The sequence below is a fragment of the Sphingomonas sp. GM_Shp_1 genome, assembly GCF_026540895.1.
GTDB lineage: Bacteria > Pseudomonadota > Alphaproteobacteria > Sphingomonadales > Sphingomonadaceae > Sphingomonas.
Map to the genome: position 1 here is coordinate 1 of NZ_JALNUR010000002.1, position 57,201 is coordinate 57,201.

50 protein-coding genes (1 of these 50 only partly in view) are annotated in these 57,201 nt (G+C 67.7%); 29 read left to right on the forward strand and 21 right to left on the reverse strand.

What is annotated here, in order from left to right; genetic code table 11:
• The 4 genes from OXQ33_RS01210 to gloA all read left to right on the forward strand — a co-directional run.
• Positions 1-1,025, forward strand: a 1,025-nt coding sequence (locus OXQ33_RS01210) for an HlyD family secretion protein (protein ID WP_267432731.1), incomplete at its 5' end; no start/stop codon positions are given.
• Positions 1,022-2,413: an efflux transporter outer membrane subunit gene (locus tag OXQ33_RS01215; protein WP_267432732.1), complete on the forward strand. Its 1,392-nt coding sequence runs from the start codon at positions 1,022-1,024 to the stop codon at positions 2,411-2,413. The genes OXQ33_RS01210 and OXQ33_RS01215, both read left to right, overlap by 4 nt.
• A 117-nt stretch (positions 2,414-2,530) precedes the next feature.
• Positions 2,531-2,956, forward strand: a complete 426-nt coding sequence (locus OXQ33_RS01220) for an organic hydroperoxide resistance protein (RefSeq protein ID WP_267432734.1) — start codon at positions 2,531-2,533, stop codon at positions 2,954-2,956.
• 77 nt (positions 2,957-3,033) lie between these two features.
• Complete coding sequence (gene gloA / locus OXQ33_RS01225) at positions 3,034-3,546, forward strand: lactoylglutathione lyase (RefSeq protein WP_346015332.1); 513 nt, start codon at positions 3,034-3,036, stop codon at positions 3,544-3,546.
• 6 nt (positions 3,547-3,552) lie between these two features.
• Here gloA and OXQ33_RS01230 read toward each other — a convergent pair whose 3' ends face one another.
• The 3 genes from OXQ33_RS01230 to OXQ33_RS01240 all read right to left on the reverse strand — a co-directional run bounded on the left by OXQ33_RS01230 (position 3,553) and on the right by OXQ33_RS01240 (position 8,110).
• On the reverse strand, positions 3,553-4,050 hold the full coding sequence (locus OXQ33_RS01230) for a hypothetical protein (protein ID WP_267432736.1): 498 nt from the start codon (positions 4,048-4,050) through the stop codon (positions 3,553-3,555).
• 215 nt (positions 4,051-4,265) lie between these two features.
• Positions 4,266-7,163 carry a TonB-dependent receptor gene (locus OXQ33_RS01235; RefSeq protein WP_267432737.1) on the reverse strand — a complete coding sequence of 966 codons (2,898 nt, stop codon included), beginning with the start codon at positions 7,161-7,163 and terminating at the stop codon, positions 4,266-4,268.
• Between the two features lie 134 nt (positions 7,164-7,297).
• Positions 7,298-8,110, reverse strand: coding sequence for a ferredoxin--NADP reductase (locus OXQ33_RS01240; RefSeq protein ID WP_267432738.1), 813 nt, complete (start codon positions 8,108-8,110; stop codon positions 7,298-7,300).
• 329 nt (positions 8,111-8,439) lie between these two features.
• Here OXQ33_RS01240 and OXQ33_RS01245 point away from each other — a divergent pair, with 329 nt between their 5' ends.
• The 3 genes from OXQ33_RS01245 to OXQ33_RS01255 are packed head-to-tail and all read left to right on the forward strand — an operon-like array spanning position 8,440 to position 10,716.
• On the forward strand, positions 8,440-8,787 hold the full coding sequence (locus OXQ33_RS01245) for a hypothetical protein (protein ID WP_267432739.1): 348 nt from the start codon (positions 8,440-8,442) through the stop codon (positions 8,785-8,787).
• Positions 8,784-10,349 carry a PepSY-associated TM helix domain-containing protein gene (locus OXQ33_RS01250; protein WP_267432740.1) on the forward strand — a complete coding sequence of 522 codons (1,566 nt, stop codon included), beginning with the start codon at positions 8,784-8,786 and terminating at the stop codon, positions 10,347-10,349. Before OXQ33_RS01245 ends, OXQ33_RS01250 begins: the two co-directional genes overlap by 4 nt.
• The gene (locus OXQ33_RS01255; protein WP_267432741.1) at positions 10,342-10,716 is read left to right on the forward strand and encodes a DUF3325 family protein; all 375 of its coding nucleotides are present in this window, start codon (positions 10,342-10,344) and stop codon (positions 10,714-10,716) included. Before OXQ33_RS01250 ends, OXQ33_RS01255 begins: the two co-directional genes overlap by 8 nt.
• On the opposite strand, the gene OXQ33_RS01260 is transcribed toward OXQ33_RS01255, so the two are convergent.
• Positions 10,622-11,557 (reverse strand): glutaminase, encoded by a 936-nt coding sequence (locus OXQ33_RS01260; protein ID WP_267432742.1) that lies wholly within the window; start codon positions 11,555-11,557, stop codon positions 10,622-10,624. The genes OXQ33_RS01255 and OXQ33_RS01260 overlap by 95 nt on opposite strands.
• Before the next feature lie 115 nt (positions 11,558-11,672).
• Between OXQ33_RS01260 and OXQ33_RS01265 the strand changes: the two genes are divergently transcribed.
• Positions 11,673-12,977, forward strand: a complete 1,305-nt coding sequence (locus OXQ33_RS01265) for an MFS transporter (RefSeq protein WP_267432743.1) — start codon at positions 11,673-11,675, stop codon at positions 12,975-12,977.
• Here the strand turns inward: OXQ33_RS01265 and OXQ33_RS01270 are convergent.
• Together OXQ33_RS01270 and OXQ33_RS01275 are read right to left on the reverse strand one after the other, a co-directional pair.
• Positions 12,935-13,690: a DeoR/GlpR family DNA-binding transcription regulator gene (locus OXQ33_RS01270; protein ID WP_267432745.1), complete on the reverse strand. Its 756-nt coding sequence runs from the start codon at positions 13,688-13,690 to the stop codon at positions 12,935-12,937. The two genes, OXQ33_RS01265 and OXQ33_RS01270, sit on opposite strands and share 43 nt — an antisense overlap.
• 187 nt (positions 13,691-13,877) lie before the next feature.
• Positions 13,878-16,676, reverse strand: coding sequence for a TonB-dependent receptor (locus OXQ33_RS01275; RefSeq protein WP_267432747.1), 2,799 nt, complete (start codon positions 16,674-16,676; stop codon positions 13,878-13,880).
• Between the two features lie 211 nt (positions 16,677-16,887).
• Here OXQ33_RS01275 and OXQ33_RS01280 point away from each other — a divergent pair, with 211 nt between their 5' ends.
• The 3 genes from OXQ33_RS01280 (at position 16,888) to OXQ33_RS01290 (ending at position 20,318) form a co-directional block, all read left to right on the forward strand.
• A complete protein-coding gene (locus OXQ33_RS01280) occupies positions 16,888-18,114 on the forward strand; it encodes a histidine-type phosphatase (RefSeq protein ID WP_267432748.1) in 1,227 nt (408 codons plus the stop codon).
• Positions 18,115-18,273: 159 nt separating this feature from the next.
• Complete coding sequence (locus OXQ33_RS01285; protein ID WP_267433045.1) at positions 18,274-18,954, forward strand: response regulator transcription factor; 681 nt, start codon at positions 18,274-18,276, stop codon at positions 18,952-18,954.
• Positions 18,951-20,318 (forward strand): ATP-binding protein, encoded by a 1,368-nt coding sequence (locus tag OXQ33_RS01290; protein WP_267432749.1) that lies wholly within the window; start codon positions 18,951-18,953, stop codon positions 20,316-20,318. Before OXQ33_RS01285 ends, OXQ33_RS01290 begins: the two co-directional genes overlap by 4 nt.
• Positions 20,319-20,486: 168 nt before the next feature.
• Here the strand turns inward: OXQ33_RS01290 and OXQ33_RS01295 are convergent, their stop codons facing one another.
• On the reverse strand, positions 20,487-22,892 hold the full coding sequence (locus OXQ33_RS01295; protein ID WP_267432750.1) for a TonB-dependent receptor: 2,406 nt from the start codon (positions 22,890-22,892) through the stop codon (positions 20,487-20,489).
• A 110-nt stretch (positions 22,893-23,002) separates the two neighbouring features.
• Positions 23,003-25,483: a DUF3772 domain-containing protein gene (locus tag OXQ33_RS01300; RefSeq protein ID WP_346015331.1), complete on the reverse strand. Its 2,481-nt coding sequence runs from the start codon at positions 25,481-25,483 to the stop codon at positions 23,003-23,005.
• A 240-nt stretch (positions 25,484-25,723) separates the two neighbouring features.
• Here OXQ33_RS01300 and OXQ33_RS01305 point away from each other — a divergent pair, with 240 nt between their 5' ends.
• The 7 genes from OXQ33_RS01305 (at position 25,724) to OXQ33_RS01335 (ending at position 35,291) form a co-directional block, all read left to right on the forward strand.
• Positions 25,724-27,274, forward strand: a complete 1,551-nt coding sequence (locus OXQ33_RS01305; protein ID WP_267432751.1) for a GAF domain-containing protein — start codon at positions 25,724-25,726, stop codon at positions 27,272-27,274.
• Positions 27,271-27,654 (forward strand): response regulator, encoded by a 384-nt coding sequence (locus OXQ33_RS01310; RefSeq protein WP_267432752.1) that lies wholly within the window; start codon positions 27,271-27,273, stop codon positions 27,652-27,654. The genes OXQ33_RS01305 and OXQ33_RS01310 overlap by 4 nt, the downstream gene beginning before the upstream one ends.
• A complete protein-coding gene (locus tag OXQ33_RS01315) occupies positions 27,651-28,421 on the forward strand; it encodes a Crp/Fnr family transcriptional regulator (protein ID WP_267432754.1) in 771 nt (256 codons plus the stop codon). Before OXQ33_RS01310 ends, OXQ33_RS01315 begins: the two co-directional genes overlap by 4 nt.
• 225 nt (positions 28,422-28,646) lie before the next feature.
• Positions 28,647-31,316: a TonB-dependent receptor gene (locus tag OXQ33_RS01320; protein WP_267432756.1), complete on the forward strand. Its 2,670-nt coding sequence runs from the start codon at positions 28,647-28,649 to the stop codon at positions 31,314-31,316.
• Entirely contained in the window at positions 31,316-32,407 is a 1,092-nt protein-coding gene (locus OXQ33_RS01325; RefSeq protein ID WP_267432758.1) for a phosphatidylinositol-specific phospholipase C1-like protein, read from the forward strand. Before OXQ33_RS01320 ends, OXQ33_RS01325 begins: the two co-directional genes overlap by 1 nt.
• Positions 32,408-32,537: 130 nt before the next feature.
• On the forward strand, positions 32,538-34,070 hold the full coding sequence (locus OXQ33_RS01330; RefSeq protein ID WP_267432760.1) for a DUF1800 domain-containing protein: 1,533 nt from the start codon (positions 32,538-32,540) through the stop codon (positions 34,068-34,070).
• 9 nt (positions 34,071-34,079) lie between these two features.
• Entirely contained in the window at positions 34,080-35,291 is a 1,212-nt protein-coding gene (locus OXQ33_RS01335; RefSeq protein WP_267432763.1) for a DUF1501 domain-containing protein, read from the forward strand.
• Here the strand turns inward: OXQ33_RS01335 and OXQ33_RS01340 are convergent.
• The 3 genes from OXQ33_RS01340 to OXQ33_RS01350 form a co-directional block, all read right to left on the reverse strand.
• Positions 35,229-35,720: an Rrf2 family transcriptional regulator gene (locus OXQ33_RS01340; protein ID WP_267432765.1), complete on the reverse strand. Its 492-nt coding sequence runs from the start codon at positions 35,718-35,720 to the stop codon at positions 35,229-35,231. The genes OXQ33_RS01335 and OXQ33_RS01340 overlap by 63 nt on opposite strands.
• A 224-nt stretch (positions 35,721-35,944) precedes the next feature.
• Positions 35,945-36,721 carry a glutaminyl-peptide cyclotransferase gene (locus OXQ33_RS01345; protein ID WP_267432767.1) on the reverse strand — a complete coding sequence of 259 codons (777 nt, stop codon included), beginning with the start codon at positions 36,719-36,721 and terminating at the stop codon, positions 35,945-35,947.
• On the reverse strand, positions 36,718-37,281 hold the full coding sequence (locus OXQ33_RS01350) for a helix-turn-helix transcriptional regulator (RefSeq protein ID WP_267432769.1): 564 nt from the start codon (positions 37,279-37,281) through the stop codon (positions 36,718-36,720). The genes OXQ33_RS01345 and OXQ33_RS01350 overlap by 4 nt, the downstream gene beginning before the upstream one ends.
• Positions 37,282-37,427: 146 nt before the next feature.
• On the opposite strand from OXQ33_RS01350, the gene dapF reads away from it, so the two are divergent.
• Together dapF and OXQ33_RS01360 are read left to right on the forward strand one after the other, a co-directional pair.
• Complete coding sequence (gene dapF, locus OXQ33_RS01355) at positions 37,428-38,363, forward strand: diaminopimelate epimerase (protein ID WP_267432771.1); 936 nt, start codon at positions 37,428-37,430, stop codon at positions 38,361-38,363.
• 319 nt (positions 38,364-38,682) lie between these two features.
• Positions 38,683-39,507 (forward strand): oxygenase MpaB family protein, encoded by an 825-nt coding sequence (locus OXQ33_RS01360; protein WP_267432773.1) that lies wholly within the window; start codon positions 38,683-38,685, stop codon positions 39,505-39,507.
• Between the two features lie 58 nt (positions 39,508-39,565).
• Here OXQ33_RS01360 and OXQ33_RS01365 read toward each other — a convergent pair whose 3' ends face one another.
• From OXQ33_RS01365 to OXQ33_RS01390, 6 genes are all read right to left on the reverse strand, one after another.
• Entirely contained in the window at positions 39,566-40,486 is a 921-nt protein-coding gene (locus OXQ33_RS01365; protein WP_267432775.1) for a hypothetical protein, read from the reverse strand.
• A 145-nt stretch (positions 40,487-40,631) separates the two neighbouring features.
• Positions 40,632-42,119: an NAD(P)(+) transhydrogenase (Re/Si-specific) subunit beta gene (locus OXQ33_RS01370; RefSeq protein WP_267433047.1), complete on the reverse strand. Its 1,488-nt coding sequence runs from the start codon at positions 42,117-42,119 to the stop codon at positions 40,632-40,634.
• A 44-nt stretch (positions 42,120-42,163) separates the two neighbouring features.
• A complete protein-coding gene (locus OXQ33_RS01375; RefSeq protein ID WP_267432777.1) occupies positions 42,164-42,463 on the reverse strand; it encodes a proton-translocating transhydrogenase family protein in 300 nt (99 codons plus the stop codon).
• Between the two features lie 2 nt (positions 42,464-42,465).
• A complete protein-coding gene (locus tag OXQ33_RS01380; RefSeq protein ID WP_267432779.1) occupies positions 42,466-42,798 on the reverse strand; it encodes an endonuclease domain-containing protein in 333 nt (110 codons plus the stop codon).
• 119 nt (positions 42,799-42,917) lie between these two features.
• Entirely contained in the window at positions 42,918-44,039 is a 1,122-nt protein-coding gene (locus OXQ33_RS01385; protein ID WP_267433048.1) for an NAD(P) transhydrogenase subunit alpha, read from the reverse strand.
• A gap of 10 nt (positions 44,040-44,049) precedes the next feature.
• Positions 44,050-44,184 (reverse strand): aa3-type cytochrome c oxidase subunit IV, encoded by a 135-nt coding sequence (locus tag OXQ33_RS01390; RefSeq protein ID WP_267432781.1) that lies wholly within the window; start codon positions 44,182-44,184, stop codon positions 44,050-44,052.
• Between the two features lie 248 nt (positions 44,185-44,432).
• Between OXQ33_RS01390 and OXQ33_RS01395 the strand changes: the two genes are divergently transcribed.
• Positions 44,433-45,854: a sigma-54 dependent transcriptional regulator gene (locus OXQ33_RS01395; RefSeq protein WP_267432783.1), complete on the forward strand. Its 1,422-nt coding sequence runs from the start codon at positions 44,433-44,435 to the stop codon at positions 45,852-45,854.
• A gap of 16 nt (positions 45,855-45,870) precedes the next feature.
• Here OXQ33_RS01395 and OXQ33_RS01400 read toward each other — a convergent pair whose 3' ends face one another.
• Positions 45,871-46,755 (reverse strand): bestrophin family ion channel, encoded by an 885-nt coding sequence (locus OXQ33_RS01400; protein WP_267432785.1) that lies wholly within the window; start codon positions 46,753-46,755, stop codon positions 45,871-45,873.
• A gap of 557 nt (positions 46,756-47,312) precedes the next feature.
• Between OXQ33_RS01400 and thiD the strand changes: the two genes are divergently transcribed.
• From thiD to OXQ33_RS01440, 8 genes are all read left to right on the forward strand, one after another.
• Positions 47,313-48,140, forward strand: a complete 828-nt coding sequence (thiD, locus tag OXQ33_RS01405) for a bifunctional hydroxymethylpyrimidine kinase/phosphomethylpyrimidine kinase (protein ID WP_267432787.1) — start codon at positions 47,313-47,315, stop codon at positions 48,138-48,140.
• A 193-nt stretch (positions 48,141-48,333) separates the two neighbouring features.
• Positions 48,334-48,930 (forward strand): ribonuclease HII, encoded by a 597-nt coding sequence (locus tag OXQ33_RS01410; protein WP_267432789.1) that lies wholly within the window; start codon positions 48,334-48,336, stop codon positions 48,928-48,930.
• Positions 48,931-49,327: 397 nt separating this feature from the next.
• A complete protein-coding gene (locus tag OXQ33_RS01415) occupies positions 49,328-50,452 on the forward strand; it encodes a DNA methyltransferase (RefSeq protein ID WP_276039613.1) in 1,125 nt (374 codons plus the stop codon).
• Positions 50,453-50,591: 139 nt separating this feature from the next.
• Positions 50,592-51,647, forward strand: coding sequence for a dihydropteroate synthase (gene folP / locus OXQ33_RS01420; RefSeq protein ID WP_267432791.1), 1,056 nt, complete (start codon positions 50,592-50,594; stop codon positions 51,645-51,647).
• Positions 51,648-51,698: 51 nt separating this feature from the next.
• The gene (locus OXQ33_RS01425) at positions 51,699-52,460 is read left to right on the forward strand and encodes an exonuclease domain-containing protein (RefSeq protein WP_267432793.1); all 762 of its coding nucleotides are present in this window, start codon (positions 51,699-51,701) and stop codon (positions 52,458-52,460) included.
• Positions 52,461-52,513: 53 nt separating this feature from the next.
• On the forward strand, positions 52,514-54,013 hold the full coding sequence (locus tag OXQ33_RS01430; protein ID WP_267432795.1) for a sensor histidine kinase: 1,500 nt from the start codon (positions 52,514-52,516) through the stop codon (positions 54,011-54,013).
• Complete coding sequence (locus OXQ33_RS01435; protein ID WP_267432797.1) at positions 54,014-54,457, forward strand: response regulator; 444 nt, start codon at positions 54,014-54,016, stop codon at positions 54,455-54,457.
• A gap of 14 nt (positions 54,458-54,471) precedes the next feature.
• Positions 54,472-55,506, forward strand: a complete 1,035-nt coding sequence (locus OXQ33_RS01440) for a response regulator (RefSeq protein WP_267432799.1) — start codon at positions 54,472-54,474, stop codon at positions 55,504-55,506.
• Between the two features lie 129 nt (positions 55,507-55,635).
• Here OXQ33_RS01440 and OXQ33_RS01445 read toward each other — a convergent pair whose 3' ends face one another.
• From OXQ33_RS01445 to gyrB, 3 genes are all read right to left on the reverse strand, one after another.
• Complete coding sequence (locus OXQ33_RS01445; RefSeq protein WP_267432801.1) at positions 55,636-56,121, reverse strand: DUF1440 domain-containing protein; 486 nt, start codon at positions 56,119-56,121, stop codon at positions 55,636-55,638.
• Between the two features lie 90 nt (positions 56,122-56,211).
• On the reverse strand, positions 56,212-56,973 hold the full coding sequence (locus OXQ33_RS01450) for a methyltransferase (RefSeq protein ID WP_267432803.1): 762 nt from the start codon (positions 56,971-56,973) through the stop codon (positions 56,212-56,214).
• A 61-nt stretch (positions 56,974-57,034) separates the two neighbouring features.
• Positions 57,035-57,201, reverse strand: partial view of a DNA topoisomerase (ATP-hydrolyzing) subunit B gene (gyrB, locus tag OXQ33_RS01455; protein ID WP_267432805.1) — the final stretch only. The gene runs 2,326 nt beyond the window's last position; 167 of the gene's 2,493 nt are visible here — the last part of the coding sequence; the start codon falls outside the window, past its right edge — the gene reads right to left on this strand; it ends in the stop codon at positions 57,035-57,037.

Below are 57,201 nucleotides of genomic sequence, written 5' to 3' on the forward strand. Positions count from 1 at the left end.
GCGCGCTGATCGCTTTGCTGGTCATCGGCGGGGTCGCGGCGGTGCTGGCGGCGTGGCGGCTGCCGCCCTTCGCGACCGATCGCCAGTCGACCGACAATGCCTATGTGCGCGGGCGGACCACCGTGATCGCGCCGCAGGTCAGCGGCTATGTCACCGCCGTGCTGGTCAAGGATTTCGAGACGGTCCGCGCCGGACAGCCCCTCGTCCGCATCGACGACCGCATCTATCGCCAGCGCGTCGATCAGGCGACCGCGCAGGTCGAGGCGCAGGCGGCGACGCTGGCGAACAGCCGACAGGCCGCCGCCTCGCGCACCGCCAGCCTCGCCGCGCAGGACGCCGCCGTCGCCAATGCCGAGGCGCAATTGATGCGGGCGCGGGCCGACATGGCGCGGGTCGACGACCTGGTCACCGACGGATCGGTGTCCTTACGCGAACGCGACCAGACGTTGGCCACACTGCGTCAGGCGCAGGCCGCGCTCCGCCAGGCCCAGGCCGCGCGCGAGATCGCCCGGCAGGATATCCGCACCGTCCAAGTCGGGCGCGGCGGCCAGCAGGCGGGCGTCTCGGGCGCGGAGGCCGCACGGCGGCTGGCGCAGATCGACCTCGCCAACACCGTCATCCGCGCGCCGGAGGATGGTCGCTTGTCCGAAGTCGGCGTGCGGCTTGGCCAATATGTGACGGCGGGATCGCAGTTGATGTTCCTGGTGCCGCCCGAAACCTGGGTCATCGCCAATTTCAAGGAAGCCCAGACCGCACGCATGGCCGTGGGCCAGCCCGCCAGCTTCACCGTTGACGGGCTGAACAATGCCCGGCTGAAGGGCCATGTCGAGCGGATCTCCCCCGCCGCCGGTTCGGAATTCGCGGTGCTCAAGTCCGACAACGCCACCGGCAACTTCACCAAGGTGCCGCAGCGTATCGCAGTGCGCATCCGCGTCGATCCGGGCCAGCCGCTCAGCCAGCGCCTGCGCCCCGGCATGTCGGTACAGGCCAGCGTCGACACCTCGGGCGGGCCGAGCGTGCGATGAGGCGCGGCATCGCCCTTCCCCTCGCCGCCGCGCTGCTATTGTCGGGGTGCATCGGCCCGCGTCCGGAGCGCCCCGCCGATACCGCCGTGGTGCCGCCCCCCGCCTGGCGCACCTCGCTGGGCCCGGGCAGCCCGATCGCCGCCGACTGGTGGCAGGCCTTCGGCGACCCACAACTGACCGCGCTGGTCGCACGCGGGCTGGCGGACAGCCCCGATCTGGGCAGCGCCGCCGCGCGGGTGGAGGAGGCGCGTGCCCAGGAACGGCTCGCCCGCGCGCAACTGTCGCCGAACGTCACGGCGGGCCTGCCGCTGACCGAGGGGCGCACGGTCACCGCCTTCGGCACCGGGCTCGACCAGTTCGGGTCGCAGCCGGTCGTGCAGGCCAGCTATGACTTCGACCTGTTCGGCCGGTTGCGCAACGCCCGCGCCGCCGCGCGCGCGCAATTGCTGGCGACCGAGGCGGCGCGCGACACCGTCCGCCTCGCCATCGCCGCCGGGGTGGCGAGCGGCTATGTCACCTTGCGCGCGCTCGACCACCGGCTGCACATCGCCGAGGAGACGCTGGCCGCACGCGCCGACGCGCTGCGCATCGCGCGGCGGCGGGCGACGACGGGCTATACCTCGAACCTGGAACTGCGGCAGGCGGAGGGTGAATATCGCGCGACCGAACAACTGGTCGCCGCCGCCCGGCTGGCGGTGACGCGGCAGGAAAACGCGCTCAGCGTCCTTGTCGGCGGCACGCCCGGCCCGATCCCGCGCGGGTTGCCCATTGACCGGCTGGTCCGTCCCGCCATCCCCGACGGCCTGCCCGCCGACCTGCTGCGCCGCCGACCCGATCTGTTCCAGGCGGAACAGGCACTGGTCGCCGCCGACCGATCGCTCGACAGCGCGCGCGCGGCGATGCTGCCCAGCCTGGGGCTGACCGGTTCGGCGGGCGTGGTGCTGTCGAGTGCGCTGGCCGATCCGATCACCATCTTCTCGATCGGGGGCAGCGTGCTCGCGCCCATTTTCGACGCGGGGCGACTGCGTGCCCAGGCCGATGCCAGCGTGGCGCGGCGCGATCAGGCCGCCTATGCCTATCGCCGCACCGCGCTGACCGCCTTTCGCGAGGTGGACGACAGCCTCGCCTCGGTCCGGCGCTCGGGCGAGCAGGCGGTGGCGCTCGCCGGGCAGCGCGCGGCGCAGGCGGACGCCCTGCGGATCGCCTCCAACCGGTACCGCGCGGGCTATTCCTCGTATCTCGAACAGCTCGATGCGCAGCGCGGGCTGCTCTCCGCCGAACTGGCGCTGGCGGAGGCGCAGGCCAATCAACTGACCGCCTATATCAGCCTCTATCAGGCGATGGGCGGCGGCTGGTCCCCCGATGCGATCCGGGCCACCGCGCGATAGGTCGCAGCGCAAGGTACGATCGCCGCAATCGCTTTCAGAGACGAACAGGAATCATGGAACGCGAGGACGCTCCGCGCGCTAAGGCCAGCGAACCGATTCACCATTGGGAGCACCGTGATGGGCGTGAATGTGATCTACAAGACCAAGGCCACCGCGACGGGCGGCCGTGACGGCGCGGCGCGGTCCGAGGACGGCTCGGTCGACGTCAAGCTGGTGGTTCCGAAAGAAATGGGCGGACCGGGCGGCGACGGCGCCAATCCGGAAAAGCTGTTCGCCGCCGGTTACTCCGCCTGTTTCCTGGGCGCGATGAAGGCGGTGTCGGGCAAGGAAGGGGTGAAGGTGCCGCAGGACGCGACCGTTACCGCCGAGGTCGGCTTCGGCCCGCGTGAGGAAGGCGGCTATGGCATCACCGTCGACCTGCTGGTCGACCTGCCCGGCGTCGATCGCGCGGATGGGGAACGCCTGATGCATGCCGCGCATCAGGTCTGCCCCTATTCCAACGCGACCCGTAATAATGTGGATGTCGGCCTGACGCTCGCCTGAGGCCCCGCCATTCCCTATCCAGAGCCCCCCGCCCGTCACACAGGCGGGGGGCTTTGCCGTTCCGAAGGACCCTGATGATGACCCGCCCCACCGGCACCGAAAGCTTCGCGCTCAACCAGACGATGCTGCGCATCCGCGATCCCCAGCCTTCGCTCGCCTTCTACCAGGAGGTGATGGGCATGACGCTGCTCCAGAAGCTGGACTTCGAGGAGATGCGCTTCTCGCTCTACTTCCTCGCCTATCTCGGCGAGGGAGAGGCGATCCCCGAAGACCCGGCCGAGCGCGCCCGCTTCATCTTCAATCGCGAGACCACGCTGGAGCTCACCCATAATTGGGGCACCGAGTCGGACCCGGACTTCAAGGGCTATCATGACGGCAATAGCGAGCCGCGCGGTTTCGGCCATATCGGGATCAGCGTCGCCAACGTGGCGGAGGCCTGTGCGCGGTTCGAGACGCTGGGCGTGCCCTTCAAGAAGCGGCCCCAGGACGGCAAGATGAAGGACATCGCCTTCATCACCGATCCCGACGGCTATTGGATCGAAATCCTGTCGGCGGGCGGCATGGCGGACAGCATCAGCGCCGGCGGCTGACCCGGATCACAGCGCTGCGCGCGGCTGGTCGCGCAGCGTCATCCGCTCGATCAGCGGACGCAGCGAGGTCAGCCATTGCCGCACCCCCTCGCGCGTCTGCTCGCTCAGGCTGAGCAGCGCCAGGCGCCGGTCGGTCGGATGCGGCGCGCTTTCGAACATGCCCAGCGACACCAGCATATTGATCCAGCGAACCGCCGTGGTGCGCGGCACGCCCGATGCGCGGTAGCAGGCGCTGGTTTCCACCGGTCGTCCCGCCTCTTCCTCCAGGAAGACGAAGAGCAGCATGTCGAATGCCGGATCGGCGAACAGGCTGGCGTCGAAAAATCGGCCGATCCCCTCACGCGCGGAACGGACCACCCGGCCGATATCCGCCGGGGCTATCCGCGCCTCGTTCTCGCTGCGCACCAGCGATTCGACCAGGGCCAGTTCGTCGCGTATCCGACGAAGCCGGTCATCGATCCCCGTCGGTTCGGCGTCCACCCCTGCATCGTAGTGGTCATCCATGACCTCCACTCTCCGACCCATTTTTCGCACCCCATCGTCCGAGATCGTGCGGCTCTACGACATATGGACCGGTATTCCGGTTCCGCTGCGTCGCCGCAATTCACCAAATCAACCTGATGACGGCAAAATTAGAGTAGGTTAACCAAAAACTTAACCTTCCGATCCGAAAACGCTCCCGAAATGGACTATTATTCGCGGCGAGAGATCGGCGGGGATCAGAAGAAGAGTTTGCGGATCGACAAGCGGACGGTGCGACCGAGCGGATCGAGATAGCCGGGCTGATAACCGATCGGAACCGTGCCCGCGCCGTCGGTCACCCGCTGCCGCTGGTTGAACAGATTGTCGACCGACAGGCTGATCCGCGTTCCCCGGACCCAGGGATGCGCGCGGACCAGGTCCAGCCGCTGCCCCAGATCGGCGAACAGGCGGAAATCGACCGTCGCCAGACTGCTGAAATCGAGCGCCTGCGGATTGGCGGGGGTGCCGCCATTGACCCGCGTCGCGCTCTGCCAATTGCCCGAGAAGCGCACGCCGATGCCATTGTTGGAATAGCCCGCCTGCGCCTCGACCTGATGGCGCGAGGTGCCGCCGCTCGACCCGATCGCATCGCCGCGCAGCAGGTCGAGCACGGGGCCGCCGTCCGCCACGGTCACCCGATCGGTGAAGGTCCATGTGTGGTAGAGCGCGAACTGCATCCGCCCGCCGCCGCCGCCACGACCACCGCCGAAGCCGCCGCCCCGGAAACCGCCGCCGCCCGGACCACCGGGGCCGCCCGGCCCGCCCTGTGGCCCCGGACCGTCCGGCCCGCCGGGGCCACCCGGTGCCGCGTTGGCCGTCCTGGGTGCGCCGCCGGGCGCGCCCGGGCCTTCGCCACGTGGCCCCTCGCCCCCCGGCCCTTCGCCGCGCGGGCCCCGCCCGCCGGGGAAGCTCATCCCGGCAAAGGGATTGGGGCCGGTACCGGCGCGGAACGCCTCCAGTTCCTTCTGGATCTTCGACTTGATGGGGCGCGAAAAATTGATGCCCCAGCGCAGTTGCGAACGCTCGGTCCGGGCGAAGTTGATCGGGCGGGAATCGACGCGCAGCAGATTGCCCGAGGCGTCGCGCGAGAAGCGGTCCGGGAACGCCGCCTCGATCGCCGCGGTCGGCGTCGGGAAGGAGGCGATCGGATCGTCGGTGTCGATGCGGTAGTAATTGGCGGTCAGGTTGATGTCCCGCTCGCGCCACGGCTTCAGGGTCAGGCCCAGCTTCATGACATGGCGGTTGTCCGCGACCAGCGCCGGATTGCCGCCGGTCACCGCCGTGATCGTCGCGGTCGTGCCGCTGACATAGTCGAACAGGCGGACATTGGGCGTGGTGATCGTCGGATTGCCCAGTTGCTGCGCGGTGGGGGCATCCTCCTGATCGGTCCAGGAGGCGATGAAGCGCACGCCCTCCAGCGGATTCCAGTTCGCTCCGTAACCGACCGTGGTCAGCGTGCCGAAGTCCGACAGATGGTCCGCGCCGACATTGAGGTTCAGCGACAGGTTGCCGATCGCCCCCAGCACCTGGCGGTCACGATTGGCGATCGGCAGGTCCAGATTGACCTGGCCGTTGACGATGTCGCGCGACACGTCCCCGGTCTGGACCAGCCCGAACCGGGTCGAGCGGCTGGAGAAATCGGTCGTCTGCCCGCCCAGCTTGACGCTGGCCTGCACATCGCCCGCCGGCAGCGCGAAGACGCGACCGTTGAGCAGCGCGTCGACTTCGCCCGATGACGAGGTCGACCGCGCGAAATTGCGCGCGGCCAGCCCCAGCCCGCTCAGCGGACCATAGGGATTGGCGGTCGGATCGCCCGCATTCAGCCGTGCCTGCAAATCGGTCACGTCCAGCCCGGTATCGGTCGCCACCCGGCTCTCGGCCCGGTCATAGGCCCCGGTCAGCGACCAGCGCCACTTGCCGATATCGCCGTTGAACGCGGTGCCCAGATGCGCGGTCAGCCCGGTGTTGTTCTGCACGAGCGGGCCATAGGCATCGCTGAGCCGCGCGACCGTCGCGCTGGTCGTAAAGGGCGAATAGGGATTGCCCGCAGGAACCACCAGATTGGCCGAGGGCAGGCCGTTCCAGCTATTACTCTGCGTCGTCTGCACCTCGGCATTGAACGAGGCGGACACCTTGTCGAAGATGTTGCGCGCATAGACGATATTGGCGTCCCATTGCCGCTGCGCCGATTGCAGCGTGCGATAGGGGGTGACGTCGGTGCTGGTCGCCGGGCTGCCTGCCAGTTGGGCGAGGCCGGGCGCGGCGGTCAGGCCGGTGGGCAGCCCGACCACGCTGGGGCTGGTGCCGGTCAGCGCCGCGAGGCCCGGATCGGCGGTAACGATATTGCCGCCCAGCGAGGCGTTGGACGAGGGCGCGACGATCCCCCGCTCCGCCTCGGTCAGGCGCGAGGTTTCGGAATAGTCGGTGTGGATGCTCAGCCGCGTGTCGCGCCGAATCTGCAACTGGTCGAGCCGAAGCTGACCCATCGCCGAGCCCCCTTGCGTCGGCACCTTGCCGATCGCCTCGACCGCCAGCGAGCGGAAGCGTGGGCGCAGGACGAAATTGACCACCTTCTGATCGGCGCGATAGCCGTATTTCAGCGCGACTTCCTCAGGAAGGATGTCGACACGCAGGATCGCCTCGGTCGGCAGGTCGCGGATTTCCTGAAAGCCCGCGATGCGGCGACCGTTGAGCAGGATCACCGGCGATCCGCCACGCCCGCTGGTCGTCTGCGGCGCGAGTTCGGTCAGCAGGTCCGCGACGCTCGACACGCCATAGCTGCGGATATCGGCGGGGCCGAGTTGCTGGTCGGGCGGGATATCGCCGGGCACCTTGCCGGGTTCGCGGCGGGCGGTGACGACGACATCGCCTTCCTCCGCGCCCTCATCCTCCGCGTCCGGGTCGGAATGGGTGGGAGCGGCAGTGGAGGGAGCGGCGGGCGTCTGCTGCGGCGGGGCGGCGGCGGTCGCCGGAGCCGCAGCCGCGCCATCGGTGCCGGCGGGCGTTTGCGGCGCGGCCGGGGACGTGGTCGTCACCTGCGCCTGCGCGATCGCCGGCATCGCACTCGCCAGCATCAAACCCGCCCATAGCCGCATCGATCGTCCCTCTTCCCACTCTTCGGGTTTCGGGCGTTAGGACGCAAATGTCGCACAAATGTGCCGCGCGGGACGACATTTGTCGCGGGAATGCGGGATGACGGTCATTCCTCCCCTGTCAGGGGAGGAAAAGCTCAGCCCGCGAACGCCTTTTCGATCACATAGGCGCCCGGCTGCGCGTTCGAGCCTTCGGGGAAGCCCATTTCCTCGAACTTGGCGCCCAGCGACTTGATCATCTCCATGCTGCCGCACATCATGATCCGGTCGGTTTCCGGGTTGAAGCCATGCGCGCTGGGGAGCCCGGCGAACAAGCGGCCATCGTCGATCAGCGCGTCGATCCGGCCCGAGGTGTGGAAGGGCTCGCGCGTGACGGTCGGGACATAGTGGAACTTCTCCGCCGCGACATCGCCGACCAGGGGATCGTCGGCCAGCTTGCCCGCCAGCTCGTCATGGAAGGCCAGGTCGCTGACCCGGCGGACCGAGTGGACGATGATCACCTCGTCGAACATGTCGTAGATATCAGGATCGCGCGCGACCGACAGGAAGGGCGCCAGGCCCGTGCCCGTCGACAGCATGAATAGCCGCTTGCCGGGCAGCAGCGCGTCGGCGACCAGCGTACCGGTGGGCTTGCGGCCGAGATAGATCTGGTCGCCCGGCTGCACCTTTTGCAGCTTGCTGGTCAGCGGGCCGTCCTGGACCTTGATCGACAGAAAATCGAGCTTCTCGTCATAGGCCGGGCTCGCCACCGAATAGGCGCGGAGCAGCGGCTTGCCGTTGTCGCCCTGGAGGCCGATCATCACGAACTCGCCCGAACGAAAGCGGAAGCTGTCGGGGCGCGAGACCGAGAAGGAGAAGAGATGCTCGTTCCAGTGATGGACGCTCTGAACCGTCTCGACGCTCAGCGCGGTGGTCGGGGTCAGTTCGGGCAGGGCAGTATCGGTCGACAAACCTCAAAACTCCTTTGCGCCCCATGCCCGTCGATCGTTCGACGGGGCGGGCGGATACGTCATGTGCGAATGAATCGGGTGGCCCTTACCAAGAATAGCGCAGGCTGCCTACAAAGGTCCGCCATGCCCCATAATAGCAGCCGTTGTTGAAGAAGGGGCCGGTGACGGGCCGCGTAGCGAACCCGTCGGACCGGAAGGCCGCCCTCCGGCGGGGCGGTCCGGCCATGGGCGCCGTGCGAAGGCGATGCATAAATTTTCCCTCTGCTATTGATAGTGACTCTCAAATACTGCTAAGGGCCTGCCCGTGAATTGACAAGGGGTAAGCGCGGGTGGCGTCACGCCAAGCCATTGACGAACGGGCCGGACAGGCTTCGCGGCGCACCCGCACCCGGTGGCTTGCCGGGGCGGCGATGGCGTGGCGCTGGTTCACCGCGATCGTCGGCGGTTATGGATTCGCGGTGGCCGCCGCGATGCTGACCGCGCGGATACTCCCCGCCCCCGACACGATGGCGCGAATCGAGGTGACGGGCTGGCCGATGCTCTTGTCCTTCCTGGTCTATGCCGGGATCGGATTATGGGCCCTGCACGAGATTCGCCTGAGGCGGGTCGGCGCGGTGGTCTGGGGCGGCGGGATCGTCATGGCGGGCCTGATCTGGTGGCTGGGCACGCGGGCATGAGCGAGGCGACGATGTCCGGCCAGCGCGGCTGGCGACAGACGATGGCCTGGGCGCATGGCTGGCTGGGCCTGATCGCCGGGTGGATCCTGTTCACCATGTTCCTGACCGGCACTTCGGCCTATTTCCGGCCCGAGATCACCCAATGGATGCAGCCGGAGATCCGCCCCGCCACGGCCTCGACCGGACAGGCGGCGCAGTCGGCGGTGCGCCATCTGTCGCGGATCGGCCCGGACGACCTGCAATGGTATATCTATCTGCCCGATGGCCGGACGACCGCGACCCGCGCCTTCCGCATCCCGGCCAAGCCCGATCGCACACGGCGCGGTGGCGAGTTGGACCTCGATCCGGTCAGCGGTGCCCCCCTGACCGCACGCGAGACGCGCGGGGGCGAGCATTTCTATCGCTTCCATTTCCAGCTTCAACTGCCCTACCCCTGGGGCCGCTGGCTCGCCGGGCTGTGCGCGATGGCGATGCTGGGCGCGATCGTCTCGGGCGTGATCACCCATAAGCGTATCTTTGCCGACTTCTTCACGCTGCGCTGGAACAAGGGGCAGCGGAGCTGGCTGGACGCGCACAATGTCACCGCCGTGCTCGGCCTGCCCTATCACGCGATGATCACCTATACCGGGCTCATCACGCTGGTCACCATGTACATGCCGTGGCCGGTCCTGATGAACTATGCCAAGCCCGCCCAGTTTCTGGAGGTCGCATACGGCACGCCGGCGGAGGTCGCCGCCAGCGGCGTGCGCCGTCCGCTGGTCGCGATCGCGCCGCTGGTCCGCGATGCCGAGCGGCGGATGGGCGGACAGGCGACGCGGATCATCGTGCAGAATCCGGGCGATAGCGCGGCGCGCGTGACTGTCGCGCAGGGATCGCGCGGCGCGATCAGCGCGCGGACGCCCACCGTCACCTATGACGGCGCGACCGGTCGTTTCGTCGCCCAGACCGGCAAGGTCGCCTCGGCGATCGGGACGGCGGGCGTGCTGCTCGGCCTGCATCTGGCGAGCTTTGCCGGACCCGCGCTGCGCTGGGCCTATTTCGTCATGGGGCTGACCGGCACGGCGATGGTGGGCACCGGCCTGCTGCTCTGGACCGCCAAGCGGCGCAAGCCCGGCGCGGCCCCCTTTTTCGGGCTCAAGCTGGCCGAGCGGCTCAACATCGCGGTCATCGCGGCCTTCCCCAGCGGCATGGCGGCCTATCTGCTCGCCAACCGGCTGATCCCCGCCGGGATGGAGGGGCGCGCCGAGATGGAAGTGTCCGCGATGTTCTGGACCTGGGGCCTGCTCGCGCTCGCCCAGCTCGGCCTGCCCGCGCGCCGTGCCTGGACGGCCCTGTTCGTCGTCGCCGCCGCCCTGTGGAGCGCGATTCCGATCGTCAACGCGCTGACCACGTCGCGCTGGCTGGTCCCCGCGCTTCTCGATGGCGATCATCTGTTCGTCGCCTTCGACCTCGCCTGCCTCGCCATCGGGATCGGCTTCGCCGTCGCCGCGCGGGTCAGTGCGCGTCCCGCCGCCCGTACGCCCACCCGGACCCGCCGTACCCTGGAGCCCGCCCATGCTTGATACGATCGCGCTTTGCTTTGTCGGTTTCTGGCTGCTCGCCGCTGGCTCTTATCGCCATGCCAAGGATGCGGGCACGCTGCACGATGCCCGGTTGCGGGGTGGATTGAAGCTGTTGGGCACGGCGGTGCTGCTGCTGGCGTTGTCGGGTTGCGGGACGCAGATCACCGGCGAGCGGATCGTGCGACTGCTGGGCGCGGCGTCGATCGCCGGGATCGCGCTCAACCTGATCCTGTCGGTGCGCGCGGGCGCGGCCTTCGCCCCCTTGCGCGCGGTCAATCGGCTTGCGGGTCGAACACGGACCAGCCGGTCCGCTGCACCAGCCGTTCGAGCGCCAGCGTACCAAGCTGCGAATTCCCGCGCGCGTTGAGGCCGGGCGACCAGACGGCGATCGAGGCGCGGCCGGGCACGATCGCCAATATGCCGCCGCCCACCCCCGACTTGCCCGGCAGGCCGACGCGGAAGGCGAACTCCCCCGACCCGTCATAATGGCCGCAGCTCATCATCAGCGCATTGATCCGCCGCGCCCGCTGCGGTGACACGACCGAGCGCCCCGTCCCCGGATGGAGGCCCCGCGCCATCAGGTACCGCCCCGCCAGCGCCAATTGCCGACAGTTCATGGCCAGCGCGCAAAAGTGGAAATAGACGCCCAGCACCCGCTCGACCGGATGGTGGAGATTGCCGAAGGCGCGCATATAATGCGCCAGCGCGTGGTTGCGGTGCCCCGTCTCCATCTCGGCCTGCGCGACGGCGGCGTCGATGACGATGTCCTCCTCCCCCGCCAGCGCCCGGACGAAGCGCAGCATCTCCCCGATCGCCTCGCGCGGTTCGTATCCGCCGAGCAGCATGTCCGCGACCACGATCGCGCCCGCATTGATGAAGGGATTGCGCGGGATGCCGCTTTCGGTTTCCAGTTGGACGATCGAGTTGAACGCGGTCCCCGACGGCTCGCGCCCCACGCGTCGCCATAGCTGGTCGCCGACCGCGCCCAGCGCCAGGGTGAGGGCGAAGACCTTGGAAATGCTCTGGATCGAGAAGCTCTCCTCCGCATCGCCCGCCAGATGGCATTGCCCGTCCGCCTCGACGATGGCGATGCCGAAGCGGCGCGGGTCGATGCCCGCCAGCGCCGGAATATAGTCCGCCGGTTTGCCCCGGTCGGGCGCGTCCGCCATTTCGGCGGCGATATCGGCGACGATCGCGGACAGGTCCATGGTCCCGTCGTGCCGTGGGACGTTCCCTTTGTCGAGCGCCGCGAACCCGTCACAAACCGGAGCTAGGGAGCCGTCGCTTCCTCCCAAAGCACCGGAACGGACCGAAATCAGCATCATGCGCGATAGGGACACCAGCCCGCCCGCCCCCGGTTTCTGGACGCTCGCCAGCGTCGAGGGATGGGAACGTTGTGCGATCCAGGGCGCGAAGTCGCTGCTGACCCTGTTCCTGGTGACCGATCTGCTGGTCCGTCCGGGCGGCGCGGTGCTGGGGCTGCCGACATTGCGCGGCTGGATCGAGGGGGTGACCGGCGCGCATGGCGACATCGCCTTCGCCTCGCAACTTTACGGGCTTTACGGCGCACTGACCTATCTGGTCCTGCCATTGGGCGGCTGGATCGCCGATCGCAGCGGGCGGCGGCGGCCCGCCATGTATGCGGGGGCGGTGCTGATGGCGCTGGGGCTGCTCGCACTGGCCAGCCGGTCCTGGGCGCTGCCCGGCCTGGCGCTGATGATCGGCGGCATCGGCCTGCTCAAGGGCAATCTGGCCGCCGAGGTGGGGACGTTGCGGGGAGCATCGGGCGGGGATCGGCTGTTCGCCGCCTATCTGGCGTTTCTCAACGGCGGCACGATGCTTGGGCCGCTGATCGGCGGCTGGCTGGCGCTGAGATACGGGTTCGCCGCCGCCTTCGTCGCGATGGCGGGAACCATGGCCGCCGCGATCCTGACCCTGCGCACCGTGCCGCCGGTCCGGCGCGAATCGGTGGCCATCGCCGAAGCCGGTGCCACCGACTGGCGGCGCGTGATCCCCGCCATCGTCGCGGTGACCTTATGCTTCTGCGCCTATGAGCAGTTGACCAACATGGTGCTGGTCTGGGCGGAGCAGCGGGTCGCGCTGTCGGTCGCGGGGATGACGATACCGCCCAGTTGGCTGGCGGCGCTGGACGGGCTGTTCACCATCGCGCTGGCGCTGGGCGCCTATCGGCTCTGGCCGCATCTGGCGCGAAGGGACCGCGAACCGCGCGCCGCGCTCAAGCTCGCCATGGGGGGCGTGGCGACGGCGCTCGCCTATGCGCTGCTCGCCGGGTTGTCGGGCGGCGGGGACAGGATCGGCCTGGGCGGCCCCCTGGTCGCGGTGCTGCTGCTCGATATCGGCGTGGTGCTGGCCTGGCCCTCGGCGCTGGCGATCGTGACCGCCGGGGCCCCCGCGTCCCGGCGGGGCATGATGACCGGGCTCTTCTATCTCCACGGTTTCGTCGCGCATCTGGTGGTCGGCCAGTTGGGCACGCTCTATGCCCGCATGGCGCAACCGCATTTCTGGGCGATCCATCTCGGCCTCGCGCTCGCGGGGGCGGGCGTCGCGCTGCTGATCCCCCGCGCTCAGGCGACCACCACCTCCACCCCCGCCAGCGCGGCGGCATAGGCGGGCGACAGTTCCGCGTCGGTCACCAGCATCGCCACCGCATCGAGCGCCGCGACCTGGATCGTGCCGGGCCGGTCGAATTTGCTCCGGTCCGCCGCGATCAGGGTGCGGCGCGAGCGGGCGATCATCATCCGGCACACCGCCGCCTCTCCGCTGTGATAATCGGCAAAGCCATGGTCGAGATTGACCGACTCCACCGACAATATCGCCAGCGCGGGCGTGAACATCGCCAGATAGTCGCGCGCGGTGGCATCGAAACAGGCGCGATACTCATAATCCATCTCGCCACCCGCCAGCATGACGCGATTGTCGTTGCGCCCGCCCAGTTCGGCGGCGACCCCCACCGCGTTGGTGACGACGGTCAGCCCCTGATGATCGCGGAGCGCGCGGGCGACATAATGGCCGGTGGTGCTGGCATCGAGATAGATGGTCTGCCCGTCCGCCACCACCTGCGCGACGGCGGCGGCGATCCGCTGCTTGGCCTCGGCATGGCGTTGCAGCCGGGTGGCGAAGGAGCCCTCGGTCTCCACCTTGGCAATGCGCACCGCGCCATGCGCGCGGACGACCGCGCCGGAGGCTTCCAGCACGCGCAACTCGCGCCGCACCGTCTCCTCGGACACCGACAGCGCCTGGGCCAGTTCGCCGATGCCGTGGAACCCGCCCTCCCCCAATAGCGCCACGATCTCGTGCTGGCGGCGCTGTCGTTTCATCATCGCTTTTCGGGCTCCTGTTATCGGCGCGATGCTAGTCGCCACCGCGTGTCGGTCAATCGCTCGTGGCATTCGGACAGAATAGCCACAGGCCGCACACAAAGACGCCGATGGCGCAAAGGCCATCGGCGCGAAGGGGCGATCCGGTGCCGGCCTGGGGCAGGCCCCGGATCGGGGGAGGGGTAAGGGGTCAGAAGGCGTAGGTCAGGTTGAGCATGTAGATGCGCCCCGTCTCGACATAGCCGCCCTTGCGGTCGTTCGAGAGATAGGCCTTGCGCTCGCTGGTCGTCGCCCAATAGCTGTGCTCGTTGAACAGGTTCTGCACCGAGGCACCGACGGTCAGGCCCGAGGGCAGCGTATAGTTGACGATCAGGTTCGAGATGGTCGTCGGCTGGATATAGGTGTCCGGGCGGCTGGAACGCAGGTCGTACAGCCGGTCGCCGGTATAGTTATAGTTCCACTCCGCCGCGAACCCGCCATGGCTGTAGAACAGCGCGGCATTGTACATGACCTCAGGCGCCTGGGTCATGCGCTGCTGACGGTTCTGGCCGTTGACGAAGACGTTCGCCTGCGCCTTTTGCAGCGTGACGTTCGCCTGAAGCCCCAGCCCGTCGAGCAAACCCGGCAGACCTTTCAGCGAATAGCGGCCGAAGAATTCGACGCCATAGATCTTGCCGGTGGCGTTGGTGGTCAGGCTCGACACCTCGACCCCGCCCTGCTGTTCCGACTGGGGATTGCCCCAGATATTATAGTCGCCGCCCGCATTGGTGGTGCCGGTCGCGAACAGGACGTGGTTCAGATCCTTGTAGAAGGGGCTGACCGAGAAGAAGTCGGTGCCCTGCCCCTTATATTCGACCGAGGCGTCGTAATTCCACGAGGTCTGGGCATCGAGGTTCGGGTTGGGGATGAACACCCCGGTCAGTTCGTTCAGATCGTTGCGCGTCACCCGCGTCGGCCCGAGCAGCAGGTCGAAGGCGGGGCGCGAATAGCTCTTCCGGATCGAGGCGCGGACGACCACCGCGTCATTGGGCCGGTAATTGGCGATCACGCTCGGCAGCCACTGGTCGTAACTCCGCGACGAGGTCGCGAAACCGGCCGTGTTGCCCTGATCCTGCCAATAGGTGCCCTTGAACCGGTTATATTCGTAGCGGACGCCCGGCACGACCTGAAGGTCGCCGAATTGCAGCGTCGCCATGACATAGCCCGCCAGCCGGTTCTCGCGCCCGTCGAGGCGGTTCTCCTTCAGCTTGACCGAGTCCAGCCCGGCAAGCTTGGGGGTGGAAAGCTGCGCCACCTGGTTCTCGATATAGTCGGTGTCGATCAGGAAGATCGGCACCTGCGCCGCACCGTTCATGAACCCGCCGAGCAACCGCCCGGGCAGCGAGGTCAGCGCCGGGCCGGTCGCGGCATAGCGCGGCGAGTTGCTGCCATCCGCATTGGGGAAGGTATATTGCAGCGCGCCGTCGTCACCCAGCGCATTGGCGTGGCGCTTGGCATCCTCGACCTTGGCGCCCGCCGCGATCGACACCAGCCCCTGGTCGGCATGGTGCCAGACCGTGTCGAACTGCCCCTCCAGGCGGCGTTCCCAGGTATTCTCGAACTGCTGGGTGACGTACCACTGCTTCAGCTTCGACAGGTCGGTCAGATAGGCGCGCGCCGCGTCGGTCAGCACCACCTGGGGCGCGGTGCGGTCGCCGATCGAGGTGACCATGCGGTACGCCGCCGTACCGCTGTTGGTCGCGGTGCCGATATAGGGGCGGCCCGCGAAACCCGACTGGATGCGCAACGGATAATCCTGCGACCCGCGCGAATAGGCGCCGTGATAGTCGAAGGTGAAATCGCCCGAGCGCGTCTGGCCGCCGACCTTGGTGGTCACCAGTTCCTGCTTGCTGTGCTCGGTGCGGAAATAATGCGTCGCGGTCAGGCCGTAATCGGCGCGGAAGCCCGCCGCGTCATAGGAGCCGTTACCGGGGTTCGGATTGATCTGATCGGGCGCCAGGCTGGTCTGGCGCAGCGCGGTCTGGTCCATCCAGCTTTTGAGATTGTACCGGCCATAGGTGGAGTGCCAGTAAAGGTCGGTCCCCTCACCCTTCCAGTCGAAATTCAGCGTGCCGCCCATCCGCTCGATCCGGTTGCGGAAGGACTGCCACTGCACGCCGCGCGGGAAGAGATTGTCCAGATTGTCGCGGATCATGCCGGGGATGTTGGTGTTATACTTCTCCCAGTCGTGCTGCATCGCGGTCGACTCGCCCAGCACATGCTTCAGCCCGTAATAGGCCGAGGCATAGACGCCGAGATCGCCCAGACGCTGCGCCGTCTCCACCTGCACGGTTCCACCCCAGGGGTCCTGGCGACGCGCATCGGCGCGACCGGCGAGCTGGCCCTGAAGGCGGATCTGGGTGCGGTGGTTGGGCAGGTCGAACGCGGTGATCGGCACCATGTCGATGATGCCCGCAATCGCGTCGCCATCGAAGCGCGCGGTCGGCGCCTTGTCGACCCGCACCGTCTGGAGCGAGAAGGGCGAGAGCAGGTTCATCGAGATGGCGCGGGTGCGTGCATCGGTCTGCGCCAGCCGCACACCGTCGAGCGAATAGGCATTGTACGAGGTGTCGAGACCGCGGATCGAGACATATTGCGCCTCGCCCGTCGCCGCCGCGTTGCGCGACTGGTCGACCGAGGAGCTGATGCCCGGCAGGCGGGTCAGCAGGTCGGCCAGATTCTGCTGCGGCTGAAGGCGCAGTTCCTCGCCCGACACGACGGTCGCCAGCGACTGGCTGCGAAGCTGTTCGTCCTGCGCATCGACGATCGCCTGGCGATGGCCCTTGACGACCACTTCCTCGCCGACCTGCGGGTCGGGTTCGGCCGTGGCAGGCTCGGCAACGATCGGCGCGACCGGATCGGCGGCCAGCGCCGGTCCGGCGATCAGAAAGGTGGCGGCGGTGCCGCACAACAGGCGCACGACATGCGCCCGCTTGAACGAAGCGGTCATGGAAATTCCCCCTGGAACAATCGTGATGGCGACGCCCCCCGGGCGCCTTCGATGGCTCCGCTAGGGACGGGCTGTTACAATGCGATGACTTATTGACCGTTTTTTGATGACATTCCGAAATTCGGTCGTTCTTCGTGATGGCAGGCGGGAATGATCGAACCAATGTCACAGTTCTGACCCCGAAATTCGGCAGAGACGCCCAATGTCTGTCATGCCCGCCACCGCCCGCCGCCTCGCCCTGATGCTGGCGCCGTTCCTCTGTTCCGCCATCGCCATGCCCGCCGCCGCGCGATCGGAGGATGTGCCCAGGGGCATGACCCTGGACCGGGTGGTGATGCTGATGCGTCACGGCGTCCGCGCGCCACTGGACGGCGAAGTGCCGCACGGCACCCGCACCGCCCGGCCCTGGCCCCTATGGTCCACCCCGGAAAGCGAGTTGACGCCGCGTGGAGCGGACGCCCTGGCCATCGAGGCGCGCGCCGACCGGGCGGACTGGATCGCGCAAGGATTGCTCTTAGCGAAAGCCTGCCCCGCGCCCGGCACGGTGCGCATCCGCACCAACAGTTCATCGCGCACCATCGCCAGCGGGGCGGCCTATGCCAAGGGGCTCGCCCCCGGCTGCGCCCTGCCCGTCGAGCACGAGCCGATGGGACAGGTCGACCCGCTGTTCGAGCCGCTGCGCGCCCGCGCCACGCGCTTCGACGCGGCGGCGGCGGTGGCGGATATCGATCGCTTCACCGGCGGCATGGACGCGCTGGTCGCGCGGCACCGCGACGCGCTGCGCCTCCTCGACGCGGTGCTGGGGTGCGGCGATCCGGCGGGCTGCGATCCGGCGGGGGTGGCGCGGCTGACGCCGTCCGCCGATGGTCATGGCATCGACCTGACCGGCCCGATCCGCACCGCATCGGGCACCGCGCAGGTGCTGCTGCTGCAATATGCCGAGGAGCTGTCGCCCTCGGTCGGGGGAGCGCCGGTCGATGGCGCGGTGCTGGCGCGACTGGGCGCGGTCCATGCCGCGCTGTTCGACGTCTATTCGCGCTCGCCCTATATGGCGGCGCACCAGTCGGCGGCGTTCGGGCGCCACATGATCGCCGCGCTGACCGAGGCGAAGGGGCCGAAGCTGGACATACTGATTGGGCACGACACCAACGTCACCGCGCTGGCGGCGCTGCTGGGTTTCGATCTGGTCGCGCCGGGCTATGCGGTCAACGACGCGGCACCGGGCGGCGCGATCCTGATCCGGCGCTGGCATGACCGGGCGGGCAAGCCCTTCGTCACCCTCGCCTATCGCACCCAGTCGCCCGAACAGATCCGCGCCCGGTCGAACGCCGTGACGGTGACGCCGGTGCGGGTGCCGGGGTGCCCGACGGACGCGCCCTGCCCGCTCGACCGGTTCGTCGCGCTGTTCGGGGAAAAACTGGCGCCGCTTGCGGAATGATCGTCGCGCCGGTTCTCGTTACCGGGTGAAATTGCCGTCATCCGCCCACATGGACATGGACGTCGCGTGCCGATTGATCCAACGCGTTCCGACCGGGACGACCCTGTCGACATGATCCAGATCGACAGGGCGACCGGAACGACGATTTGGAAGCTGTTGATGAGTCTGCACCTGATTCTCGTCGAGGACGACGAAGACTATGCGCAGGGGCTGGCCGCCGACCTGAAGGCGATGGGCCACCGGGTCGAACGTGCCGGTGACGGGCGACAGGCGCTCGCCGCGCTCGACCGCGAACAATATGATGCGGTGATCCTCGACCGGATGATGCCGCGCCTCGACGGGCTGTCGGTGGTCGAGACCTTGCGCGCGCGCGGGATCACCGTGCCGGTCATCATGCTGACCGCGCTGTCCATGGCATCGGACAAGGTCGACGGGCTGGAGGCGGGGGCCGATGACTATGTCGTCAAGCCGGTCGCCGCCGAGGAACTGGTCGCGCGCATCCATGCGGTGATGCGCGGTCGCCGCTGGATGGTCAGCGAAACCGACACGATCCGCGCGGGCGATATCGTGGTCAGCCCGACCAGCTTTCGCGCATGGCGCGGCGGCCAGCCGATCACGCTGGCCAATCTGGAACTCAAGCTGCTGGCCGAACTGGCGCGCCATGCCGGTGAGGTGCTGACCCGCGCCATGCTGATCGAGCGTGTCTGGGGCTATGATTTCGAGCCGGAGACCAACATCGTCGATGTCTATATCCGGCGGCTGCGCATGAAGCTGACCGAACAGGGCGGCGCGGACCCGATCGAAACGGTGCGCGGGATCGGCTATTCGTTGAAACCATGATCGAACGCGCGATCCGGCGGATGAGCTTGCGCAGGTTGACCGCCTGCGTCCTGATCCTGTTCCTGATCGCGACGGTGGCGACCGGCATATCGATCCTGGCCGCCAACCGCGTCACCGTCGCGCGGCTGGTCGATCAGCGGATCGAGGCGATCGCCGAACTGGTGCTGGAACGCGATGCCGGGCAGGCCATGGTGCCGACGTCCGAAATACGGGCCCGCATCGCCACCTTGTCGGGCGCGCGCGATACCGGCGATGTCGGCCTGTTGCTGCTCGATCCGGCGGGGCGGGCGTTGGGCGGCAACATCGCGCTCCGCCGCCCCCTGCCGCTGGGTCGATCCGACCTGCGCGAGCGGGACGGGATCATCGGCCTGTCGCATGGCCGCGCGCTGGTTCGCGAGGCGGGCGCGGGGCGGCGGCTGGTTGTGGTGGCGGAAACCGAGCCCTTCGACAGCTACCGTGCGACGCGCACCCGCATCTATCTGATCGGCTTCGGGTCGATCATCCTGATCGTGTTCGGCGGGGTGATCGCCTTTTCCCTGCTGGTCAGTCGCCGGATCGGCGACCAGCGGCGCACGGTCGAGGCGATCATCGCAGGCAACATCCGCCACCGCGTGCCCGTCACCGGATCGGACGACGAGTTCGACCGCCAGGCCGCCGCGTTCAACCGGATGCTCGACCGGATCGGCGAGTTGATGGAGGGATTGCGCGGCGTCTCCAACGACATCGCGCATGATCTGCGCACCCCCCTCGCCCGGCTTCGCGGACAGGTGGCGCGGATCGCCCAGGAGGCGCAGGACCCGGTCCAGGCCGAGCGCGCCTCCGCCGCGCTGGCGCAGTGCGACACGCTGCTCGCCATGTTCGCCGCTTTGCTGCGTATCGCCGAGATCGAGGCGGGGCACCGGCAGGCGGGCTTCGCGCCCGTCGATCTGGCGGCGCTGGTCGAGGAAACCGCGACCATGATGATCCCCGTCGCCGAGGAGGCGGGACAGCGGCTGGGCGTCACCGCGACCGTGCGCCCGACCACGTTCGTCGGCGACCGGCAGTTGCTGATCCAGGCGCTGGTCAACCTGATCGGCAATGCGATCAAATATGGTGCGCCGGGCGGCGCGATCCGCGTCGCGCTGGACGGAGCGGCAGACGGCGACGTGACGTTGAGCGTCGCCGATGACGGCCCCGGCATCCCGCCCGAGCAGCGCGCCCGGGCGCTGCGCCGTTTCGGACGGCTCGATTCGTCGCGCGGACAGGCGGGGCACGGCCTGGGCCTGCCGCTGGTCGCCGCGATCGCGCGGCTGCATCGCGGGCGGCTGGTGCTGGGCGATGCGGAACCGGGACTCCGGGTGTCCCTGATCCTGCCCGGACGCTAGGGCCGATCGACATTCATTCCTCCCCTGCAAGGGGAGGAATAAGCTTGGTGCGGCCTGAATGTCGATTGGTCTTAAAACGGACCGAAGGGGAGGAATGACTCCACGCGACAGGCCCCACAAAAAAGGCCGCCCCGAAGGGCGGCCCGTCAGTCGGGGTATCGATCGGGATCAGAAGCGGACCGTCCCCTCCAGACCGATGGTGCGGGGCGGGTTGAAGTTGCCGTAATCGCCCAGCGTCGTCGCGTTCGCCGCCGAGCGACGATAGATGAACGTGTTGTCGAGCAGGTTGCGGCTCCACAGCGAGATGGTCATCTTCGTGCCGTTCTCGGTCAGCGGCAGGTCGGCCAGCGCGATACGACCGTTCATCACGAAGGTCTTGTCGGTGCGGGTCGTCTCGTTCTGGAAGCTATAGGCCGGGTCGGCATAGTTGCCGTCCAGGTGGAAGCGCACCTTGGCGTCCGAACCGGGCAGCGGCACTTCGTAATCGACATAGGCCGAGGCGGCGTTGCGCGGCGTGTAGACGACGAACACCTGGGTCAGCGCGTTGCCCAGGAACGGGTTCGGCGTGGCGGGCACGTTGGTATAGGTATAGGCATAGGACGCGCCCACCGTCATGCCCTCGACCGGATTGGTCGTGATATCGGCCTCGATCCCGCGAATCTTGGACGTGCCCGGCGCGTTGCGGGTTTCCTCGGTATGCAGGTTGTAGGTCGGGCTCGACGGGTTGGTGTCGACATTGTCGAAATCGATCTGCGTGCCCGTGCGGTCCATGATGTACCCGGCCAGGTTCAGGCGGACGCGGCGGTCGAACAGGTCCATCTTCGACCCGATCTCATAGGCCTTGACCGCTTCGGGACCGAAGGCGGCGAAGGTCTGCGAACGGTCGTTGGCCCCGCCCGCGCGGTAGCCGGTCGAGTATTTGGCATAGAGATGGACGGTGTCGGTCGCGTCGAACGCCGCCGTCACCATCGGATCGAACCGGTTGTTATTGAAGGTGAAGGGGAAGTTGGTCGACTTGCCCTGCACCAGATACAGCGTGCCGTTGCGCTTGTCGCGGGTGTAGCGACCGCCCAGCGTCAGGTGAAAGGCGTCGAAGCCTGCGGGCGTATAGGTTCCCTGCGCGAACGCCGCATAGCTATAGGCGCGCGCGAAGCTGCCCCGCTGGAGGAAGAACGACCCCGGTGCCCAGCCCTGGTTGCCCGAGCCGATGGTGCCCAGCGCGGTCTGCGACAGGATGGTGTAGCCGGTGCCGTCGGCATTCCACTGGTTGGTCGACGGGGTCGCGGCCTCTTCGCGGGCGTTCTCGGTGAAGTAATAGAGACCGGCCACGTAATCGAACTGTGGCACGCTGCCCACCGCCTGGAATTCCTGGCTGAACTGGTGCTGCTGCATGAAGGACAGGCTGTAGCGGCTGAACTTGCCGTTCGGCAGGAAGACGGTGCGGTGCGCGCCGCCCGAATTGTCCCACTGATCGGTGGTGACACCGCGCCATGCGGTGATCGAGCGCAGCTCCAGCCCCGGCGCGACGTCATAATTCAGCTTGGCCGAGAAGCCGTGCGTCTTGTCGACGCTATATTGCTGGGGCACGCCGATATCGGCGGTCTTCATGCGGTTGTCGCCCGACACGACGACCAGCGGCGACAAGGGCGCGATGGTGCCCGCGGGCAGCTTGCCGCCATTGGCGTTGATCTGCGCGATCGTCGCGACGGGCAGGCCGCGCGGATTGTAGTTGATGAGCTGGCTGTAGAAGGGCGTGTTCTCGTCCTTCGCCTGGTCATAGGACAGCTCGGCCGAGAAACCGTCGACCGGCTTCCATACGGCGGCGACATGGCCGCCGACGCGGTTGAACGCGCCCCAGCCCACGCTGCCGGGCAGCGGGTTCTTCACGAACGGGTTCTGGTGCTGGATCACGCCGTCCAGCTTGATCGCGATATTGTTGAATTCGGGCAGGTTGACGTGCGCGGCGGTGTTGTACGCGCCGTAATTGCCGAACCCGGCGGTCAGCGAGCCGCCGAACTTGCCGGTCGGCTTGGCGGTGACGATCGACAGCGCGCCGCCCTCGGTGTTGCGGCCGAACAGCGTGCCCTGGGGCCCGCGCAGCACTTCGACGCGCTCGATGTCGAACAGCGCGGCGTTCAGGCCCTGCGAGCGACCGATATAGACGCCGTCGAAATAGACGCCGACGCCGGTGTCACGCGCGGTCTGGTTCTGGTCGAAGGGGACGATGCCACGGATGCCGACGGTCAGCGCCGACTGGCGCGCCTCGAAGGTGGCGACGCGCAAGCTCGGCACGCTGCCGTCCGCCAGGTCGAGCAGGCTCTGGACGTGGCGGTCCTTGATCATCGCGGGGTCGATGACCGAGATCGCGATCGGCGTCTTCTGAAGGCTGGTCTCGCGCTTGGTCGCGGTGACCACGATTTCCTTCAGCTCGCCCGTATCGGCGGTCGGTTCCGCCGCAGCGGCCGCAGGGGCCGGATCGGCCGGCTTGGTGTCGGCGGCGAAAGCGGGAGCGCCCGCCAGCGCCAGAAGCGCGGTCCCGCCCAGCAGCGTCGCGCGAATGAAATTGGTCGTCATGATCGTAATTATCCCTATCCCCCGATCGACCTGTCAGGTCGTCGCTGGCCGCGCGGATAGGGGCGCTGAAAGAAGCTGGTGTTACCTTTCCATGACCTGCCGAGACTTGTTCATTTCATCTTGGTTTCATCTTGGGCGGCTGTACTTGGCGCGGGCGCACCGTAAGTCCCGCTTTGGCGCACCAATTCCATCTTTTGCGGCACGGTACCGATCTCGATTCCTTTCTCCCTCAGCGTCGACAGGAGCGCGAACAACACGGCGCTGCGCGTGCCATAGGCGGCGCGCGGGCTGTCGACATGGGCGAAGCAGTTGAAATGGATGCGACCGTCGATGATCGAGTCGATAAAGGCCTTGGGTGCCGGGTCGTCCAGCACCGCCGACTCCGCCGCGAAGGAATTCAGCACCGCCTTGCGCACCACCTCCGCATCTTCCTCGATCGGCACGGAAAACTGGATCTGAACCCGTCCCAGCGGCCCGGACAGCGTCTTGTTGAGCACCGACTTGGTGATCAGCTCGGAGTTGGGGACGATCAGCGTCGAATGGTCGGCCAGCTCGATCTCGGTCGAGCGCACGCTGATCCGCTTGACGTCGCCCTCGTCGGCACCGACCCGGATCAGGTCGCCGATCTTGATCGGCCGCTCGGCCAGCAAGATCAGGCCGGAGACGAAATTCTGGGTGATCGCCTGAAGGCCGAAACCGATGCCGACCGAGAGGGCGGATAGCAGCAGCGCGATCCGCTCCACCCCGATGCCCAGCGATGCGAGCGCCCAGATGACCGCGAGCGCGATGCCGATATAGCGCGCGACCAGGCTGATCGAATTGCGCCCCGACCCGTCTAGGTCGGTCGCGGGCAGGTAACGCTGCTCCAGCCAGCGCATGAAGATGCGCACCAGCCCCAGCCCGACGAACAGCACGACCAGCCCCTGCAGGATCGCACCGGGCGATATCCAGACATTGCCGACCTTGATCCCGTCGGCGACCGTGGCGAGCTGGTCGAAGATCGCCCCGGGATCGCCGCTCGCCCCGAAGGGCCGCAACAGCATCCCCAGCGCCAGCAGGACGAGCGCCAGCCGCACCACGCCCGACAGGATCAGCCCGAACTGGTCGACCATGCTGCCGCGAATGCCCAGCGCACGGGTCACGGTGATGCCGACCCTGCTGTCCCGCACGAAGACGGTGGTGGCGATATCGTCCGCCGCGACCAGCATCAGATACAGCGCCGAGCCGAGCAGCACGGTCCAGCCGATCATCAGCGCGACGAACCAGCTGAACCAGATATAGCCGATGACCAGCGCCAGCCCGGCCACTCCCACCGCGATCCAGGCGAGCAGGGTCGCGACGCTCAGCCCCGCGCTGACGCCCGCATGGGTCGCATCCTCGCTCGTGGCGCGGCGGGCGCGCAACTGGCCCAGCACGACCAGCGTCGCGACGATCAGCAACAGATGGAGCAGGGCCTCGGTCGCCTGGGTGGCGACCACCGCGCTGCGGCTGCTGCCGATCGCGCCCTCGAACGACCCGATCATCGCGGTCGCGAAGGTCAGCAGCGTCAGCACCCAGGACAGCGGGCGTAGGCGGTTGGCCGTTTCGTCGTCGATCGGGGCGATCCGCCAGCTCGGCTGGCTCCGCATCAGGACCGCGCCGGTCACCGCCGCCGTGAACCCCGCCACGCCCGAGGCGAAGACGAAACCGTCGAGAAAACTCGTCCAGCGCTGCGGCAACAATCCCGACCAGCGCAGCCCCTGGACGAAGATGAAGGCCGCCGCCAGCGGGCACAGCGTGCCCACCGCCACCCGCCAGAACGTGTTGGCGGAGCGCCGCACCCGGCTGGGCGGCGCCTCCGCGATCAGACGGCGCTGCGCCAGTCGATGCGCGCCCAGCCGGACCGGGCCGAGCAGCATGATCGCCAGCGCGAACCCGAGCAGCGCATGCCACGGCACCCCACCGCGCCAGTGCTGCGCCACCTGTTCGCTGCCCTGTTTCAGGAACAGGCCGACACGGCGAAGGTCGCGCGGCGCCTGTTCCAGCACGATGCTCCAAAAGGCCGGGCTCAGCGGCGACGGCGTCTTGGAAGATAGTTTCTCATTGAACCGCTCGGCCTGGCTGCGGTCGATCTCGTCGATCAACTGTCCCGCCTCCACGCCCGCCAGCCGCCCGCGCTTGATCGCGGCGTCGAGCGTCGAACGCAGCGTCGACAGGCTCTTGCGCTGCGCCTGCAATTCCGGGGCCTCGACCTCGCCCGGCGTGGCGGTGCCGAGACCCGTGATCCGCGCATTGACCAGCGCCAGTTGCTCGGTCAGGTCGGCGACCGCCTGCGTCGTGGCGTCCTGCGCCCCCTGCGCCCGTTCGCGCAGCGCGCGGCGGTCGTCGTCATCGACCTGAGCATCCAGCGCCCGGTCGACCGACCGCACATCCACCTCGGCCTGGGCGATGCGGGTGGTGGCTTCCGCCGCCGGATTGCCCTGCGCCGATACGGGCACCGCCATGGCGGCCAGCGCGATCAGCGCCGTCACGAACGCCGTCACCCATGCGGCGAGCCGGGCCCGAATGGCGGTTCGTGAAGTGGCGGGCGACGACGGAAGATTTCGGGGCATGAAACGGGCCGTAAATTGCTGACTCCCGGCTCATAGCTTCCCGCACCCCGTCCGACGAGGGGGAAGCCGCGTGGACCCACGGCCACGGGCCGCCCGCTCCGATTGTCACCTCGTCCGGTTTCGGGTGTATCGGGGAGCCCGCAAGCACTGGGATCGTTGAAGAGGCTCGGGATTTTTCTGCGCATGACGGATTTGGCATCGATGAACGGGCAATCACCCCCACCAGCGCCGTCCGCTCCGATGCCCCAGGGCCCGGTGCACCGCGATGCGCATGTGCTGGCCGGGATCAACCGCATCCTTCAGGAAGCGCTGCGCGCCTCGACCGAGGAGGAACTGGGTCGACTGTGCCTGGAGGTGGCGGAGGACCTGACCGGAGCGGAATTCAGCTTCTTCGGCGAACGGGGCCCATCGCACGACCGGCTGGACCATATTGCGATCAGCGAGCGCGGCTGGGCCGCCTATGGCGGCGGCGATCCCGATTACAGCGAGCGACGACTTCCCAACGGCATGAAGATCCACGGCATCTTCGGCCAGGTGATTCTTCAGAATCGCAGCCTGATCGTCAACGATCCCGCCAGCCATCCCGACCGGGTGGGCACGCCCGACGGGCATCCGGGGCTGCGCAACTTCCTGGGCGTGCCGCTGCGCCGCGATGGAGAGACCTTCGCGATGTTCGCCCTCGGCAACCACCCGACCGGCTTCACCGAACGCGAACTGGCGATCGCCGAGGAACTGGCCCCCGCCATCGTCCAGGCGCTCCTTCGCAAACGTGCCGAGGTCGCCTCCCGCGCCAGCCAGCGCCGCCTGCTGTCGCTGATCGAAGGAATACCGCAACTGGTGTGGACCGCGACGCGCGACGGCCAATGGACCTGGGCGAGCGCGCAATGGGTGGCGATGACCGGCCTGTCGGTCAAGCAAAGCCTGGGCGACGGCTGGCTGGCCGCCGTTCATCCCGACGACCGGGACGCCGCGCGTCGTTTCTGGGAAAGCGCGAGCGAGAATGGCGATCTGGCGATGGAGGGACGGCTGCGCCACGGCGAAACCGGTCGCTATCGCTGGTTCAAGACGCGCGCGACGCCGGTGCATGACGATCATGGCCGGGTGGTCGAATGGTTCGGCACCTCCACCGACATCGACACCCTGCGCCGCCTGCGCGAACGGCAGGAGACGCTGGTCGCCGAGTTGCAGCACCGGGTGCGCAACATCCTGACCATCGTCCGGTCGATCTTCACCCGCACGGTCGAAAGCGGCGGTCCGATCGACGAGATCGCGGACCATTTCCGCGGGCGGCTCGACTCGCTGGCGCGCACGCAGGTCGTCGCGACCCAGACGCGGTCGGGCAAGATCGACCTGGAAAACCTGATCCGCGACGAGCTGCTGGGCGTCGGTGCGATCGAGGACGAACGGCTGTCGATCGAGGGGCCGGACGTGGCCTTGCCCGCCGATACGGCCGAGTCGATCGGGCTGGCGATCCATGAATTGACCACCAATGCGCTCAAATACGGGGCGCTGCGCCACCCCGCCGGCAGGCTGACCATCGCATGGGGAATCGAACATAAATCAAATAATAAATGTGAACTGATTGTAAAATGGGATGAAACAGGTGTACCAGCGATGCCGGTCCCACCCGTACGCCAGGGATTCGGGACCGAGTTGATCCGTGAGGCTTTGCCCTATGGGCTGGGTGCGCGGACCAGACTGGAATTTCGCGGTGGCGGCGTGCTGTGCGTGGTATCCCTGCCATGGAGCGCGGACGACACCGATCCTGTGAACCGGAGCGCCGAGGGATGAGTCAGCCATCACCGCTCGCCGACAAGCGGATTCTTGTGGTCGAGGATGAATATTTCATCGCCCGCGACCTGGAACGGGCCCTGCGCGCCGCCGATGCGATCGTGGTCGGCCCGGTCGCGACCCTCGAACAGGGGCTGGACCTGGCCGAGACCCAGGCGCTCGACGCCGCCGTGCTGGACGTCAACCTGTCGGGCGAGCGCGCCTTCGAGATCGCCGACCGCCTGTCCGCGCGCGACGTGCCCTGGACCTTCCTGACCGGCTATGACGAATGGGCGTTGCCGGCCCCCTATCGCTCCGCCTCGATCGTCGCCAAGCCGTTTCAGGCCGACCGCGTCGTTCGCGCGATCGGGGCGCTGATGCCCGACAAAGGATGCGCATGACCCCTGCTATCGCCGCTTCGGCCGCTTCGCCCGATACCGTGGCCACCGCCGCGATCCGCCGGTTGTCCGCGCTGTCGCCGCTCGATGCGGGGGACCTGGCGGTGCTGGAGCGGGCCGCCGAAAGGGCGCGGACCTATCCGGTGCGGCACAGCTTCCTGACCATCGGCCGTCCCGTCGCGGAGCCGTTGCTGGTCCTGCAGGGTTGGGCGGCGCGCGTTCGCGTCCTGCCCGATGGGCGGCGGCAGTTCATGAGTTTCTACCTGCCCGGCGAAGTGATCGGGACGACGCGCCATGCCACGCCGATCGCCTCGGCGACGGTGGTGTCGCTGACCGAATGCACCGTCTGCACCGCGCCCACCGCCACGCCGGGCTCTTCGCTGGAACAGGCCTATGCGATCGGCGAGGCGCTGGACGAGGCCTATCTGCTGGGCCATGTGGTCCAGCTCGGGCGGCTCAATGCGCAGGAGCGGATCGGCGACTTCCTGCTGGAAATCTATGAGCGGCTGTCGCTCGCCGGGCTGACCGTGGGCGGCAGTTTCGAGATGCCGCTGACCCAGGAAATGCTGGCCGACGCGCTGGGGCTGACCCCGGTCCATGTCAACCGGATGATCCAGCAGGCACGGCGCGACGGCGAGTTGATGTGGAAGTCGGGTCGGGTCCTGCTACGCGATCCCGAACGCACCGCGCGGACCATCGGTCGTTTCAGCCCGCAGGTCACCGGCCAGCAGACCCCGCTCGACACGCATTCCGCGCAATATGGCGACTGACTCCGTCCCCGCTTAAGGCGTACCGGGCGCGGCGTACCCTGCGTCGGTCCTGACAGGCCATCGCCCTCTTCCGGCGAAATCCGGTCGCCCATCCGCTATTTCTGACCGATTCTTGATCGACTTGCCGCCTTTCACGGTAACGTCATCAAATTTTCGCCAAGCTGACACTCAGCCCACCTAACGCCCCCGCCGAACCGGCAAGACGGCCGATGGGGGATTTATCAGATGCTTACGTTCCGCAGCCTGTTGAAGGCATCGGCCTCGCTCATTCTCGCGACCGGCCCGCTGGCCGTTCATGCGCAGGACACCGGCGCCGCAGCCGCAGCCGCGCCGCAGACCGCCGAAAGCGGCGACGGACAGGGTGAAGAGATCGTCGTCAACGGCACCTATGCGCGCAGCCTGGCGGCGGGCATCGAGACCAAGCGCCGCGCCGCCTACGGCGTCGACTCGATCAGTTCGACCGATATCGGCAAGTTCCCGACCCAGAACGTCGCCGAGGCGCTGCAACTCGTTCCTGGCGTCGCGATCACCCGCCCGCGCGGCGAGGGCCTGTATGTCAGCGTCCGTGGCCTGGGTCCGCAGTTCCAGAACACGCTGATGAACGGGCGCACCGTCGCGCTGAACGACCTGATCGAGAATGGCGGCGCGGGCGGGCGGCAGTTCCGCTTCGAGATGCTGCCCGCCGAATTCACCTCCAGCATCGACGTGGTGAAGACGCCGACCGCCGACATGAGCGAAGGCGCGCTGGGCGGCAATATCGACGTGAAGACCTTCCGCCCGCTGGAGGTCGGCAACAAGACGACCGTCAACATCCGAGGCACCTATACCAGCCAGACCAAGAATGTCCGCCCCAACGTCACCGTGCTGACCAGCGCGAAGAACGGCGACGGCACCTTCGGCATTCTGGCGGGCGCGCAATATTGGGGCAAGACGGTCCGCAACGACCGCTTCATGAACTTCGGCTGGCTGACCGACCGCTACACGGCGGCGAACAAGGGCGGCATCCCGGCGGGCCTCTACTCGCCGACCCGTACCCGCCCCACCGTCGAGACCGAGGATCGCAAGCGCATCTCCGGCATCGTCTCCGCCCAGTGGCAGCCCACCCCCGAATTGCAGACCACGCTGGACCTGATGGCGACCCGCCTGGACGTCGCCTATGACGAGTTCGGCCTGGACATCTATCCCGATGACGGCGGCACGGCGGGCGGCCCTCCGTCGGCGATCCAGCCCGGCTACACGGTCGTCGGCGACACGATCACCAAGGCGACGATCAACAATGTCCGCTTCATGGGCACGCGCGAATACAGCCTGAACCGCCACGACCTGCTGACCATCGGGTTGAAGCAGACGTGGAACCCGGACCGCTGGCATGTCGCCGCCAACATCAACTGGTCGGCGGCGCACAGCTATCACCCCGATTATCGCACCGGCACGGTGCGCAGCCGCGCCTATTTCATCGCGCCGCTGACCTATGACGCGTCGGCCGGCTATCAGACCATGCCGACCTTCACCACGCCGGTCGATGTCTCCAACCCCGCCAATTACAAGCTGTTCCAGTTCAACATCGCTCCCAAGGACAGCAAGGACTGGGACTTCTACTCGCGCCTGGACGTCGGGCACGATTTCGACGGTTTCCTGTCGAAGCTGCAAGCGGGCGGCGAATATCACTGGCGCAAGCGCGACTATTTCCGCCGCGACTACCTGATCGACACCGCGACCAACCAGCCGCTGACCAATCTGGGCGCGGGCGCCTATCAGCAACTGCCCTATGACGACTTCCTCTCGGGCGTGGGCGGCAATGCCTTCCGTAACTGGCTGGTGCCGGTGACGGCGGCCTATGTCGGCAATTTCTTCACCCCCGCCATCCAGGCGCAACCGATCACCAATGGCGACCGCCGCTCGTCCTTCGTCGTGACGGAGAAGATCGCCGCCGCCTATCTCCGTGCCGATTATCAGTTCGATGCGGGCCAGGTGCCGGTCAGCGGCAATCTGGGCGTCCGCTATGTCCACACCGACCAGGTGGCGAGCGGCACGCTGACCAGCGGTAGTGTCGCCACGCCGGTCAGCTACCCCAAGACGTTCAACAACGTCCTGCCCAGCTTCAACCTGCGTGCCGACCTGACCCCCAAGCTCGTCGGTCGCCTGGCCGCCAGCCGGGTGCTGACCCGTCCCAACGTCACCGACACCGCACCGCGCATCACCGTGTCGACCGACGCCCCGACCGCCAGCGGCGGCAACCCGCAGCTCGTCCCCTTCCTCGCGACCCAGTTCGACGGATCGCTGGAATGGTATTTCGCGCCGTCGGGGATGTTGTCGGGCGCGGTCTTCTACAAGGCAATGGACGATTACATCACCCAGTCCAACACCGAGATCAACATTCCGGGTCGCGGCACCGTTCGCCTGTCCAGCTCGGTCAATGGCGGCAATGCCAAGGTGTACGGCGCGGAAGCGGCGTACAGCCAGGTCTTCACCTTCCTGCCCAAGCCCTTCGACGGCTTCGGCGTGCAGGGGTCCTACACCCACACCGAAGTGCAGGCCGATTACACGGCGGGGTCGCGCACCATCAAGGACCAGCTGATCGGCCTGTCGAAGAACAGCTTCAACCTGGTCGGCTTCTACGACAAGGGGCCGCTTTCGGCGCGCCTCTCCTATGTCTGGCGCGACAAATATCTGTCGAGCACGGGCAGCACGGTGCAGGCCCCGACCTATGTCGCCGCCTTCGGTTCGCTCGACGGCCAGTTGTCGGTCCGCGCCGCCGAGAATCTGACGCTCAGCCTGGAGGGGATCAACATCGCGGGCGCACGCCAGAACACCTATAACGACAACGACCTGCGCTTCGGCGAGATCAACTATTATGGCCGGACGATCCTGTTCGGCATTCGGGCGGAGTTCTGATGAAGGTCTTCCTCACCCTGGCGGCGGTCCTCGCGACCGCCGCCGCTCCGGCGCCGCGAGCGTCCCTGCGGATGAACGACGTGCAGGTCGTCGGTTCGCACAACAGCTACAAGAAGCGGATCGCGCCCGCCGTCTTCGCGGCGCTGGAACAGCGCGATCCCAAGCTGGCCGCCGCGCTGGATTACGATCACCTGACCCTGGCGCAGCAGCTCGACCGGGGCGTACGCCAACTAGAGATCGACATCTTCGCCGATCCCGAAGGTGGTCGCTTCGCGCATCCGATGGGCGAAAAACTCGCCAAGGCCGCGGGCGAGCAGACCGGCTTCGACGAAGCCGCGATGATGAAGCCCGGCTTCAAGGTCTTCCACATCCCGGAGGTCGATTACCGCTCCTGCGGGACGTTCAAGCAGTGCATCGGCCAGATCGACGCCTGGTCGCGCGCGCATCCGCGTCACCTGCCGATCATGGTGACGATCAACGCCGCCGACCGGCCGATCAACAAGCCCGGCGTCACCGATCCGCTGCCGCTGACCGCGCCGCTGCTCGACGCGCTGGACGAGGAGATCCGCGACGTGCTGACGCCGAACCGGATCATCACCCCCGACGACGTGCGCGGAAAGGCCGCCACGTTGCGCGAAGCGGTGACCACCAAGGGCTGGCCCACGCTGGAGAGCACACGCGGGAAAATCTGGTTCGTGCTCGACACGCCGTCGGACGTGTCCGACCTCTACCGTGCCGGGCATCCCTCTCTGAAGGGGCGGGCGATCTTCGGCTGGTACGACACCGACCAACCCGAGGCCTCGGTCGAGATCGTCGGCGATCCGCGCACCGATGGCGCCAAGATCAAGGAGTGGGTGAAACAGGGCTTTATCGTTCGCACCCGCACCGACGCCGACACGGTCGAAGCACGGGCAAACGACCACAGCCGCCAGCAGGCCGCGATCGACAGCGGCGCGCAGGCGGTGTCGACCGACTACTATCCCGGCGCGCCGACGCGGGGGTGGAACAAGGGCTTCACCGTGACGCTGCCCGGCGGATCGATGGAGCGGTGCAACCCGGTAACGCAGCCTGCGGGGTGCAAACTGAAGTAAGCAATCCTCCCCGTACCGGGGAGGATTAAGTGACCATCCGCTGACGGGCTTTTCACCTCCGGGCAAGGCGAGGTTCAGCCTCATTTCGCCACATTGCCACTCAGGAAGCCCGCGCCCAGCCGGTCGGCGCATGGCGGAGGCGGATGGCGGCATGGCGCGTATCGCATCCTGGCTGATCATGGCTCCGGCGCTGTTGGCGGCGGTGCCCGCCCGTGCCACCGACGCCGCGCGCGAGGCGCGATGGGCCGAACGGCTCGGATGGGGACCGTCCGCTGCGCCGGATACCGGCCCCGCTGCGGGCAGCGACGCCTGGCTGCGGCACCAGCTGGACGACCGGCCCGATCCCCTGCCCCCGGCGGTACAGGCGCGGATCGATGCGATGCGCATCTCGCGCGAACCCGTCGCCGCGCTGGTGGTCGAAACCGACGCGATGCAGCGCGACTTCAAGGCGATCGCCGATCCCGAGCAGAAAAAGGCCGCGCGTCAGGCCTATCAGCAGGCGATGAACGCGCTTGCCGATGAAGCGCGCGAACGCTTCATCCTGCGCGCGCTCTATTCGCCCGACCAGCTGCGCGAGCGGATGACCTGGTTCTGGTTCAACCATTTCAACGTCCAGGCAGGCAAGCGCGACATCCGCGCGATGGTCGGCGACTATGAGGAGACGATCCGCGCCCATGCGCTGGGCCGCTATCGCGACCTGCTGGAGGCGACGCTGCGCCACCCGGCGATGCTGCGCTATCTGGACAATGACCAGAATGCGCGAGGAAAGATCAACGAGAATTACGCGCGCGAGATCATGGAGCTGCACTCCATGGGTGTCGGCTCGGGCTATAGCCAAGCGGACGTGCAGGAGCTGGCGCGCATCCTGACCGGGGTCGGCGTCGACCAGAAACCCGACGCGCCCAAGCTGAAGCCCGAGCTTCAGCCGCTCTACCAGCGCGCCGGGCTGTTCGAGTTCAACCCGGCCCGCCACGATTTCGGCACCAAGCATTTCCTGGGTCACGAGATCAAGGGCTCGGGCTTCGCCGAGGTCGAGCAGGCGCTGGACCTGATCGCCGACAGCCCGGCGACCGCGCATCATGTGTCGTTGCGGATCGCGACCTATTTCATGGGCGACACGCCACCCCCCGCGCTGGTCGATCGGATGGCGGCGAAGTTCCGCCAGAGCCATGGCGACATCGCCGAAGTGTTGCGCACCATGATCCGCTCGCGCGAATTCGGCGGTGCGGCCACCGGCGGATTCAAGGAGCCGGTCGGCTATACCCTGTCGGCGGTGCGGCTCGCCTATGGCGACCGGGACGTCACCAATGCCAAGCCGATCATCAACTGGATGCGCCAGATGGGCGAAGGGCTGTACGACCATGAGACGCCCGATGGCTATGACCTGTCCAGCGCCGCCTGGTCGGGGCCGGGGCAGATGGCGACCCGCTTCGATATCGCGCGGCAGATCGGCGGCGGCGCGGCGCGGCTGTTCCAGTCGCCGGATGCCGCCCCCGATGCGCCGCCGCCACCGTCCCCGCCGCCCCTGTTGAAGGACTCGCCCGTCATCGCCACACGCATGGCGACGCTGGGCAAGCCGACGCTCGCCGCGCTCGGCCAGGCGCGATCCCCGGCGGAGTGGAACAGCCTGTATTTCTCCTCGCCCGAATTCATGCACCGATAGGAGGATCGCATGAGGATTCCCCATGTCCATCGCCGCGACCTGTTGCTGGGCGCCGCCGCGCTCGCCCCCATGGTGATGGCGGGTCGCGCCTTCGCCGCATCGCAGGCGGGCGGCCGGTTGCTGGTCGTGTTCCTGCGCGGTGCCTATGACGCGGTGAACATCGTGGTACCCAGCACCAGCGATTTCTACCGCCAGTCGCGCCCGACCATCGCGCTGCCCAAACCCGATCCCGCCAACCCCAATGCCCCGCTGCCGCTCGATGCCGACTGGGCGCTGCACCCGGCGCTGAAGGACTCGATCCTGCCGCTGTGGCAGGCGAAGCAGATCGCCTTCGTGCCTTTCGCGGGTACCGACGATATGAGCCGCAGCCATTTCGAAACCCAGGATACGATCGAGCTGGGCCAGCCGGTCGGCGGGCATCGCGATTACGGCTCGGGCTTCATGGCGCGGCTCGCCGACATATTGGGCACGGGCGAGAAGCCGATCGCCTTCACCGACCAACTGCCACTGTGCTTCCGGGGCGGTGACGATCCCATCCCCAATCTGGCGCTGGCCAATGTCGGCAAGCCGATCGACCAGCGCCAGGCCACGCTGATCCAGAGCATGTATGCCGGGCATCCCGACCTCGCCCGTTCGGTCAGCGAGGGCTTCACCGTGCGCGACACGGTCTACAAGACGCTGGATCAGGAGATGAAGGCCGCCAGCCGGGGCGCGGTCTCGGCCAAAGGCTTCGCGCTGTCAGCGCAGCGGATCGGCACGTTGATGCGCGACCGGTTCAACCTGGCCTTCGTCGATGTCGGCGGCTGGGACACCCATGTGAACCAGGGCGGCGCGACCGGTTATCTGGCGGACCGGATCGGCGATCTCGGGCGCGGGCTGGCCGGGTTCGCCCAGGCGATCGGGCCGGAGGCGTGGCGCAGCACCACGGTCGTCGTCGTGTCGGAGTTCGGCCGCACCTTCCGCGAGAATGGCGACCGGGGCACCGATCACGGCCATGGCAGCATCTATTGGGTGATGGGCGGCGGCGTGTCGGGCGGGCGGATGGCGGGCGAGCAGGTCGCCCTGTCCGCCGCGACGCTCAACCAGAATCGCGACCTGCCCGTGCTGACCGATTACCGCGCGCTGATCGGCGGGCTGGTCGGGCGGCAGTTCGGCCTGTCAGCCAGCCGCCTGGCGCCGCTGTTCCCCGATAGCCGCACGACCGATCTGCGCCTGATCTGACAGCACCCCGGCCCGCTCGCGAATATCGTCGAGCACATCGTCCAGCGTCAGCCCGGCGAGCTTGTCCTCCAGCGCCTCGCGCACCGGGGTCAGCATCGTCTCCAGGCTGGCGGTGATGTGCCGGTCGATCATCCCCTCGCCATCAGGCGGCTGGCGGTGAAAGGCGAAGAAGTTGCGGTCCTCCACCGCCTGATACACCTCCACCAGCCGGATATCGGCGGAGGACTTGGCCAGCATTGCGCCACCGCGATTGCCCAGTTGCGATCGGGTCAGCCCCGCCGCCGCCAGCCGTAGCAGCAGCGCGCGGACCACCGCCGCATTGGAATTGACGCTGACCGCGATATCTTCGGAGCGCAGCGGCGTGTCGCCATGCTCGGCCATCAGGGCGAGCATATGCAGCGAGACGACAAAACGGGTGCTGGTCGGCAACTCTCAACGCTCCTTTTCACGCTCCGGGCGCGGCCGCGTCAACCGCGACGGCCATGGATCGGCATCGTCCGCATGAATGGATCATGGCGGCTTTTCTATTACTGATCCATGTTATTTTTCATAATCTTATTTCGTTAACGTTCCAGGGTTGAAACGTATCCGAAGAATTTTCGATCATGATGGGTCGGATGCGGGCCCTTCGCGAAGTCCGCTGCCCCGCGCGTTCAGTGCGGCTTGGCGGAGGCGAGGCGGATCTCGAACAATTCCGGCCAGTTCTTGCCCGTCACATAGATACGGCGCTTCACCCGGTCATAGGCGATGCCGTTGGGCACCGAATCCCGGTCGGTCAGACCGACCCGGTTCACCAGGTCGCTGAGGTCGACCACGCCCGCCACCACGCCGGTCGCCGGGTCGATCCGCACGATATAGGGCGTCATCCAGACATTGGCCCAGATCTGCCCGTCGATATATTCCAACTCGTTGAGATATTTGAGCGGCCGGCCATTGACCGTCACGTCCAGCGTCCGCGCGACCTTCATCGTCTTGGGGTCGAGGAAACGCAGCCGGGGCGTGCCGTCCGACAGGATGATGTGATGCCCGTCATCGGTCATCGCCCAGCCTTCGCCGTCATAGCGCCATTCGCCGGTGCGCTTCAGCGCGGGGCGGGTCCAGCGAAAGCCGCGACCGCCATGCCAGGTGACGCTGCGCAGTTCGGGGCCCCAGGCGACGATCCCCTCGCCGAACAGCCCGTCGGGCACGGTCGCCTGGCGCAGCGTCTTGCCGGTGGCGAGATCGACCTGGCGGATGATGCTCTGCCCCTCGCGCCCCGTGCTTTCGTACATCGCGCCGTCCGCGATCAGCAGCCCCTCGGTGAAGGCGGTGGTATCGTGCGGATAGGCCTGGACCAGTTCGGGCTTCTCGACCGGCGCGGGCGCAGACGCCTGTTGCGCAGCGGCGGGCAGTGCCAGGACGAGCGCCAGCGGCAGGAGGAACCGGATCACAGCGTGCGCACCAGTCGCGCGACCCGCGCGATCCAGGCGGGCGCAGGCACGGTCACCCCCGCCGTCCCCGGCTCCAGCGGCAACAGGTGGAGCGCGTCGGGCAGCACGGCGGCAAGCCGCGCGAAGACATAGCCACCGGCGGGGCGGGGCACGAGGATATCGCGATTCATGGCCTGGCTGAATCTATCCGGCCCCAGCGGCTCGCACCAGAGTTCATCGCCCGCGCGGTACTCGCCGATCGCGCCCGTGACCGTCACCGCCATCATCCCCGGCGTCGCGCAGGGCGGGGAGACGACCCGTGCGCTGCGCGGCGCCACCGCCCCGCGCGGCCCCAGCAACGCGGCGACCGGCAGGGTCTCGCGCACCGGCAGCGTCACCAGATCGGTCGTGGTGCAGCCCAGGGCGGCGGCGATCCGGTTGAGCCAGGGCAGCGACACGGTGCGCGTTCCCATTTCCAGCCGCCCGATCGTCTGCGGCGTGGTGGGCGGGGAACAGGCGCGTGCGACATCGTCCAGCGTCATGCCCTTGGCGCGGCGCACCTCGCGGATCGCGGTGATCATCGCCCTCTCCCCTTCCAACCGTCTCGTGCGTGGCTGTCCTACAGCCATCTCGGCTTGGCAAGTCCTGGGCCAGCCCCATGGGTGGCGAAGCGGGACAGTCTCGTTTAAGCGACGCCTTGTCTTGGAATGCCGGAAGGAGCCCCGCGATGCGGTTCGCGATCGTCAAATGCCATGGGTCGGGCAACGACTTTCCGATGATCGACGCGCGCGACCTGTCGCTGAGCGATGGGGAATGGGCGGGTGTCGCTCGTGCGCTCGCCGATCGCGACGGGCCGGTCGGCGGTGACGGCCTGTTGCTGCTGGTCCCCGGCGACGACCGCGCCGCGTTCGGCATGGTGATGCGCAACAGCGACGGCAGCGAGGCCGAAACTTGCCTCAACGGCGTCCGCTGCGTCGCGCGGGCGGGGTTCGAGGCGTTGGGGATCGACGCCGCGACCGTCCGGCTGAAGACCTCGCACGCCGATGCCGTTCGCGATGCCGAGCTGTCGCCGGGTGTCTATACGGTGCGCGAAACGGCGGGACCGGCGGGGCTGTCCACCACCGCCTGGCCGATCCATGGCGCGCCGGAACGGCTGGTCGACGCGGTGCTGCCCATGCTGGACGATGCCCGCCGCTTCACTGCCGTCACCATGCCCAATCCCCATCTCGTCCATTTCGTCGACCAGGTGGACGAGGCCGAGCTCGTCCGCCTGGGCCGGATGTGCGAAGCCGCGCCCGACTGGCTGCCCAACCGCGCCAATGTATCCTTCGTCGAGCTGCGCGGCGACGCGCTGTTCGTCCGCACCTTCGAGCGCGGCGTCGGCCTGACCGACAGCTGCGGCAGCGCGATGGCGGCCTCCACCTATGCCGCCTGCCTGACCGGACGGATCGCCTGGGACCGCCCGACCGTGGTGTTCAATCGGGGCGGCCTGGTCCGCGCCTTTGCGGGGCAGGACGGGATGGTCACGCTATCGGGCAACGCCACCTATGAATGGGCGGGGTCGGTCTCGGTCGATCTGGCGACCGAGACGGCCGGCGACCTGGCGGTCGAACGGCGCTTTCCCGATGAAATCGCCGCCTGGGATGCCGCCAAGCGGGGGTGAGCCGGGCGGACGGTTTTCGGCAAGGGCGGGACATGGCGTTTGACGGCGCTTGGGCTGAACGAAGATTTTGAGGGCCGTCTCGGTTATCTTCTCGCCGATCATCCCACCATCCGTTCGCAATGAGCGAGGTCGAAGTGCATGGAAAGGTCGGCTGGGGCGGAACATGGCCTTCGACTTCGCTCAGGCTGAACGGGGGTCAGGGCTAAATCCGTCCCTTGGGGGGCTCCCCCACAATACCCCGCTCCGTTCGCGCTGAGCGAAGTCGAAGCGCATGGGTCACCCCTCGCAACGCATTGCGGAAGCGAAGCGTTGACCCGTCATGCTTCCCGTTCGCCGCCAGATCGCCGACCAGATACGTGACGTGGTCGGTTCCCGCGCGCTCGACCTGACGCGGCCGCCGGGGGATGACGGCCTGTTCGGGCCGGGCTCGGCGACATGGGCGGTGCATGGCGATTTCACCGCGATGATGGCGGGCGGGATCGCGTCGCTGCTCGTCCAGATGCTCCACCCCGCCGCGTTGGCGGGGGTGTGGGACCATTCCAATTTCCGGCGCGACATGGCCGGGCGGCTGCGGCGGACGGCGGGGTTCATCTCGGTCACCACCTATGGTTCGACCGACGCGGCCGAGGCGATGATCGCCCGCGTCCGGCAGGTTCACGACCGGGTCGGCGGCACCCTACCCAACGGCACGCCCTATAGCGCCAATGATCCGCATCTGCTGACCTTCGTCCACGCCGCCGAGGTGGAGAGTTTCCTGCGCGCGCATCGCACCTATCGCGATCCCGATTTTTCCGACGCACAGGCCGATCGCTATCTGGCGGAGATGGCGACGATCGCGTACCGGCTGGGCGCGAAGGACGTGCCGGAGGACCGGCATCAATTGGCGCGGTTCCTCGATTCGATCCGCGCGGAACTGCGCGTCGATGCGCGCACCCGCATGGTCGCGCGCACCCTGCTCAACCAGCCCGCCCCCAGCCCCGCGCTGGCGCCGGTCGCGACCTGGCTGACCCAGGCCGGGATCGCCCTGCTGCCCGACTGGGCCGCGCGATTGCACGGGCTGGACGGCCCCGCCGCGATCCGCCCGGCGATCCGCGCGGGCACCCGGCGGCTGGGCGGCGCGATCCGCTGGGCCCTGGCGGGCTGAGCGGACGCTATTGGGACGTGGGCGAAGAAGTCGCGTTGCTTCGCCCCCGCCCATCCCCTTACATCGTCCCCAGCCGCCTGATCGCGTCGAGATAACCGCGCATCCCGTCCAACGCATAGGGGGTCAGCATCATGAAGGCGCGGCGGCGGTCGACCGGGTCGGGCTGGCGCGCGAACAGGCCCGCCTCGGTCATCTTGCCGATCCAGCGCAGCGCGGTCGTGGGCGCGACGGCGGCGGCAATGCACAGGCTGGAGACCGACACCCGCGTGCCCTCCAGACTGGCGGCGTAGAGGTCGAGCAGCATGTCCCAGGCCGGTTCCTCGAACAGCCCCGAGCCGAAAAAGCCGTCGCGCAACCGCCGGGCCCGGATCATCCGGCGCACCATCTCGGCGTCGCCCGGTTGCGCGCGGGCGGGCGTCGCATGAAAGCTCTGGTGCCGATCCCCGACACCGCCGCGCCGGCTTTCCTCCTCCTGCACCGACAGCCGCGCCAGCGCCTCGGCGATCCGCGCGACCTCGGCGTTCAGCCGCCGCAGCCGTTCGGACTCGCCCTCGCGGAAATGGGCGTGCAACAACGAGGCGGCACTATTGCTCGCCCCCGCGACCGCCAGCGCGGCGACCAGTTCGGTCTGGCTGGCATCGCACAGCATCGCGACGCGCGGCCCGAGCAGCATCGCGGCGACCAGGTCGATCTCCGCCGTCGCCAGACTGACCACGATGGGCAGGTCGAGCGCGGTCGCCACGGCGTCGATCCGGGCGAGCGCGATCTCCATCGCGTCCGCCTCCGCCCCATGCGTATCGACCAGCAACAGCGGACGGCCCGCCTGCTGGCCGATCTCATCGGCGACCGCGGCCCATGCGATCGTGCGCAGAACCCGCCCCCCGGCCTGCTGCACCGCATCGCTCGCCGCTGCGGAAAGCGCCGGCGCGCTGATCACCACGACCCCGAAACCACCCCCGTAAAGCTCTTGTCCGTTCACCCTCGTCCCCTGCGGCCTTTCCATCGCAGGCCCGTAGATCGCCCTGATCTCACGGACCTAGCGTATGTATCACTACGACACACGGTGCCATTGATCTAGCAACTGGAACGGCATTCGGGGGGCTGCGTCAGTCCGAATCGGACTCTTAGCCGAGGGCTTTGACGATTTCCTCGACCATCTTCTTAGCATCGGCGAGCAGCATCATGGTATTGTCGCGATAAAACAGTTCGTTATCGACCCCGGCATAGCCGACGCCGCCCATCGACCGCTTGATGAAGAGCACCGTCTTGGCCTTCTCAACGTCGAGCACGGGCATGCCGTAAATGGGCGAGGAGCGGTCGGTCTTGGCCGCCGGGTTGGTCACGTCGTTGGCGCCGATGACGAAGGCGACGTCGGTCTGGGCGAATTCCGCGTTGATGTCCTCCAGCTCGAACACCTCGTCATAGGGGACGTTCGCCTCGGCCAGCAGGACGTTCATATGGCCGGGCATCCGCCCCGCAACCGGGTGGATGGCGTATTTGACGCGGACGCCTTCCTTCTTGAGGAGGTCGCCCATCTCACGCAGGACATGCTGCGCCTGCGCCACCGCCATACCGTAACCGGGGACGATGACGACCTGTTCGGCCTGGCTCATCAGGAACGCCGCGTCCTCGGCGCTGCCGCGCTTCCACGGCCGGTCGACCGCCGCGCCGCCACCCGCTCTCCCCGCATCGCTCGCGCCGAAGCCGCCCGCGATCACGCTGATGAAACTGCGGTTCATGGCCCGGCACATGATATAGGACAGGATCGCGCCCGAGCTGCCGACGAGCGCGCCGGTGATGATCATCGCGCTGTTGTGCAGGGTGAAGCCCATCGCCGCCGCCGCCCAGCCCGAATAGCTGTTCAACATCGACACCACGACCGGCATGTCCGCCCCGCCGATGGGGATGATCAGCAGGAAGCCGATGGCGAAGGACAATAGGGTGATCGTCCAGAAGATCCACGGCGCCTGATCGCGGGTGAACATCGCGACCAGGATGACGATCGCCCCCAGCAACCCCGCATTCAGCGCATGGCGGCCGGGCAGCAGGATCGGCTTGCCCCCCATATTGCCGTTGAGCTTCAGGAAGGCGATCACCGAGCCGGAAAAGGTGATCGCGCCGATCGCGACGCCCAGCGCCATCTCGACCCGGCTGACGACATGAATGCTGGCAAAGGGCTGGCCGATCATCGGCACCACCATATCGGCGATGTCGAAGGCGACCGGATTGAGGAAGGCCGCGCAGGCGACCGCGACGGCTGCCAGCCCGACCAGCGAGTGGAAGGCGGCGACCAGCTGCGGCATCGCGGTCATCGCGATACGGCGCGCGGTGGTGATACCTATAGCCGCGCCCAGACCGATGGCGGCGAGAATTTCCGCGACCGCGATCCAGTCGACGCCTTGATCGTCGAAGTTGCGGCTCCCCTCCGGCAGACCAAAGGGCACATGCGTGACCAGGGTGGTGATGACCGCAATAGCCATGCCCGCCATGCCGAAGCGGTTGCCCCGCTGGCTGGTCGTCGGGCTCGACAATCCGCGCAACGCCAGGATGAAGCACACCCCCGCGACCAGATAGGCAAGCGAAACCCAGGGACTGGCGGGAAGCGCATTCATTCCCCCGACGGTCCCGGTGGACAGCGCGGGCGGCACGGGGGCGATCACGAGCGCTTCTCCTTCTTGCGGTACATGGCGAGCATCCGCTGCGTCACCGCGAAGCCGCCGAAGATGTTGATGCTGGCCAACACCACCGCGCCCAGCCCCAGCCACTTGGCGACGCCCGACCCCGTCGCCCCCGACGTCGCCGCCGAAGCGATCAGCGCACCGACGATGATGACCGAGGAAATGGCGTTGGTGACGGCCATCAACGGCGTGTGCAGCGCGGGCGTCACCGACCAGACGACATAATAGCCGACGAAACACGCCAGCACGAAGATCGACAGGATCGCGATGAAGTCCATGATCACTCCTCCCCGGCACGGGGAGGGGGACCGCTCGCCGCAGGCGAGTGGTGGAGGGGGGCCGCCGCCAGCGAGACGATCGAAGCGGCAACCGCCCCGGCATCGCGCAGGATTTCGACGGCCCCGATCCGGATGACCCTGTACCCGTTGTCGCTCAAATATCGGTCTCGCGCGGTGTCGCGGCTCATATGCGCCTCGATACTGTGCACCGCCCCGTCGACTTCGACGATCAGGCGGGCCTTGGTGCAAAAGAAGTCGGCAACATAGCAGCCGATGGGATGCTGTCGCCGGAACCGCACGCCATCCGGCGAACCGCGTAGGTGTCGCCAGAGCATGACTTCGGGCAATGTCATCGTCCGTCGCAGCTTGCGAGCCAGTGACACTTCAGGCCGACGCACTTGCCGCACGCCCCCTCCACCGGCTTCGCCGGTCCCCCTCCCCGTTCCGGGGAGGATCATGAAGTGAGCCTCGGGTTCACCACGACCCCACCCTGCGTCAGCCGGATCGCGTCGCCGATCTCGGCGTCCAGCACCGGCCGCCCGGCCTCCTTGTCCCAGAAGGCCGCGAGGAAATTGTGCAAATTGCGCGCGAACAGCGCCGAGGCGTCGGCCGCCAGGCGGCCCGCCATGTTGCGGTGGCCGATGATCGTGACGCCGTGGCGCTGGACGACCTCGCCCGCCACCGCGCCTTCGACATTGCCGCCGGCCTCCACTGCCAGGTCGACGATCACGCTGCCGGGGCGCATCGTCGCGACCTGTGCATCGGTCACCAGGCGCGGTGCGGGGCGGCCGGGGATCAGCGCGGTGGTAATGACGATGTCCTGCTTGGCGATATGCCCCGCGACCAGTTCGGCTTGCGCGCGGCGATACTCCTCGCTCGTCTCCCCGGCATAGCCGCCCGCGCCTTCGCCCTCGATCCCCTCGACGCCTTCGACGAAGACCGGCTTGGCCCCCAGCGACTGGATCTGCTCGCGCGTGGCGGAGCGGACATCGGTGGCCGAGACCTGCGCCCCCAACCGCCGCGCGGTCGCGATCGCCTGGAGCCCGGCCACCCCCACGCCCATTACGAAGACGCGCGCCGCCGGGATGGTGCCCGCCGCCGTCATCATCATCGGAAAGGCGCGGCCATAGGCGTTCGCCGCCTCCAGCACCGCCTTGTACCCGGCCAGGTTGGACTGGGACGAGAGGATGTCCATCGACTGGGCGCGGGTGATACGCGGCATCCAGTCCATCGCCAGCGCCTCCAGCCCCGCCGCCGCATAGGCCGCCACCGCCTCGCCACGTCGAAAGAGGTCGAACGCCGCGACCACCCAGGCCCCCGGCGCAGTCCCCGACAGCGTGTCGGCATCGGGCGCCTGCACCGCCAATATGATCTCGGCGCCCGCCAGCACCTCGGCCCGCGCGCCGACATGCGCCCCCGCCTGTTCATAGTCGGCGTCGGCGATCCCCGCGCCCGCCCCGGCACCGCGCTCGACCGCCAGCGTCGCGCCCAGCGCGATCAGCTTGCGCACCGTCTCCGGCGTGGCGGCGACGCGGGCTTCGCCGGATGCCGTTTCGCGTAGCGCCGCGATGCGCACGCCCATGGCGTCAGGCGATCAGCCAGAGGACGATCGCCACCAACAGGGCGACGACCACCGATCCCCATTTGAGCATGTTGATCAGCAATCCGTAGGTGGCGACATGCGCCTTCATCTCGCCGGTGCCGGTGTCATTGGCCGCCATGATCCTCACCTCCGCTATCGGCCCGTGGCGGTCGCTCCCGCCATCATGACCTTGTATCCAAGCTTATTCACCGGGGCAGAGGGATCAACCCCGAAACGTTCGACTCCAAACCCCGAATCGCGCACAATCGGGCAGTTCAGGGGATGGAAAGACATCTTTAATCATACTGGCCCATCACTGTCCCGATTTAAGGCAGATTTTAACATTGTTGCGCTATAGCGCCGCAATCAGGGGTTATGGGACGAGATATGACGCGCAACGGCCAACGTTTGCTGCTGCTGATCGACGACGAACCTGCGCAGCGCCGGCTGATCGCGGCGTTGGCGCAGCGTGGCGGCTGGCGCACCCTGTTCGCCACCGATGCGGATATGGCGGCCTCCGTCCTGGGTTCGGCGCAGGGGCGCGAGCTCGATGCCGTCTTGATCGACCATTGGGCGCCGGGCACCGATGCCACCCAGTTGATCGCCGATTGCCACAGGCTGCGTCCCGAACTCCCCATCCTGATGCTGACCGCCAACGAGTCGGTGGCGCAGGCGGTGGCGGCGATGCGCGCGGGGGCGACCGATTTCCTGGTCAAGCCGCTGGCCCCCGAACGGCTGCTCGCCGCGCTGGAGGCCTGTGTCGCGGGCCAGACCAGCGGCGAGCTTCGCCCGCTGACCGAGAAAATTCCCGCCCTCCTCGCCTTTGACGAGATCGTCGGCGATGCGCCCGAATTCCGCGCGGCGCTGGCCATCGCGGCCAAGGCTGCCCGGGCGCGGGTGGCCGTGCTGATCGAGGGCGAGGGCGGCGTCGGCAAGGAATCGCTGGCCGAGGCGATCCATGTCGCCTCCCCCCGCGCCGAACGGGCGATGATCCGGGTCAATTGCGCCGCGACCGCGACCAATTTGCTCGACAGCATCATCTTCGGTCATGAGGAGGGCGCCTTTGCCGGTGCCTTCGAACGACGCATCGGCAAGATGGTCGAGGCGGACGGATCGACCCTGTTCCTCGACGAAGTCTCCGGCATGCCGCCCGAAACCCAGGCGCGGCTGCTCGACATGCTGCAGACCGGCACCATCGTCCCGCTGGGCGGTCGCCATGCGCGCGAGGTCGATGTGCGCATCATCGCCGCGACCGACGGCCGCCTGCTGGAAGCGGTCGAGGCGGGGCGGTTCCGCGAAGACCTGTATTACAAGCTTAATGTCGTCCATGTCGCCGTGCCCGCGCTGCGCGACCGGGCGGAGGACATTCCCGCACTGACCCGCCACCTACTGGACCGGATCGCGCAACAGCCGGGCCTGCGCGCGCTGGACATCACCGACGACGCGCTGGACCTGCTGCGCCGCTATGACTGGCCGGGCAATGTCCGCCAGTTGCAGAACGCGCTCTTCCGCGCCGCCGTGCTGTGCGAGGGCGATGCCCTGACCACCGCCGATTTCCCGCAGATCGCATCGCTGGGCGACCGTCCCTCGGTCGGCAGCGCGACGGTCGGGGCGACGCATAGCGGCGGGATCAACCTGTTCCGCCCCGACGGCAATCTCCGCCCGCTGGAGGATATCGAGGCCGACGTGATCCGCCTCGCCATCAGCCATTATCGCGGGCGCATGACCGAAGTGGCGCGGCGGCTGGGGATCGGCCGTTCGACGCTCTACCGCAAGCTGGGCGAACTCGGGATCGACAACGCGGCCTGATGCCGCCGCGCCGACCTTACCAGAGCACCCCGTCGACCGGCTTCATCGGTTCGGGCGCGGGATCGCCGATCGCCTGGAGCAGGTCGATCTCGATCGTCCGGCACATCGCGCTCAGCGGCAGGTCGTGGACCGTGTCGGAGAAGGGATCGACCAGATCGTCGCCGATCTGAAGCGCGGCCAGGAACATCAGCCCCGCGATCGACGAACCGACCGGCGTGGCGAAGCCCAAAGTCTCGACCAGCCCGATCGGCAGCAGCACGCAGAACAGCCGCGTGAAGAACGCCGGGATGAAGCGATACTGGTTGGGCAGCGGCGTGTTCTTCAACCGCTCCATGCCGCCTTGCGAATTGGCGATGTCGACCAGCACCGCCTCCATCTGCGTCTGCTGGATGGTGTCGATCCACCCCTTTTTCTGCGCGTCGGCGATGCGGCGCCCCGTGCCGTCGAGCAGGCCGTTGGCGGTGTTGGTCCGCCGGAGCGCGGGCTCCGCCTCGCCCTGCGACAGGAAACGCAACACTTCGCCGTCGACGGGCTGTTTGCGCAACTGGCAGCGCAGCGCGTTCACATAGGCGATCTGGCGCAGCACGATCGAGCGCTTCAGGTCGTGCCCTTCGGGATCGGGCAGGAAGTTGCGGGCGCTACGCGCGATATTGCGCGAGGCGTTGATCATCAGCCCCCAAAGCTGCCGCCCCTCCCACCAGCGCTGATAGGCCGAATTGGTGCGGAACCCCAGGAACAGCGCCAGCGCGGTGCCGAACAGGGTCAGCGGCAGCGAAGGCGCCTTGAACGGCAGGACATAATAGGCGACCGTGACGATCACGTCCCAGATGAACAGCCCCACCAGCGGGCGCCAGACCTCGGCAATGATGATGCGGGTACGGGGTACGGCATCGACGATCAAATCAGGTCTCCCTCATGCGGTCCGGCAAATGTTCCAGGGCGCAGCAACGCCCCAAATCTTCGATTGGATGCGCCCCCGAAATAATAGTGCGATGCAGCGAAAAAAGCCCCGGACGCACCGGGAAACGAAACATTACGAAGATACCGGGAAGCCGGACGCCCAGGGCGCGGGATGACGACCGGCCAAGTATTTCTATCGTCGCACTTTTCCAAGGACGATCGACATTCTGCGATGGCTTCTTCCCTCTCCCCTGGACAGGGGAGAGGGTTAGCGGAGCTTGCCAGCTATGCTGGCTAGCGCAGCTTGGGTGAGGGGTTGAGCGAGCCGAAGGCTCGCGCGCGCTCCGCGCGCTCACCCCTCACCCAGCTCCGACTAAGCCTTTGCTCACGCAAAGACCAAGTCTGCGCAACCCTCTCCCCTCTATGAGGGGCGAGGGAAAAGAAGGGCATATTGGAATATCGATCCGACCTGGCCATCCGGAGCGGGAGCGGGTGTGCAGGCGACTGGGCCGCGCGTGACCGCTTGCCCGCTTCCGCCACGACAGGCATGGCGGATCCATGACCGCGCCTCCCCCGCCCCGCATCCTGATCGTTGCCGGTTCCGATTCCGGGGGCGGCGCGGGGATTCAGGCGGATATCAAGACGGTCACGATGCTGGGCGGCCATCCGATGACTGCGGTCACCGCGATCACCGCACAGAACACGCTGGGCGTGCAGGGCGTGCATCCCGTCCCCACCGAGATGGTGATGGCGCAGATCGACAGCGTGCTGGCCGATATCGGCGCGGACGCGGTCAAGATCGGGATGATCGGATCGGCGCGGACCGCCCATGCGCTGGCCGACCGGCTGGAGGCGCTGGACCTGCCGGTGGTGTTCGATCCGGTGATGATCGCGACCAGCGGCTCGGTCCTGGCGGACGACGATGTCATCGCCGCCTTTCGCCGCTTCCTGGCGCTGGCGACCTTGTCCACGCCCAACCTGCCCGAACTCGCGGCGCTGGGTGGCGAGGCGATGGTCCGGCCCCAGACGCGCGCGTTGCTGGTCAAGGGCGGGCATGGCGAAGGGCCGGTGATCGAGGATCGGCTGGTCGAGGCGCATGGCGAGCAGCGCTGGCAGCATCCCCGGCTCGACACCCGGTCGACCCATGGCACCGGCTGCACGCTGGCGAGCGCGATCGCGACGGGGCTGGGCCAAGGCATGACACTGGCCGATGCGGTGGACCGCGCCATCGCCTTCGTCCAGGCCGCGCTCGCCGCCGCACCGGGGCTGGGCCGGGGCCATGGGCCGATGGGACATGCGATGGGGATGGTCCCCTTCTATCACCTGCTCGCCGCGATCAGCCGCGAAGGCTGGGACGCCGCCGCCTTCGCGGCACGGTGGGGATAGGGTTTTCCCTTGTCCTCCCCTGTAAGGGGAGGTGGCAGCGCGCAGCGCTGACGGAGGGGTATCGCCGCTGGCAAGGGCAACCCACTCTCACCGATGGCGACACCCCTCCACCAGCTTCGCTGGTCCCCCTCCCCTTACAGGGGAGGAATGGGCACCTTCCCATGCCGCGCCCTCCACGATAAAGCCGCCGACCATGGTCGACATCGGTTTCCCCACACCCTTATGCGGCGTGGATGAGGCGGGGCGCGGGCCGCTGGCGGGGCCGGTGGTCGCCGCCGCCGTCATCCTGCCGGAGCGCGATTGCCCCCCGGGCATCAACGACTCCAAGAAGCTGACAGAGAAGACCCGCGCGCGGCTGTGCGCCGAAATTCGCGGCTGTGCGGTGGTCGGGGTCGGCATCGTCCACCCGGAGGAGATCGACCGGCTCAACATCTATTGGGCGACGATGAAGGCGATGACGCTGGCGGTCGATGCGGTGGTGGAAAGGCTCGGGTGTCACCCGGCCCATGTGCTGGTCGACGGCAACCGCCTGCCCAAATGGGGTTATGCCGCGACCCCGATCGTCGGCGGCGACGCCAAGTCGCTGGCGATCGGTGCCGCCTCGATCGTCGCCAAGCATGTCCGCGACGAGATGATGATCGCCGCGGCCCAGGAGTGGCCGGCTTATGGATGGCACAGCAACAAGGGCTATGGCTCGGCGACGCATCTGGCGGCGCTGCGCGAACATGGCCCCACCCCGCTCCACCGCCGCAGCTTCGCGCCCGTAGCGCAATGTTACCTGGACCTCTAATTCCCATTCCTCCCCAAGCTCGCTTGGGGAGGGGGTGTGAGGGCGAGATTGTGCCCCCAGCACAATCTTGGCTTGCCGGGGGCAAGCCAAAGCTCGCACACGCGCCAGCAATGGTGGAGGGGCAGGACGGACCGGCCGTGCCCCTCCACCACGCCCTGCGGGCGCGGTCCCCCTCCCCATCTGACGATGGGGAGGATTTAGCGGCGGATTGAGTCGCCCTCGCCACACCCCCCACTTCTTGGGGGCAAAGTTATCCACAACCCCAATATCTGCGATGAGGACGCGACGCTTCGCCGAATCTGGCGGATTCCCGCGAGTCGCGCCTGCGAATCGCCTCTTGACGACCGACTCGTTCCGGGTGGATGCGAGGGTTCGAGGGTAGAAGGGACGGTTAACGATGGGGGTCATCCAAACGATGACGCGGCCGGTATCGGCATACCGCGAAAGCGACCTGCCGCTGAACCAGATCGTGATGGGCGACTGTATCGCGGCACTCCGCTCGCTGCCCGACAAGTCGGTCGACATGGTCTTCGCCGACCCGCCCTATAACTTGCAACTCGGGGGCGAGCTGTTCCGCCCCGATGGCAGCCATGTCGATGCCGTCACCGACGCCTGGGACAAGTTCGACACCTTCGCCGCCTATGACGCCTTCACCCGCGCCTGGCTCGCCGAATGCTATCGGGTGCTCAAGGACAATGGTTCGCTCTGGGTGATCGGCAGCTATCACAACATCTTCCGCGTCGGGACCGCGGTGCAGGATCTGGGCTTCTGGATCCTAAACGACATCATCTGGCGCAAGTCCAATCCTATGCCCAATTTCAAGGGCACCCGCTTCACCAATGCGCATGAAACGCTGATCTGGGCGTCGAAGGGCGAGAAGGCCAAATACACCTTCAACTATCGCTCGATGAAGACGCTGAACGACGAGATCCAGATGCGCTCGGACTGGGAATTCCCGATCTGCGGCGGTCAGGAAAGGCTGAAGAAGGACGGGCACAAGGTCCATCCGACCCAGAAGCCGGAGGCGCTCCTTTATCGCATCCTGCTCGCCTGCACCCGGCCGGGCGATGTGGTGGCCGACCCGTTCTTCGGCACCGGCACGACCGGCGCGGTCGCCAAGCGGCTGGGCCGCCAGTGGATCGGCATCGAGCGCGAACCGACCTATTGCGCCGCCGCGATCGAGCGGATCGGGGCCGCCCTGCCGCTCGACGAAAGCGCACTGGCGACGATGCAGAGCCCCAAGGCGCAGCCCAAGGTAGCGTTCGGGACGCTGGTGGAGAATGGCTATCTGGCGCCCGGCATGCCGTTGATGGACGCCAAGCGCAAATGGCGGGCGACGGTGCGGGCGGACGGCTCGCTCCTGTCCGAATGCGGGCAGGCGGGGTCGATCCACCGGCTGGGCTCGGTGTTGCAGAACCGGCCGACCTGCAATGGCTGGACCTTCTGGCATTATGAGATGGAGGGCGCATTGAAGCCCATCGACGCGATGCGCCAGAACTGGTTGCTGGCGACACAGCCGTAACCGCTTATCCTCCCCTGGAAGGGGAGGTGGCAGGCCGAAGGCCTGACGGAGGGGTGTCGCGCTATCGAGAGGGGGACACCCCTCCGACGCGCTCCGCGCGCCACCTCCCCTTAAAGGGGAGGAAATTCAAGGAAATGCGATGCACCTGCGCCCCATCCAGTTCGTCGATACGCCGGTCGGGCTGGAGGACGGCAGCGTCGCCCGGCTCGCCGGCGGGATGCAGTGGTTCGCGGCCTATGAGGTACGCGAAGGCCCGTCCCGCACGATCGTCCCCGTCGCCCGGTTCCAGCAGGAACTGGGCGGCTCCCCCCGCGCCGAGGCGCTCCACGCCGCCTTCACCGCCCCCCGCGCGCCCTGGACCATGGGCGAGCGGACACTCCGCTTCGACCAGCCGCAGGTCGCAGCGATCCTGAACGTCACCCCCGACAGCTTCTCCGACGGCGGCAAGCATATCGGCGATCCCGCCGCCGCTGCCGATAGCGGCATGGCGATGGCCGCCCTGGGTGCCGCCGTCATCGACCTGGGCGGCGAGTCCACCCGCCCCGGTGCGGCTCCCGTCTGGGAAGGCGATGAGATCGCCCGTACCGCTCCCGTCATCGAACGGCTGGCCAAACGCGGCGCGCTGGTATCGATCGACACCCGCAAGGCCGCCGTCATGGAGGCGGCGCTGGCGGCGGGCGCGGGGATCGTCAACGATGTCGCCGCGCTCCTGTGGGACGACCGCGCGCTGGAGGTGGTGGCCAAGGCGGGCTGCCCGGTCATCCTGATGCACTCGCCCGACCCGACCAAGGGCGGGCATGGCCGGGTCGGCTATGGCGATGTCCTGACCGAGGTCTTCGACTGGCTGGAGGCGCGTATCGCAGCGGTCGAGGCGGCGGGCGTCCCCCGATCCCGGATCATGGTCGACCCCGGCATCGGCTTCGGCAAGTCGCTGGCCGACAATCTGGCGCTCATCAACGGCTTGGCGATCTTCCACGGCCTGGGCTGCCCGATCATGCTGGGGGCCAGCCGTAAGCGGATGATCGGCGCGCTGTCGGGCGAAGCGCCGGTGGATGCGCGGCTCGGCGGGTCGCTGGCGCTGGCTCTGAAGGGCGCGGAGGCGGGCGTGCAACTGATCCGCGTGCATGACGTGGCCGAGACGATGCAGGCGCTGCACGTCTGGCGGGGCCTGCGCGACCGCGCCCTGATGGGATAGCGCTGGGATAAGCCCCTCGCTTTTCGGCCCCCGAACGCCCAAATAGGGGCGATGCAGCGTCCCCAGCCCCAGATCATCCGCGTCATCGACCTGGAGACCACCGGACAGGCCCCGCCCACCCACGGCGTGTGCGAGATCGGCTGGCAGGACGTGGCGCTGGGCAAGGACGGCCGCTGGGAGCTGGAGGGCGAGGGCGGCAGCATTCTCGTCAATCCCGGCCGCCCCATCCCGCCGATCACCCAGGCGATCCACCATATCCTGGACGAGCAGGTCGCCGACGCGCCCTGGTGGCACGATGTCGCGCGCCGCGTGCTCGACCCCTGGCCCCGCCGCCTGGCGCTGGCGGCGCACCGGGCGGATTTCGAGCAGCAATATTGCACCCCCGCCATGACCCAGTCGGCCGACTGGATCTGCACCTGGAAATGCGCGCTGCGGCTGTGGCCCGATAGCCCCAGCTTCTCCAACCAAGTGCTGCGTTACTGGCGCAAGCCCGAGGGGTTGGTGCATGAGCGCGGCCTGCCCATCCACCGCGCCTTTCCCGACGCCTATGTCACCGCCCACCATCTGCGCGACCAGCTGAACGAGGCGAGCCTGGCGCAACTGCTGGAATGGTCGCGCAGCCCCGGTCTGTTGCCGCGTGTCCGCTACGGCCCCGATCGCGGCAAGGACTGGCGCGAGATCGACGAGGAGTCGCTGATCGGTTTCCTCAGCGATCGCGATCCCGATGTCCGCTTCACCGCCGAGACCGAAATGGCGCGGCGGCGCGGCGGCGGCCATGTCGGTCGCCCCAGCCCGCAGGAATTGTTGCTGTAACCCGCACGCAACGCCGCTGGTAACGCTACTCATCCTCCGATAAGGCGTGTGTTATGCAGGGGTTGAGTAACGCGTCCACCGGCGCAAATCCCATCGGCCGTATCCTGATCGCCACCATGGCGACGGGATTTCTGGCGCTGCTGATCGCGGCCATCGCGGCGGCCTATGCCATTCGGCAGGACAATCGGCATAGCGACTGGGTCGTCCACACCTATCGCGTGGAAACCGCGCTGGTCGAGGCGCGGCGGCTGGCCGAACAGCAGGAGACGGCGCGGCGCGGCTATATGCTGGCGGGGAGCCCCGCCTTTCTGGCCAATTTCGATCGGGCGCATGACGCGCTGGTCCCGCAACTGGCCGAGCTTCGCCGCCTGACCGCCGACAATGTGCGACAGCATGCGCCGATGCGGGCGGTGATCCAGCGTCTGGCCGAACTGGAAACCGTGCAGCGCGAAACCAATCGACTGGTCCAGCAGGGACGCGGCGCGGAGGCGCTGCGACGGTTCCGGGCCGATAGCGGCCTTCAGCGTATGCAGAAGCTGCGCGAGGTGTTCGAGGCCATGGCGCGCGAGGAACGCCGCCTGCTGGCGCGGCGCGACGCCGAGCAGATGGCCAGCCGCCGCACCTTCTCCGTCGTCGTCGGCATCGCGGCGCTGCTGTTCGTACTGGTCACGATCGTCTCGTTCCTGACCGTCCGCCGCTATACCCGCGACCTGCAACAGTCGCGCGTCGCACTGGCGGATCTCAACGCCACGCTGGAGGAACAGGTCAAGGAGCGCACCGCCGACCTGGCCCTGGCGAACGAGGAGATTCAGCGCTTCGCCTATATCGTCAGCCACGATCTGCGTTCGCCCCTGGTCAACGTGATGGGCTTCACCGCCGAACTGTCCGCCGCGACCCAGCCGCTGTCCGACCTGATCGACCGGGCCGAGGCGGAAGCGCCGCATATCGTGACCGAGGAGGCACGCCTGGCCGCGCGCGAGGACCTGCCCGAGGCGATCGGCTTCATCCGCACCTCGACCGCCAAGATGGACCGGTTGATCAACGCCATCCTGAAGCTGAGCCGCGAGGGGCGCCGCGTCCTGGCGCCCGAGATGATCGCGCTGGACCAGCTGGTTGAACAGATCACCGATTCGATCCGCCACGTCATCGACGATCGCGGCGTCACCCTGACCATCGAACGCCCCATGCCGGTGATCGTCAGCGACCGGGTCGCGCTGGAGCAGATCCTGTCCAACCTGATCGAGAACGCGACCAAATACCGGCACCCGGCGCGCGCGGCGGAGGTTCATGTCTCCGCCTCCGAAACGCCAGGCCGCGTCATCGTCGCGATCCGCGACAATGGGCGCGGCATCGATCCGCGCGACCACCAGCGCATCTTCGACCTGTTCCGCCGTTCGGGCCAGCAGGACCAGCCGGGCGAAGGCATCGGGCTGGCCCATGTCCGCGCGCTCGCCTATCGTCTCGGCGGCACGATTTCCGTCGAATCCCAACTGGGTGAAGGCGCGACCTTCTTTCTTTCGCTACCCCCCACCCTTTCCATCGAAGGCGCCTGAATGAACGACCATCGCTCCGTGGGCATCGTCATGATCGAAGACGATGAGGGCCATGCCCGTCTGATCGAGAAGAATATCCGGCGCGCCGGCATCCTGAACGATATCCGTCACTTCACGGACGGCACCACCGCGCTCGACTTCCTCTTCCACGCGCCCGATGGCCCGGCCAAGAGCGGTCCGTCGCTGGTCCTGCTCGACCTCAACTTGCCCGACATGAGCGGCACCGACATCCTGGCCAAGATCAAGGAGGAGGGCAGCCCGCTCCGCCGCGCGCCGGTCGTCGTGCTGACCACCACCGACGACAAGGTCGAGATCCAGCGCTGCTATGATCTGGGCTGCAACGTCTACATCACCAAGCCCGTCAATTACGAGAATTTCGCCCAGGCGATCCGCCAGCTCGGCCTTTTCCTGTCGGTGATCCAGGTGCCCGAGGTGGAGGGCTAAGCGCCCCGCATCCGATGGCGAGCGACGACCCGTCCCGCATCCTGTATATCGACGATGACGACGCGCTGCGCCGCCTGGTGTCGCGCGCGCTGGGCCGCCATGGCTATTCGGTTTCCTGCGCGGCGTCAGGGGCCGAAGGGGTCGCGATGGCGGCGCGAGGCGGTTTCGATCTGGTCGCGGTCGATCATTATATGCCGGGCATGGACGGGCTGGAGACGCTGGCCGCGATCACCGCGCTGCCCGATCCGCCGCCCGTCGTCTATGTGACCGGCTCGGACGAGGGGCGGATCGCCGTCGCCGCGCTGAAGGCCGGGGCCGCCGATTATGTGGTGAAGACGGTGGGCGAGGATTTCTTCGATCTGCTGTCGGCCAGTTTCGAACAAGTGCTCGACCGGACACGGCTGGAACGCGCAAAGGCGGCGGCGGAGACCGAGTTGCGCGCCACCAATGCGCGGCTGGAGGCGATGCTGAGCGAGGTGAACCACCGCGTCGCCAACTCGCTGCAACTCGTCTCGGCGATGATCGGGTTGCAGAAGGGCGTGCTCGACGATGCCCATGCCCGCGAGGCGCTGGAGGACACCCAGCGCCGCATCCGCGCCATCGCCCAGGTGCACCGGCGGCTCTACACCGCCAACGACGTGGAGCAGGTCGACCTGCGCGACTATCTGGGTGCGCTGGTCGAAGAACTGGCCGAAAGCTGGTCGAGCGACGCCCGCCCCCGCACCCTGACCCTGTCCGCCGAACCGATCCGGGTGAAGACCGACCGCGCGGTGTCGATCGGGGTGATCGTGACCGAGTTGGTCACCAATGCCTGCAAATACGCCTATCCCGATGGCGGGGGCGAGGTGCGCATCACCGTCCGCGAGGCGGAGGGGCAGTGCGTGCTGATCGTCGAGGATGACGGCTGCGGCATGACCGAGAACCAGCAGCCCAAGGGCACCGGTCTGGGCGCGAAACTGATCCGGGCCATGGCGCAGAGCCTGCAGACGGCGGTGGAATATGACCCGGCCCACCGGGGGGTGCGGGCGATGTTGCGGATGGCGGTTTAGGGGTCTTTTTCGAGGCGCTGTCCCGTGGCCTTCGACTTCGCTCAGGCTGAACGGAGGTTGGGTATTCAGGTCTTTTACAACAGCCGTTCAGCCTGAGCGAAGTCGAAGGCCACGCCCCACCCTATCCTCTCAAACCACCCGCAACGCCAACCGCCGCACACCCTCCAGCACCAATCCGAACACCGCATGGGATGCCGCGCTATAGCCATGGGTCGCGACCGGCGTATCCTGCGGCGCAGGCCCCCAACCGAAGGCGGGTATCGCGACATCATCGACCGCCAGCATCGTCGCCAACCCGAACGGCACGCCCAGCCCCAGCGCCGCCTCGGGCCGTTCATGGGCAAGCGCGCCGTACAGGCCGCCGAGCACCGCACCGGTCGCATAGTGAACCACCGAACCGGCGGTTTCGCGATATTTCTGGGTCACCGGCTCACCGGTCGTCGCCTTGGCGAGCGTGTCGGCGGCCTTCACCGTGGCGGGATCGTCATTGCTGCCGCTTTGCCCGAACGCTCCGGCGGCCAGTGCCTGAAACTGGTTCATCGCCAGCGCGGCGACCAGCCCGCCGACCACACCGACGCCGATCGCCCATCCCAGGCCCTGCTTCATCTCCGCCATCCGCGCCGCTCCTATCGCCGTGTCGCCCCTCAACGAGCCGACCGGGATAGGGTTCAGCGCAAAAGCGCGAGGGGGTTCAGCGCCAAAGCATCAGGGTTTACGGAACTTGAACACGAACTGGTCGGTCCGCCCACGAATGGCGGGGTCGAACACGTTCTTCGTGTGATCGTCCTCGGGGTTGCGCAGCACCTTGCTCTCACCCACGAAACGGAAGCCGACCGATTGGACCTGGCGCTTCACATAGTCCGGGTCGATCCGGTGCGTCGTGTTGGTGTTGGCGAGCCCCTTGCCCACCGCATCGGCGTGATCGATGATGATATAGATGCCGCCGGGCTTCAGCGCCTTGAACACCGCCTGGTCGAAGGCGCGCAGCGCCGGTTCGCCCGCATTCTTATTCGCCACGTCGTGATAATTCTGGACGGTCCAGAACAGGTCGACCGGCTGGTCGGCGGCGGGCAGGTTCACGCCCTGCACCTGCGCGGTGACGTTGGACAGGTTCCGGCCCTGGAGCGTGCCCAGCGTTCCCTCCGCATATTTCTGCGCCGCGGCGGGCCAATAGGCATAGACATGGCCCTTGGCCCCGACGACGCCGGAGAAGATCCGGGTCCAATAGCCCTTGCCCGGCAGGTAGTCGATCACCGTGTCGCCGGGCTTCACGCCGGAAAAGGCGAGGACGGCGGCGGCCTGACGGCGCTGGTCGTCGCCCGCCTGGTCGGCGCGCGCGGGGTCGGCCAGCGCGGCGGTGATGGTGGCCGGGATGGGGGCGGCTTTGGCCGGAGCGACAGGCTTTTGCTGCGCCACCGCGACGGTTCCGCCCGCCACCAGCATCAGTCCCAGTGCGATCGCCTTCATGCCTGCTCTCTCCTATGTCCTGATGCCCAGTTCCCTCACTTCCGTTCGGACCGAGGGAATGTTACACGTCCAGATTCGCCACGTTCAGCGCATTGTCCTGGATGAACTCGCGGCGCGGTTCGACCACTTCGCCCATCAACCGGCTGAACACCTCGTCCGCCGCCGCGACATCGTCCGATGTCACGCGCAGCATCGAGCGGACCGCCGGGTCCAGCGTGGTTTCCCACA

What these genes read in the sequence shown, in the direction of transcription:
- OXQ33_RS01425 (WP_267432793.1), top strand. Translation starts at nt 51,699, where the DNA reads ATGCAGCGTCCCCAGCCCCAGATCATCCGCGTCATCGACCTGGAGACC.
- OXQ33_RS01380 (WP_267432779.1), bottom strand. Translation starts at nt 42,798, where the DNA reads ATGCTCTGGCGACACCTACGCGGTTCGCCGGATGGCGTGCGGTTCCGG.
- OXQ33_RS01260 (WP_267432742.1), bottom strand. Translation starts at nt 11,557, where the DNA reads ATGGACCTGTCCGCGATCGTCGCCGATATCGCCGCCGAAATGGCGGAC.
- OXQ33_RS01230 (WP_267432736.1), bottom strand. Translation starts at nt 4,050, where the DNA reads ATGGATGACCACTACGATGCAGGGGTGGACGCCGAACCGACGGGGATC.
- OXQ33_RS01235 (WP_267432737.1), bottom strand. Translation starts at nt 7,163, where the DNA reads ATGCGGCTATGGGCGGGTTTGATGCTGGCGAGTGCGATGCCGGCGATC.
- dapF (WP_267432771.1), top strand. Translation starts at nt 37,428, where the DNA reads ATGCGGTTCGCGATCGTCAAATGCCATGGGTCGGGCAACGACTTTCCG.
- OXQ33_RS01320 (WP_267432756.1), top strand. Translation starts at nt 28,647, where the DNA reads ATGCTTACGTTCCGCAGCCTGTTGAAGGCATCGGCCTCGCTCATTCTC.
- OXQ33_RS01280 (WP_267432748.1), top strand. Translation starts at nt 16,888, where the DNA reads ATGCCCGCCACCGCCCGCCGCCTCGCCCTGATGCTGGCGCCGTTCCTC.
- OXQ33_RS01330 (WP_267432760.1), top strand. Translation starts at nt 32,538, where the DNA reads ATGGCGGAGGCGGATGGCGGCATGGCGCGTATCGCATCCTGGCTGATC.
- OXQ33_RS01350 (WP_267432769.1), bottom strand. Translation starts at nt 37,281, where the DNA reads ATGATCACCGCGATCCGCGAGGTGCGCCGCGCCAAGGGCATGACGCTG.
- OXQ33_RS01275 (WP_267432747.1), bottom strand. Translation starts at nt 16,676, where the DNA reads ATGACCGCTTCGTTCAAGCGGGCGCATGTCGTGCGCCTGTTGTGCGGC.
- OXQ33_RS01435 (WP_267432797.1), top strand. Translation starts at nt 54,014, where the DNA reads ATGAACGACCATCGCTCCGTGGGCATCGTCATGATCGAAGACGATGAG.
- OXQ33_RS01390 (WP_267432781.1), bottom strand. Translation starts at nt 44,184, where the DNA reads ATGGCGGCCAATGACACCGGCACCGGCGAGATGAAGGCGCATGTCGCC.
- OXQ33_RS01215 (WP_267432732.1), top strand. Translation starts at nt 1,022, where the DNA reads ATGAGGCGCGGCATCGCCCTTCCCCTCGCCGCCGCGCTGCTATTGTCG.
- OXQ33_RS01315 (WP_267432754.1), top strand. Translation starts at nt 27,651, where the DNA reads ATGACCCCTGCTATCGCCGCTTCGGCCGCTTCGCCCGATACCGTGGCC.
- OXQ33_RS01220 (WP_267432734.1), top strand. Translation starts at nt 2,531, where the DNA reads ATGGGCGTGAATGTGATCTACAAGACCAAGGCCACCGCGACGGGCGGC.
- OXQ33_RS01410 (WP_267432789.1), top strand. Translation starts at nt 48,334, where the DNA reads ATGGTCGACATCGGTTTCCCCACACCCTTATGCGGCGTGGATGAGGCG.
- OXQ33_RS01285 (WP_267433045.1), top strand. Translation starts at nt 18,274, where the DNA reads ATGAGTCTGCACCTGATTCTCGTCGAGGACGACGAAGACTATGCGCAG.
- OXQ33_RS01290 (WP_267432749.1), top strand. Translation starts at nt 18,951, where the DNA reads ATGATCGAACGCGCGATCCGGCGGATGAGCTTGCGCAGGTTGACCGCC.
- OXQ33_RS01295 (WP_267432750.1), bottom strand. Translation starts at nt 22,892, where the DNA reads ATGACGACCAATTTCATTCGCGCGACGCTGCTGGGCGGGACCGCGCTT.
- OXQ33_RS01395 (WP_267432783.1), top strand. Translation starts at nt 44,433, where the DNA reads ATGACGCGCAACGGCCAACGTTTGCTGCTGCTGATCGACGACGAACCT.
- OXQ33_RS01370 (WP_267433047.1), bottom strand. Translation starts at nt 42,119, where the DNA reads ATGAATGCGCTTCCCGCCAGTCCCTGGGTTTCGCTTGCCTATCTGGTC.
- OXQ33_RS01450 (WP_267432803.1), bottom strand. Translation starts at nt 56,973, where the DNA reads ATGAAGGCGATCGCACTGGGACTGATGCTGGTGGCGGGCGGAACCGTC.
- gloA (WP_346015332.1), top strand. Translation starts at nt 3,034, where the DNA reads ATGACCCGCCCCACCGGCACCGAAAGCTTCGCGCTCAACCAGACGATG.
- folP (WP_267432791.1), top strand. Translation starts at nt 50,592, where the DNA reads ATGCACCTGCGCCCCATCCAGTTCGTCGATACGCCGGTCGGGCTGGAG.
- OXQ33_RS01335 (WP_267432763.1), top strand. Translation starts at nt 34,080, where the DNA reads ATGAGGATTCCCCATGTCCATCGCCGCGACCTGTTGCTGGGCGCCGCC.
- OXQ33_RS01415 (WP_276039613.1), top strand. Translation starts at nt 49,328, where the DNA reads ATGGGGGTCATCCAAACGATGACGCGGCCGGTATCGGCATACCGCGAA.
- OXQ33_RS01310 (WP_267432752.1), top strand. Translation starts at nt 27,271, where the DNA reads ATGAGTCAGCCATCACCGCTCGCCGACAAGCGGATTCTTGTGGTCGAG.
- OXQ33_RS01250 (WP_267432740.1), top strand. Translation starts at nt 8,784, where the DNA reads ATGAGCGAGGCGACGATGTCCGGCCAGCGCGGCTGGCGACAGACGATG.
- OXQ33_RS01300 (WP_346015331.1), bottom strand. Translation starts at nt 25,483, where the DNA reads ATGCCCCGAAATCTTCCGTCGTCGCCCGCCACTTCACGAACCGCCATT.
- OXQ33_RS01265 (WP_267432743.1), top strand. Translation starts at nt 11,673, where the DNA reads ATGCGCGATAGGGACACCAGCCCGCCCGCCCCCGGTTTCTGGACGCTC.
- OXQ33_RS01305 (WP_267432751.1), top strand. Translation starts at nt 25,724, where the DNA reads ATGCCCCAGGGCCCGGTGCACCGCGATGCGCATGTGCTGGCCGGGATC.
- OXQ33_RS01445 (WP_267432801.1), bottom strand. Translation starts at nt 56,121, where the DNA reads ATGGCGGAGATGAAGCAGGGCCTGGGATGGGCGATCGGCGTCGGTGTG.
- OXQ33_RS01440 (WP_267432799.1), top strand. Translation starts at nt 54,472, where the DNA reads ATGGCGAGCGACGACCCGTCCCGCATCCTGTATATCGACGATGACGAC.
- OXQ33_RS01325 (WP_267432758.1), top strand. Translation starts at nt 31,316, where the DNA reads ATGAAGGTCTTCCTCACCCTGGCGGCGGTCCTCGCGACCGCCGCCGCT.
- OXQ33_RS01270 (WP_267432745.1), bottom strand. Translation starts at nt 13,690, where the DNA reads ATGATGAAACGACAGCGCCGCCAGCACGAGATCGTGGCGCTATTGGGG.
- OXQ33_RS01360 (WP_267432773.1), top strand. Translation starts at nt 38,683, where the DNA reads ATGCTTCCCGTTCGCCGCCAGATCGCCGACCAGATACGTGACGTGGTC.
- OXQ33_RS01430 (WP_267432795.1), top strand. Translation starts at nt 52,514, where the DNA reads ATGCAGGGGTTGAGTAACGCGTCCACCGGCGCAAATCCCATCGGCCGT.
- OXQ33_RS01375 (WP_267432777.1), bottom strand. Translation starts at nt 42,463, where the DNA reads ATGGACTTCATCGCGATCCTGTCGATCTTCGTGCTGGCGTGTTTCGTC.
- OXQ33_RS01255 (WP_267432741.1), top strand. Translation starts at nt 10,342, where the DNA reads ATGCTTGATACGATCGCGCTTTGCTTTGTCGGTTTCTGGCTGCTCGCC.
- thiD (WP_267432787.1), top strand. Translation starts at nt 47,313, where the DNA reads ATGACCGCGCCTCCCCCGCCCCGCATCCTGATCGTTGCCGGTTCCGAT.